Origin of the sequence: Rhodococcus sp. NPDC060176, assembly GCF_042728675.1 — a bacterium.
Taxonomy (GTDB): domain Bacteria; phylum Actinomycetota; class Actinomycetes; order Mycobacteriales; family Mycobacteriaceae; genus Rhodococcus_F.
In genome coordinates, this window is sequence record NZ_JBHWYS010000012.1 from 57,672 (window position 1) to 115,342 (window position 57,671).

Here is a 57,671-nt window from a genome sequence, read left to right on the forward strand (position 1 = left end):
AAGGAACAGCATCAATCCCACCACCCTTCGGCCAACTCGACACCAATCGAGTTCCCCGCCGCTGCGAGGAGAACTGTCCAATGAGCACGACCCCGTCCACCACAAAATTGAATCCGAAAACGCAATCAACGCGGAAAGCACTTATCGGTGCAGGTATAGGCAACGCCACGGAGTGGTATGACTACGCCGTATATGGCTACTTGTCAGTGCAACTCGCCCACAATTTCTTTCCGTCGGATGACCCGAATGTCTCGCTGATGCTGACCTTCGGTGCTTTCGCGGCAGCATTTCTAGCTCGTCCTGTCGGTGCAGTACTTTTCGGTTCACTCGGCGACAGAATTGGACGGCAACGCACACTTGCAGCCGTCGTATTATTGATTGCCGTCGCTTCGTTCACTATTGGCATTCTCCCGACCCATGAGACGATCGGCGTCGCAGCACCCGCTCTTCTTCTTGTGTGCAGGCTCCTACAGGGTCTGTCTGCCGGTGGCGAGGTTGGTGGAGGTACCTCTTACATCGCAGAGTTCGCACCCAAGAAGTGGCGAGGACTGGCATGTTCGTGGATGCAGGTCTCGGCGGGACTCGGCTCTCTCTTCGCCATCTCGGTAGTGCTCACCCTCAGCATGAATCTCACATCCGATCAGATGAACGACTGGGGCTGGCGCATCCCGTTCCTTCTTGCAGGCCCGCTTGGTCTAGCAGGCCTCTTCGTGCGCATGCGGCTTGAGGATTCGCCTGCATATCAAGAACTGCAGAAGGAAGATACCGTCGCGGAAAGCCCATTGCGTGAGGTTTTCACCCACCATCGGTCCCAGATCGTCAAAGTGGCTGGAATCTTCGTCGGTTACGCAGCCTGCTATTACCTGACAGTTGCGTACGTGCCCAGCACGCTCATCGCCACGCACAATTTCGACTCCCGCTACTCCTACCTCGCAACCGCATTGTCAGTATTCACATCGATCATCTTCTGGCCGTTGAGTTCTGCCTTGTCCGATCGCATCGGCCGGCGCCCGGTTCTGATGGGCTCGGGCATCGCGACTATCGTTCTGGTGTACCCGATCTTCGTACTGGTGACGAGCGGGAACATCGGCTCTGCCATCGTCGCTCAGATACTCCTTGGCGCGTTGGTCGGCTGTCTGGGTGGAGTTCCGTTCGTGTACATGACCGAAATGTTTCCAACACGGGTCCGATACACCGGAATCTCAATCGGGTACAATATCGCTCTCACCGCGGTGGGTGGCACGGCTCCCCTCATCGCAACCTGGCTCGTCAGCATGACCGGACGGGGTACTTCACCCGCCTGGTTCATTGCCGGCGCCGCGTTGATCACTACCTTCACCCTTTTCTTTACCAAGGAAACCGTGAACAGAAAAGACACAGCCGCCTCCGAGGCGTGAAGGTCGAGCCACAATCCGCTTTTTAGGCTCTCCAACTGAAACCAAAATCTGCGGGGCCATCACCAGATGGTCCCGCAGTCGCGTCACAGATCGAACAGTTCCTGGCGGTCTGCCAAGGCAAGACGTGTTCTCCGGATGTGCAGTCGTAGCCGGTCTGCGGCGCCTTCCGCATCTCGCTTCTCGATGGCGTCCAGCAGAAGTCTGTGCTCCATATTGATAACGTATCGGGCACCTTCGTCCAACGTGGCAACGAATCCACGGCGATACTGCTGCGTTCGATTCCAGAAGTCGCTGGCAATCCGATACGCGCGCGGCATGGTCTCGGGCACATAAGCGCTCAGGTGGAATCGGCGATCACAGTCGATCCACTCGTTAACGTCGGCTTTGCTGCCTGCAACCGCGGTCTCATTGCAAAGTTGGCCGAGGCGCTCGACCTGAGTTTCCGTCAACACCGGCACACTGGCAGCCAAGAGCAAGGGTTCCAGTGCCTCCCGAAGGCGATAGATCTCGGAAAACTCGTGAAAATCTAGCCTCGCCACAGTGGCGCCACTGTGCGGCACCAACCGCACCAGTCCCTCCGATTCGAGAACCCGTAGAGCCTCTCGAACAGGAACTCGACTAGTTCCGTTCGCCGCAGCGACATCCTCCTGCCTGATCCGATCTCCAGGTCGTAGTTGCCCTTCCAGGATTCTGTCTCGCAGGTACGTTGCTACGACGCCGCTAGTGTTACCCGCAGCCGAGCCATTACCCAGAGCTACCTCCGTCGGATCCATCTCACGAACACTCATTCTTCGATGCTATCGCGATTCACCTCTCAGGCTTCGCCGCTGGACGAGAAGACAATTCGTTCTACCGGTGCGAGGTTTGCGGTCAACCGGTATTGACAGCCCACCCGCAAGCTTTGTCGACTGTCGCGGCAGCGGCTTCTTCTGCCAGCCCGCAGCGACGCAGGGTGGTGGAGACCGATGAGTTGGGTCGGCCAATGTTCCTATTCCTTCGGCGCTGCGTGCTGCGTGCGGGTAACCAAGCGGAGCAACTGGCCGTAGCAATCAACATCGCTCCCTAGCGCAAATCAACCAGACACCACGAGAAGCCGAAACACTCAACTCCACAATAGTTTTCAAGCAATGGCAAAGACGTCTTCGTGCAGGACCCACGAAACCGGCACTTTGCAAACCGAAAACCCTCAGTTAAACAACGCAACAACATTCAGGCACACCCGAACGAACCTTCTCGGCAGCGAACCGAAGCGTTCATAGAGCGCTCCCCTGTTGACGCCCTACAGCTGTGTGCATAATAGTGCACATGATCGACGAGGATCCTGACTCGCCAATGTTTGCCCATGTGGGGGCAAACGTGCGTCGACTGCGCGCGACCGCAGAACTGAGTCAGGTGGCGTTGGCGGAACTGTCTGGGCTGAGCCGTAGAACGGTGATCAAGCTCGAGTCAGGGGAGGCGAACGTGAGTCTGTCCGGTCTCGATCATCTCGCTCGGGCGTTGCGGGTATCGATCGTGGACTTAGTAGCGTCACCGGTGTCGTCGCACGCGCGGCTCGACGAAGTCGCCTGGCGAGGAGCGGGCGACAGCGTGGCGATACTGTCGGCCGCGGTTCCAGCGCGGCGGGAGGCACAACTGTGGTCGTGGAACCTAGCTGTCGGTGAACGATACGACGCCGAACCCGACGAGACCGGAACGCACGCGATCATCTACGTGGCAGCCGGCCAGTTGCTGGTCGACCGCCTCGACGGGTGTTCCGACCTTCAAGTGGGCGACCACTGCGTCTTTCCCAGCGATCAGCGATTCTCTTACGTCAACGCCGGCCGGAGCGCGGTCCGGTTCGTTCGCATCCTCACCGACTGAACACCGCCTGCGAGCACAGAAATCGGAGTACCGCCTGATGAAGGTCACCACCACAACCCTTGAGATGCTGGCCGCACCCACTCGCGTAGCGAGGCCGCTCCCGGACGACGCCCGGCTAGACCGACCGGCTACCGTCTCACCCGAGTACGCCCGGTTCCTGTACGGACTTGTCGGTGGGCCCTGGTATTGGACCGAACGTCTCTGCTGGTCTCAGCAGCAGTGGGCCGATGACCTCGCCGTGGTCGGGACGGAGTTCCTGATTCTGTACGGCGAGGGCGCCCCACTGGGATACGTCCACCTGCAACCCATTCCGATCGATGACGGAATACAGGTGGAGATCCGCTACTTCGGACTCGTCGAGCAGGCCATCGGTCGGGGGCTGGGCAGCCTGTTGCTCGAACACGGTATCGACGCCGCGTGGTCTCTGTCCGCGCGTCACGATCTGCCTGTAGTGACCCGCGTCTGGGTGCACACCTGCACCCTCGACGGCCCGGCCGCCCTAGCCAATTATCAAGCCCGTGGACTGGTGATCTGCGGTGTTGCGGACACCGACGAACCGATGCCCGCCCAGCCGCTCGGATCCTGGGCCTCCACCGGCGGACCAACCGAGCGGTAGTGCGCAACGCTTCATACCCGCGGAGCCGAGATTCGGCGCGCCGACCGTGCTCTTGTCGCTATCCGTAGACTCCCCGAGCCTCTCTTGGAACGACTCCAGCGCACTTGCTCGATCACCGCATGCACACGGAGGCATTCCAGTGACACTCACCGTGGCTTCGCTGCTCGCTCACCCCGAGGCCAACACCACGTCGCTCACACCTGGCGTCGGCGAAGAACGGGTCATCACCTGGGCACACGTCTGTGAGCTGAGCGAACCGTGGCTCTGGCTTGGCGAGCACACCCTCGTGATGACGACCGGTATCGCTGTGCCGAAGACTGCGGAGGCCCAGTCTGCATATTTTGCGGGAATGGCTGAGGCCGGAATCGCAGCGATCGCCGTGGATGCGGAAGTGTCGGTCACCCAGTCCGCGTTGAGGTTCGCCGCCGCTATCGGGTTCCCCGTACTGGCGACAGGCGCCGATAGCCCATTCTCCGCTGTGGGCAAGGTGGTGGCAGACGCAGCTCAGCGCGCATCAATTGCCGAGGCGGCGCAGCGACGGGATTGGATGTTCGGGACCATGCTGTTCAACAATCTGCTGGATAGTGCGCTCCCAGAGGGTGTCGTCGCGCCTCATCTAGCGGAGCAGGGCATTGACAGCCCTTTCGTAGTGGCGGTCTGGTCGTCTTCCAAGCGCGGAGAAGGCCTAGAACGGTTCCAAAGAATCCTGGCAGACGAGGGGATCCGTGCCCTCGTCACTCAGCGGGACGGACAGATCCTCGCAGCGGTGAACGCCTCCGTGTACACGGAATTGTCGAGGGTTGCGTTGACCGTCGGCTGCATCGGAGTGAGTGCGACCTTCTCCGCGCTGGACGTGTTCGCGGCGGCGGCGTCCCAAGCGCAGATGGCGCTGGCGCGGACGCGTGGTGCGGATGCGCGGATCGAGGTATTCGACGCCGATGCGGCTTCCTCCCCGTTCCTCGAGGGCGATCCGAACTGGCTGGCGTCGGCCTCGCACCGAGTCCTGGACCCCTTGTATGAGTACGACCGCACTCGCGGTACGGAACTCGTGGACACGCTGAGGATTTTCCTCGAGGAGAATGGCAGTTGGGTGCGCGCGTCGGTACGCCTGTTCGTTCACCGCCAGACACTTGCCTCCCGAGTAGCGCGCATCGAAAAGGTGTTAGGCCGGGATCTCCATTCGATGGGAGACCTGTCCGATTGTTGGTTTGCCATCCGAGCCGGGATCCTAGCGGGGGAGATCGACCCTCACTCGCCCGGTAAGCCAGTCTAGAACAACCACCCCAAAACAAGCTTCCAAGAGCTCAGCGACCACGGTCCTTGGCCGTGCGAACGTATGACGCGGGTACCGGTTTGCGTGCTGACGCACAATTGCCGTCGTGTGACCCAGGTTGCAAGATTTTGATCAGTGATTCGCACCTCCCCAAACGAACCACAAGCAGCATCAGCCATTCCTGCAAGGTGCCGACCCTGCAGAGCCACCTCTTGCATCCGAAACCGCCGCTCGGCGGTCATTACTGACACCTTGAGGATTCCGAATGAGTGCCATTACGAACGAGACTGTCGCTAGTGACAAGGCGCGACTTCATGCACCGAAAGGCTTCTGGAGCCTGACGTTCACCGAATTCTGGGAACGATTCAGCTACTACGGGCTCCAGGGCATTCTCACGTTCTACTTGATCTATTCGGTCGTGGAAGGTGGTCTTGGCCTTACTCCGCTCGTCGCCATCGGAATCGTCGGGACGTACGGCGGCGCCGTATACCTCGCCCAAGTCGTCGGCGCTTGGATCGCCGACCGCATCCTTGCACCGCGCACAACCATTCTCGTCGGCGGCATCGTCATCATGTTGGGGCACATCGCGTTAGCGGTGTTTCCTGGCATCGTCGGACTGGTGTTCGGCCTCGCCTGTATCGCGATCGGCACCGGTCTGCTGAAGACCAACGTCTCGGCGACCATCGGTGTGCTCTTCGACAAACGGCCGCGCACCGATCAGGATGCGGCGTTCTCATACTTCTACCTTGGGATCAACATGGGAGCGATCGCGGGCCCGCTCCTGACGGGCCTGCTGCAGTCCAGCATCGGGTTTCACATCGCGTTCGGTCTCGCGGCCGTGGGCATGGCCTTCGGGCTGACGCAATACGCAATGTGCTATTGCGACCTCCCGGAAGAGACGCGGATCGTCAAGAATCCCGCCCCAATACGCACGCGAGTGACAGCCAGTGCGGGCGCAGTCATCATGTTCACAGCCATCGCTGCCCTGATCGCTACGGGAGTGGTACGTCAAGAGAACCTCAGTCTGCTGATGGGCTGCATCATCCTCCTCGTCGTCATCGCGTACTTCGCGCAGATCCTCAGGTCCAAGGACGTCACCTCGGCCGAGAAGCGACGCGTCCGCGGCTACATACCCCTGTGGGTGGCCGAAACGATCTATTACGGATTCCTATTGCAGATCTTCACGACGATCCCGCTCCTTGTGGCCGATCGGGTGGACCGGAATGTCGGCGGATTCATGGTCCCGGAGGGCTGGTTCTCATTCATCGGCACCATCGCATTCGTGCTGGCGCTGTGGCTGATCGCGTCGCGGTGGAAGGAGAGCCGTGTGGCGGAGCTCCCGCCCACCACGAAGTTCGCGCTCGGGCTCCTCACGGTGAGCCTTGGATACCTGCTCCTGCTGTTCACCGAGCCCATCCCGGGGCGCACGATCTCCCCTTTCTTCATCGCCGTCTGCCTCATCGTCGCGGGAGTATCGGAGATTTTCACGGGCCCGATCGGGATGTCACTGGTGACGCGGATCGCGCCGGACGGGTTCAGGGCCCGGCTTGTGGGAGTCAAAATCCTGACTCTCGGCGCCGGTTCCACGGTTGCATCCTTCTTCGGCGGTCTTTACATAAAAATGTCCTTTCCCGCCTTCATCCTCATCATCAGCGCCATCGGCCTGCTGAGCGCAGCGCTTCTGCAGTCGTTCTCGCGCCGGATCGAGCAGCAATTCACCTGATCCAGGTAGGCGTGGATGCGACGCCTCGATTCAGTGGCGTCGCGCTCGCGGCAACCATTTCAACGCTCGGGCATCAATCTCCGAGACAAACCATGCCCGCATGCAAACAGCATTTCTGAAAGGAAACGCAATTGGAAATCAAGGACGTTGTCGTCATCGGGGCCGGATTCGCAGGCCTTTCGGCAGCCCGGGACCTCGGGAACGCAGGCCTGGACGTCGCCGTCCTCGAGGCTCGTGATCGTGTCGGCGGCCGGACGTGGACGGACCACCGCCTAGGTCACGACCTCGAGATGGGCGCGAACTGGGTGCACTGGGCCCAACCGCACGTGTGGGCCGAGATGACGCGCTATCGCCGCGGTGTCGTCTGGAGTCCCCCATGCGAGGAGGTGTACTGGCTCGGGTCCGACGAGTCAATTCGTCAGGGCACGGTGAAAGACCTCATGGCGCTGGTCGCTGACGGCCATGACGCACTTCTTGCTGACGTGAACGAGGCAATTCCCCATGGGTTCCAGCCCACCATCGGAAAGATTCAGGGCCTCGATCACCTGACCATCCAGGACCGATTCGACACAATGAACATCGACCCCGAGTCCCGCAACGCGAACGAATGCCTCTGGGTAGGACACGTGAACGCCACTCTCGACCAGGTGGGCATCTCCTACGCGCTGCGCTGGGCGGCGATGGCCGGGGGACACTGGCGCCTGGCTCACACCGCCTCATCGACGTATCGCATCGACGGGGGCATGAACAGCTTGTCCAGCAGCATCGCGGCCGATGCGAAAGGTGAAATCCGCCTTAGTACGGTCGTCACGGCGGTGACTCAGAATGACGAAGGCGCCGTGGTCGAGACAGCTGGGGGCCATCGGATCCAGGCTCGTCGGGTCATCAGCACACTGCCGTCCACCGCCACGAAAGGGATTGCGTTCGATCCGCCTCTCCCGGAAGCCTGGCGCCGTCAGGCCGAGGAGACCGTTGCCTCCCAAGGTTGCAAGGTGTGGCTTCGCGCCAAGGGACGTCTCCCTCGTTTCGTCGCCTACGCAACGCAGCACAGCCCCCTGTCCATCCTGAAGGCCGAGTTCTACGTGACCGATGACGATGGGCAGGAGTCCACCCTCATCGTGGGGTTCGGAGCCGACCACAGAAAGGTCGACGCTAATGACCTCCCCTCGATCCAGGCCGCCGTGGATGTGTTCCGGCCGGGAGTCGAGATCCTCGATGCCACCTCGCACGACTGGATGAAGGATTCCTTCGCGCGTGACACCTGGATGACGCATCGTCCCGGACAACTCACCGCCAACCTCCTCGAGCTCCAGCAGCCACAGGGCGCGCTGCACTTCGCTTCGACCGAGAACGCGGACTTGTGGGGTGGCCACGTTGACGGCGCCATCGAGAGCGGCCTCCGTGAGGCCCGCCGCATCCTGGAGACGCTGGCGTGAACGCACCGAAGCGATGTGCGGTGATCGGCGCAGGGATTATCGGCACCGCGGTTGCGCGAGAGTTGTTGCAGCGATTCGACGGCGCGCAGGTGACGCTCTTCGACAAGGAGGATCACGTCGCTGCCCACCAGACAGGACACAACTCCGGCGTAGTCCACGCCGGCCTCTATTACGAGCCCGGGAGCCTCAAGGCGCGCCTGTGCCGGCGAGGGGTGAGCCTGCTGCAGGAGTTTTCTGCAGAGCACGACGTGCCCTACGAGGAGTGCGGCAAGGTGGTCGTCGCCACCACCACCCAGGAGGAGAGTCGTCTCGAAGACATCTACGCCCGGGCAGTTGCCAACGGCGTGCCCGGTGTGAAGATGCTCGACTGCGACGGTCTGGCAGAGACTGAGCCCAACGCCGCCGGGCGCGCTGCGCTCCACTCTCCTCACACCGCGATTATCGACTACACGGCTGCGACAGAGGCGCTGGCACGCGACTTCCGAAGCAACGGGGGCGTCGTACGTCTCTCGACTTCCGTCGTCCGTCTTCAGAACAAGGGTGGCAAGGTGCTGGTGTACACGACGCACGATGTCGAGGAGTTCGATCTCGTGATTGCCTGCGCGGGCCTCCAGTCGGATCGCCTGGCAAGGCGTTCCGGCGAAGAGGACGATCCCGCGATTGTTCCGTTCTTCGGGCAGTACTTCATCCTCGACGCTCAGTTCGACGACGCGGTCAAAGGGCTCGTCTACCCCGTCCCCGACCCGCAGTATCCGTTCCTGGGAGTGCACGTCACACGCAGGATCGACGGCGGACTGATGATCGGGCCGAACGCCTTCCTCTCCTTTTCGCGTGAGAAGTACCGCGGGCTCGGCTTCGACACACCCGACGCGCTCTCCATCGCACGGATGCCTGGGTTCTGGAAGTTCGCGTCGCAGAATCTCGCCACGGCCCGCCGGGAGATCGGCGGCGTGCTGTCGACCAAGAAGTTCGTCGAGGAAGCGGCCAAGCTCGTCCCGAACCTGACGGGTGCGCACGGAAAGCGGGCCGACCGTGGAATTCGTGCGCAGGCCATGCGCCGCAATGGCGAACTGGTCGACGACTTCGTCATCCAGCGGCGCGGGGCCGCGCTGTTCGTGCGCAACGCCCCCTCCCCTGGCGCCACCTCTTCGCTAGCGATAGCGGAATACCTGGTCGACGAGGCGTCACAGTGAGGGATCGACGATCTGCGTCTCACCGCCCGGGCGAAGCAGCATCGCTCGACGTCAACCAATTCCCTTCAGGAAGTAGGTAACAACATGGGACGAAACTACAAGAACCTCGTCGGCGGAAACTTCGTCGCCGCCAGGAACGGTGAGACCCTCGCCGTGTTCAACCCTGCCCGGCCTTCTGAGCAGGTGGGCAGCGTGCCCGCGATGGGACTGCAGGATCTCGACCACGTCTTCGAAGTGGCATCAGAGGGAGCGCGGACCTGGCGGGCTCAGGGCTCGCTAAGCCGGGGCGCTGTCTTGCTCCGGGCTGCGCAGCTGATCCGCAAGCGGAGCGCCGATCTCACTGACCTGATCGTTTCCGAGATGGGCAAGACGACGGCTGAGGCGAGCGGCGAGGTTGGCAAGGCCGCAGAGTTCTTCGAGTACTACGGTTCGATGGGCCGCGACGAGTTTGGCCAGTTCCTCCCGGACGGGCGAGACGGGACCTTCGCCGCGCGCCTGATCGAACCCCTGGGCGTCGTTCTCCTGATCACCCCATGGAACGATCCACTCGTGACGCCGGCGCGCAAGCTGGGACCGGCGCTCCTGGCAGGTAACGCTGTCGTCATCAAGCCCGCACTGCTCGCTCCCCTGGTCACCCTGGCTCTCGCCGAAATTCTTCACGAGGCCGGCCTGCCTGCCGGAACACTCGGAACTGTGACGGGACGCGTGGCCGACCTCGGCGACCGACTGATCGAGCACGAGTCGATCAAGGCCGTCTCGTTCACCGGGTCGACCGCCGTCGGCAAGAGCCTGCAGCGGCGTCTGGCGGGCAGCGGGGTGCGTGTACAAACCGAGATGGGCGGCAAGAACGCCGCAGTAGTGTTGGACGACGCGGACCTGGACATCGTGGTCCCCACCATCCTCGCCGGCGCTTTCGCCCAAGCTGGACAGCGCTGCACGGCGACTAGCCGGCTGATCGTCCAGCGTGGCATCGCCAGCCAGGTTCGCGAGGCCGTCACGCGGGCAGTCGAGGAGCTTCGTGTGGGGCCTGGGTCACAGGAAGGCGTGGACCTTGGCCCCGTCGCCGATGAGCGAGCGCAGAGCACGATCAGGGATCATGTCTCGCGCGCCCTGGCGCAGGGTGCATCGGTGCTGGCACGCCCGACACTCACAGGGCAAGCGGCGCTAGAAGGGCATTTCGTCGAGCCGACGTTCCTGAGCGTCGATGCGCAGCAGGACATCTGGCGAGAGGAGGTCTTCGGTCCCGTCCTCGCGATGGTGGAGGTGGACACCATGACGGAAGCCATCGCGCTGGTGAACGACTCCGAGTACGGACTGTCCAGCTCAGTGTTCACCCGCGACCTCGGTAACGCGTTCGCGTTCATCAACGCAGTTGAGACCGGCCAGGTCTCCATCAACCAGCCAACATCTGGCTGGGACGTCCACCACCCGTTCGGCGGCTTCAAGGACTCGGGGTCCGGATACAAAGAGCAGGCCCATGACGGTATCGCCTTCTATTCCAAGGTGAAGACCGTCGCCATCCGCACCCACTGACGGGCATCGGAGGCAATCGACACTCCGGCAGGCTGGAACGAGTCCGAAACGAAGGAGAGATGAGTGACATCGCACCACATTCTCGGCAACGCATTGTCCGCGAAAATCGACCGGAACGTCGACGAAGGCAACCACAAGGTCGAGGGGACGGTCGCATTCCCGGACGTCGGCGGAGCTCAGGTCGGCGTCTGGGAGGTCGAGCCTGCGAGCTGGAGCTCGATCGGCAACGACGAGATCTTCGTAGTTCTGGCCGGTCGAGGTCGTGTCGACTTCACCCGGACCGGTGAAGTCGCCGACCTAACACCGGGCGCCACCGTCCGCCTATACAAAGGCGAGCCCAGCGTGTGGCACATCACCGAGACACTCCGCAAAATCTACGTCATCAACCCCACCGCGGAAGCTACGCACGAATTCTGACTCGAACTGTTCAGCGGATGGCGGCCGCTCGGCGTTACGCGGCACTCCCCAACGCCGAGTCGGCTTTTGACTCAGGTCGAGGCCGTCACATCCTTACCTGGACCCAAGACGCCCAGGCAAGGCCGAACGGAACCACGCGATGGCGCCAGCGCAGACCAGCACCCCAACAAAGGATGCCGCGAAGAAATCCGAGGAAAGAACTCGGTCATCGTATGCATGGCCAGCTCCCCATGGAGCACACCGGTGAGCGCTGCCGCGGCACCTCATCTACGAAGCGCAGCCGGTCAGTCCGGAATGGACTTTTGCCGAATGGTGGAGGATTGCGGTATGGGCTGGGGCGTTGGCTCATCGTGGAGAAGTCGGAGGAGTGCAGCACACCTCCGGTAGAGTCCGCCGGGTTCGGATGGCCCAGACCGCCGACCTCTCAAGATTTACATGGAACACCCGGATTCTTGGGCCGCTACCGGGATTTGACTTCGACTCAATCAAGAACAACCTCGGAGCCGAGGCAACTTACGCTGTAGGGGTGTTCTCCTTCTATGTCGAATACGTGGTCGAAGGCAAGGTAGTCACCGTTCGATTCTCCTCACCGAACTTCCCGTTCATTCAGGCGGTGTCCAGCCCGTCCACTGGGATTCTCTCAGCAGTGACACTCGCTAAGAGTCCCGAAGCCCCCGGTCAGGGATTTGCGGTCGGCGCCGCATCTTTCGTTCTCGATCACTACACACCAGAAGCGGAAACAGCACTCCATAAGCGCAGCGGTTACAACGGGTTCCCGAAGCGGACAACTATCGTCCACAGATCACTCGTAAACAGGAATGTTGCGCTGACTTGGATATCGCCTGGGCTGCTGGACGCCGCTCGCTCGATCATGGGCCGGACAGTCGCCGAGTACGCCGAGGCGGGTATCGAAATCGTCGGAATGGAGCCGTCGTGTGCCCGTGTGCTGCGCTCGGATTCGCTCAAGCTGCTCGATAGCGACATTGTCGACACGACGGCCGATTCGACCCGCACTTTCGACGAGCTACTGGCCACGTCGGGATGGACCTCCCCCGAGCTCATCGCGTCGAGATACCTGCAAAACCGCATTGCCACCATCACGCAGTAATGGGTGGAGCGCTGACGCCGATCTCCTCCATACTGCGGGCGCAGCGTTGACCAGGCTCGGCGGTTGCTGCGGACTCGCTGGGAATTTCGGTGTCGAACATGGCTATGACGGAGTGTCGGTCGCAGTTGCGGAACAACAACTCCTGCCCGCTGTCCGAACCGCCGGGACCACTACCGAGATCCTCGCGGACGGATACTCGTGCTGCACGCAACTTACTGACCTCACTGCGCGCCGGGAAAAGCACCCGAGGAAAGCACCTTGCGCAAGTGCTGGCCGAATTTTTAAGAACTCACAAATACGTAGGGTTCTTCCCCTCGAATCGAGGGGAAGAACCCTACGTGCGCATGTTCGGTACTGATTCAGAAAATCGCTGTCGGGTTCACCACGCTGCCCGTGGCGCCCACTATCGCCAAAGGCGAAGCAACAAATAGGAACTCCCAGGTGTAGACGGCCGCACACTGCTCCGCCAATGCGTCAAGGTTCAAGGCGTCGAAGAACGTCAGGCCCATTGAGTTGATGCCGAGCACATGGATCGGCGCTGTAATTGCGCCGCACGGGTGTGGTTGTGCGTCGCCATCTCCGTCGAAACCGACCGCCGCTACCTGCTGCTGTTTCACCCACAACATCGCGCGCGGGTGCAGTCCGGCTTTCTCGTCGGCCGCATTCCACGGACCTTCGACGGCACGTCGTCGAGCATGACCAGTCCTCACGAGCAGCACATCTCCGGACTTGAGTTCTACGCCCTCTGCCTCCGCAGCGCGCGTCAGTTCCGCTGTATCCACGGTCTCTCCCGGGGCCAGCCACTCCACACCACGCAACCGTGGAATGTCCAGAAGGACACCACGGCTGACGATTCCGTCCGCGAGATGCTCGAGACCACCGAAACGCGCGCCTCGCTCGGTCACCGACGTACTCGGCCAGCCATTATAGAGCTTTCCTCGATACCCGACGTGGCACAGTGCGTCGACGTGTGAATGTGCATCGCCGTGGCAGTGCACTTCTATCGCATCTGCAGCGAATTCGGTGTTGCCCCAGCCAGTTCGATCCGGCCAGGGCAGTCTGGTCATGCGGTGGGCGACGGGTTTCGGGTTGTCCGAGGCAACGGCTGTGTCGAGTACGTGCGCGCATGAGACTGTCACGCCGGACGTGACGCGCGCTGCAGCGCGCGCAGTCACGTCCGGCGTGACGAAGTTCAAGGTTCCGCGCTGATCTTGTGCACCCCACCTATTCCAGTTCGAGCACTCTCGGTAGAGCTCTTCGAACTCCCTTTCGTCAACGAACCATGTTCCCGAATGACTTGTGGAGTCACTCATTTCGTGGGACGAGGATCACGGCGTCGATTTCCACTTCCTGCCCGCGCAGGAAAGCCTGAACCGTGGTGCGGGAGGGTCGCGGCTCCTCGAAGTGCTCACGGTAGATTGCGTCCATCACTTCGATCTGGTTGAGATCTTCGAGGAAGACACCGATGCGTACCGCATTGTTCAACGATGTTCCGGCTGCTTCGGCGATAGCTGCGACGTTGGCCAGCGCTTGACGCACCTTGGATTCGAAATCAGGTGCCTGGGCGCGGGTTTCGGCCTCGATTCCGACCTGGCCGGCAACGAACAGCAGATCACCGGTGACGATTCCTTGTGAGTAACTGTACTTCGGAGTCGGGGCCCCTGTGGTGACGACGGGCGTACGAGTGATCTCGGACATGGTGAATCCTGTTCTTCTGGTGGGTCTCCGCCGCGACGGAGGGGTGTGAGGTGGATGCGAGTCGATTCAGGCGTCGACGACGGTGTTGACAAGTTCGCCGATACCCTCGATAGACACCGACACCACGTCGCCGTGGCGCAGGTACACTGGTTCTGCCATTCCCAGAGCGACGCCTGCGGGGGTTCCGGTCGCGATGATGTCGCCGGGGCGCAGGGTCATCGATTGGGAGATGTGCGCAATCAATTCGGGAACCTGGGTGATCATCGATCGGCAGGATTCGTTCTGCCGTAGTTCACCGTTGACGGTCGTACGCACGATCAGGTCGTCGATGGCGGGAGCACTGTCGATATCGACGAACACCGGCCCGACCGGGGCGAACGAATCCGATGCCTTGGCCCGGATCCACTGAGGTTCCGCACGCTGGAGATCACGGGCAGAGATATCGTTCATGATGGTGTATCCGGCGACGTAGTCCATGGCGAAGGTCGGCGATACCTTGCTCGCCGTCCGGCCTATCACCACGGCAAGTTCGCCTTCGTAGTCGAGTTCGTGGGTCCACGCCGGCTTCAGAACCGGCTCGTTGTGCCCTGTCAGCGAACTGGCGTACTTGGCGAACAGCACGATCCGCTCAGGCCGGGTGCGCCCGGCTTCGGCGATGTGTGCGTCATAATTCAGGCCGACACAAACCACGGCCGCCGGATCGACGACCGGCGGCGCGTAGCTGACCGGCCCGGCAACTGCTTCGAGATCTTGTGCGCGCGGCGCGAGGTCGCGTAGTCGGGTATGGACCACGTCGCCTCGACGCAGAAGCTCCCCGACGTCGGCCAAACCTGCCAGTTCTGGCGCACCATAGGCGGCCGCAAGCGCATCCACCGAGACGAGCCGATCATCGACCGACAGATACAGACTGGCGGATCCGTCTGTAGTGGAACGTAATACGCTGAGTTTCACGAGAATTTTTACTTTCAGGTTGTCTATAGTGATTGTTACTTGCCCGGCGCGGAGACGAGCCCAGCGTCAAGCGCCCGACGGAAGTGCTCGATCGTCGAACGAACACCGTCGCGGACGGAGCGATTGTGTGAGGTTCCGATGACTGCCTCAATGTTCGAACCACCCAGCAATGCGGGGGTGCGCGAGAACGAGGCATCCCAGTCGATCAGGCCGGCCGCCTCTGGACGTACCGACTCGATTACCTGAACCAAATTCCGGACGCTCATCCGCTGTCCGGGAACGTTGGCGCACACCGCGTCGGTGGTACCGGCCGCTGCGCGAGCTGCTTCGATGAACGTACGGGCGCAATCTTCCGCGTACGTCATCACCGACGTCCCACCCAAACCGATGGTGTACCGAACGCCGGCACTCGCTGCCAACATCGCGACTGTCGGGCCGGAGGTGCGGCCCTGGTCCCGTCCTGGGCCGTAGACGACGAACGGACGCAGCCCAATCGATCCCACACCGTGATCGGATGCGTAGATGCGCGCGGTTCCTTCGTTTGCGACTTTGTATACCCCATATAGGGTTTCAGGCGCGGGTACGGAGAAGTCGGACACCACACCGCCCGGATAGGCGAGGCTGCGGCCGAAGATCGCTCCTGAGCTGGCGTAAGCGAGTCCGATGCCGCTGTTCACCGCTTTGACTGCCTCGAAGACGTTGACCGTGCCCCCTACGTTCACCTGTGCACCGAGCGGCGGGTTCGCGGCGCAGAATGGAACCTGCAGGCCTGCAAGGTGAACGATGTGGGTGATCTGGTTCTCTGCCACGGTTGCGGAGACTGCGGATGCATCGGTGACGTCCAGGTCGAGGTGGCGCACACCATCAACCTCGCCGAGTGACACCAGATCGAGTCTGCGTTGGTCTTTGCGCAGATCAGAGGCGATGACCTCGACGCCCTCATCGAGGAGCAGTCGAATCACCCACGATCCGATGCATCCGCTGGCACCGGTAACGAGGAAGCGTTCAGTTCGTGTGGACATAGCTGGTCCTGTTCTTGTCGAGTCTCTAGCAGGTTCAATGACGCCGCCGAGCCGCCCCGTTCGTACGGTTGGCACAGTCAGAGGCGGGTGGGGTCGAACTGCACCTTTACCAAATGCCCCGCGGGGATCTCCGCGAATGTATCGGGGGCCTCGTCCAGTCGCCTGGTACTGAGTCCGAGGGCCTCGTCGGTGAGGTCGCTGACCGCAAGAGTTTCCAGCGCCGACTTGAATTCGTCGATGGTGTACCAGATCGACGGTTTGAGGGAGATCTCCTTACGTAGCCATTTCCTCGGTTGAAGGGACACCATTCGACCTTCCGTCGGTACACCGAGTATCACAACGGTCCCGCCTGCTCGGCACAGTCGTACCGACTCCTGCACGAGACCGTCGGCGCCTGAGCATTCCACGACTAACGCACAGTTTCCTGTGTCTCCGTCGGGTAGAGACTCGGTACCGTTGAGCACTGTCGTCGCACCGAGTCGCTTGGCCGTCGACGCCCGCAGTTCACTCGGTTCGACGACGGTGATGTCAGTCAACCCGCGCGCCGCGAGCACTGCGGTGACGAGGAGCCCGACAGGACCTGCGCCGATGACGATCGCAGCGTCAGTCGGTTTCGGCGAGGCTTGGTTGACCCCGTGCAGGGCAACCGAATACGGCTCGACCAACGCAGCGTGAGCCCACGACATCCCGTCGGGCAACGGATAGCAGGATGCAGCCGGGACGGTGACGTATTCGGCATATCCTCCGTCACGCCCGAATCCCAGCGCACCTTCCCACTGCCGGTAGCACAGTTGCACGTCACCTCGAAGGCACGCATCACATGTCAGGCATCGAGCACTCGGCATGACGGCGATACGTTGGCCAACGGCGATTGCATCGACGTCGGTCCCGATCTCCGTGACCGTGCCTGACACTTCGTGTCCGGGGATGATCCCCTCGGCTTCGGCTCGATGTGGCATGTGCAGGTCGGTTCCGCACACGCCGGCTCGCTCGATTTTCACCAAGACGTCCGCCGGACCGACCTGCGGTATCGGGCGCTCCACAAGGGTGAGCTTTCCATCGACAATGGCTGCAGCGCGCATCAGGCGCATCCTTTCATGGTGTCGTGGCCGGTTCGACCGGCCACGACGAGTAGCTGACGATCCTCGTCGGGTCGAGGGTTGGCCGGGTCAAGCCGGCGTCACGTCGAGGAGTGTGACGTTCTTGTTCGGGCTGTATGCGACGCCACGTAGCGAATCGCGGTACACGATGACCTTGTTCGGCTGCACGATCGGGATGAACGTCGCGTCATCGCGCATGGCGGTGACCAGTTGCGCCGCAACCTTGTCCCGCTCGGCGGGGTTGACCGTGCGCAGGTACTGGTCGAACAGTGGCTGCCCGGCCGGGAGGTTCAAGCTCATGCGCTTGGCGACATTGCCGTCGTTGCGGCCGAACGGATCGAAGAAGTTGGAGCTGTCGAAGAAGTCCGGTCCGAAGAACGAGCTTGTCATCGCGATCTTCTTGTCGCGGTACGCACTGACCCAGCTCTCGTACTCGGTCGGCTGCAAGGTGAGGTCGATGTCGATCTGGGCCAGGTCCGACTTGAGCTTCTCCCACAGCGTGGTCAGCGGAATCCCGTACTGGACGATGTTCGCGAGTTGGACGTCGACTTTGAATCCGCCGACACCGGATTCACTCATCAGCTTCTTGGCACCCTCGACGTCGGTCTGAATCGGGTCGACAGCACTGGCGCCTTGGAACCCGAGTGGCACGACCGCAGCTGGGCGAGGTGACCCCTTCGCGAGTCCATCGGAAATTCCCTTGTAGTCAATCACTTTCTGAATTGCTTGACGGACAATTGGATTCGCAAGTTGCGGGTTCACCCCCGACGCGTTGTTTAGAGCCATGTAGATAAGGTTGAAGGAGGGCGTGTTCAAGACTTCAATGCCTGCGCTGCCGGTGATCGAGTCGGCGGTGTCCGCATCGATGTCCAGTGCGATGTCGACGTCGCCGCGTCGGATGAGTTGGCTCTGCGTGGACGAGTCACGGATGTCGAGCAACGTGATGGTCTTGTATGTAGGTTTGAGTCCCCAGTAGTTCGGATTCGCCTCGAACACCGCTTGCTGGTTGCGTTTCCACTCTTTAAGCACGTACGGCCCCGTCCCGGCGGTATTCGCGTCGAGGAATGCCTGCGCCTGGTCGGTACTCGACGCGTCAGGTCCGGAGGTACCGCCGTGCGCAGTCACTTCCTTGCTGTCCAGAATCGCGAAGAACAGCGTGCCGGTACTCGCCACAAAGGAGCTATCCGGCCCTTTCAGGTCGACTCGAACCTTGTGGTCGTCAAGTACCTGGATGTCGGTGACGGCCTGCAGTTTGTCAGAAGGCGCACCTTGAATGTTCTTGACACGGTCGAGGCTAAACTTGACGTCTTGCGCCGTCAACGGATTGCCGGAGGAGAATGTCACGCCTTCCCGGATGTCGAACGTCGCCGAGGACGCGTCGGCATTGGTCTCCCAGTGCGTCGCCAGGCCAGGAACCAGCTTGGTCGGATCCGCGGGGTCCAAATCTACGAGAGTCTCGCCGAACAGAGGAACAACGGCGAGCATTCGGTCCGCCGACACACGAGCAAGATCGAGGCTCGACATATCGGAGAGGTTGATCGCAACACTCAGGTCATCCGCGCCGCCGCCTCCGGCAGAGGACGACGATCCGCCGCCGCACGCGGCCAGCGCGACGACTGGAACCGCTGATAGTGCGATCATTTTGGCTGTTCGTTTTATTGTGGACATGGCGTCCTCACTACTTTCGTTCGGTGGCGAATACTGCTCGCCGAAAGATGGACAGCAGGTAGGTCGTGTATCCGGATCGATTGCAGCCGAGCCTTATCGGCTCGACAGAACCAATTCCGCATTGATGTCGGACTCACCGAAGTGGCAGGCCACGAAGTGTTGGGTCTCACCCACCCCAATGTCCTTCCACTCGGGCATGTTTGATGCGCAAACCTCCTGCGCGATCGGGCAACGGGTACGGAACACACAGCCACTGGGCGGATTCATCGGGCTGGGAACGTCGCCGCTCAGAAGGATGCGTTCACGGTTCTGCTCGATGTCCGGGTCCGGCACTGCGATCGCCGACAACAGGGCCTTCGTGTAGGGGTGTCGAGTGTTGTAGTACAGGCTTTCTCGGTCGGTCAATTCCATTGCCCGACCGAGGTACATCACCAGGATCCGGTCGGAAAGGTGATATACCGCTGACAGGTCGTGCGAGATGAACAGGAAAGCCACGTTCTGGGTCCGCTGGAGTTCGCGAAGCAGATTGAGCATCTGTGCGCGAATCGAAACATCCAGTGCTGCGAGTGGTTCATCGCACACGATCAGATCGGGTTCGACCGCGAGAGCCCGGGCGATCGCTACCCGTTGGCGTTGCCCGCCGGAAAACTCGTGAGGGTAACGATCTGCTGCGTAGTCCGGCATCCCCACCAAATCAAGAAGTTCTCGAACCCGCGTCGCGCGTTCTTGCGGCGGCACGATCTGATGGACGAGCAGCGGTTCCTCGAGGATCTGACCAATGGTCATCCGCGTGTTGAGGGATGAGGTGGGATCTTGAAAGACCATCTGGGTTCGCCCGCGAACCTTCCGGACCTCTCGCGAGGACAGTGACACCAGATCGACGCCGTCGAGGTTGATACTCCCAGCGGTCACATCCACCAGGCCCTGAACAGCCATTCCCGTCGTGGACTTTCCGCAACCGGATTCACCGACAACACCCAGTGTTTCACCGCGATGAAGGTCGAACGAGAGGTCGTCGACCGCTTTGACCACCGACCGTGCCCGTCCAGGCACCCGGTTGCCCGGAAAATGCACTTTTAGGTTTCGCACAGCGAGGAGGGGCGCGCCCGGCACTGTTTCGATTTTCATGATGAGACCAACGCCTTCTCATTCTGTTTCGTGGTGACCAAACATGCCACTCGATGCCCATCCGACACCGAATCAAGGATCGGTTTCGTTGCAATGCAGGCATTCTCACGAACATCGCAACGATCGTAAAACGGACAGCCTGCTGGCAGCTGCGTCAGATCCGGTGGCAGTCCGGGGATCGCGTAGAGTTCGCGGCGCTCCGGTTCCTGAAACTTTGGTACCGAATTGAGCAGTCCGCGCGTGTATGGGTGCTGCGCATCGTGAAATATATCCCGCACGGTTCCTTCCTCGACTATCGATCCCGCGTACATCACGATGACCCGCTCAGCGAGGCCTGCGACCACACCTAAGTCGTGCGATACCCATAGAATCGACGAACCTTCAAGTCCACGAACCATTTCCAGGACCTGTGCCTGCACCGTGACGTCGAGCGCAGTGGTCGGTTCGTCGGCGATAAGCAACCGCGGAGTACCCACCAGTGCCATCGCGATCATCGCACGCTGACGCATGCCGCCGGAAAGCTGGTGGGGGTACTGATCGGCACGCGCCACCGGATCTGGAATCCCGACGCGGGTCAACATCTCAATAGCGCGGGTGTGAGCTGCCTTCTTGGATAATCCCTGGTGTCTTCTGATCCCGTCGACGATCTGCTTGCCGACCGTCGCGACAGGACTGAATGAACTAAGCGCATCTTGGAAGACCATTGAGATCTCGTTACCGAGAACATCGCGCAGCTCTTTTCCTGACATAGTCAGAATATCGCGATCGTCGAGAAAAACTTGGCCGCTGGTTATTTCGGCCGGAGGGGTAGGAAGTAAACATTGCATCGCCAGCAGCGTGGCACTCTTTCCGCATCCGGATTCACCCACGATGGCGACCCGTTCACCCTCGTGGATCGTGAACGAGATGTCGTTGACCGCCTTGGCAACTCCTCTGCTGGTCCGGAACTGAACGCTTAGGTGCGAGATTGTGATCAGCGGCTTGGGTCTGCAGGTCTGCAATTTGTCGGTGACCGCGAGGTTGTCGGCGGCATGCATCAGTTAAGTCTCCTGTTTGCGAATTGATGCCGGAAGAACAGACCTGCCGACCATCTGCCGAGCGGATGAACGCCGCTTACGCTGGCCACGCATCTTTGGATCGAACCGGTCGCGCAGCGCATCTCCGATGAAGTTGACTGCCAGAATGATGCTCAGGATTGCCAACCCCGGAAACAGGCCGAGCCACCACTGATCGATCCGGGTTGCCGCCTCGCTGACCATCGCGCCCCACTCCGGCGCCGGTGGGGCCGCACCGACACCGATGAAGCTCAGCCCAGCGGCGAGCAGAATCGCCATTCCCAGATCGACGGTGGCCTTCACCAGAATCGGAGGCAATCCGAAAGGAAGGACGTGCAGCCGAAAGATCCTAGGCGTCGAGCAACCCACCGATTTCGCAGCAAGTACGTGTAGGTTTCCGCGGATCGAGAGGATCTGCCCGCGCATCAGTCGGGTGTACTCGGGCCAGGTGACCACCACGATCGCAATCACCACGTTTGTCGAGCTGGGGCCGAGTGCGGCGGCAATCGCCAATGCCAAAACCATCGCGGGAAATGCCAAGAATAGGTCGCTGATACGCATGATCAACTCGTCGACAAATCCGCCGACGAATCCGGCGATCGCCCCCAAGAGACAGCCGATCGTCAGCGCGATCGTCACCGCGATCAAGGCGACCGGCAGTGTGAGCCTGGCCCCGTACATAACTCGGGCAAACACGTCACGGCCGAGGCCGTCGGTACCGAACCAGTGGATCGAATCCGGTGCTGCAAGCCTCTTACCCAGATCCTGGTCCACAATCGGATCGAACATAGACCACAAGGGGGCAGTGAGGGCCGCGATGACCCAGAACGTGATGACCGTGCAACCGAACAGGAATGCACCGTTGGCACGTAGGTATCCGATAACACGGTGAGAGCCGGACTCCCTCGTCGTCTCGACCTGCCCGATAGACGTAATGGGCTCGCCAACGGCGTCGTGTGCTGAAGGAGTCATTTACTTTCCCAACAGGATTCGAGGATCGAGCTTGGCGTAGACAATGTCCACAACAGCATTCGTGAGAACGTAGATCACGCCAATGACAAGTGAGACACCCAAAATAGCTTGGTAATCAAGGGCTTTCGCGGCTTCGACTGCATAGCGCCCGATTCCGGGCCAGGCAAATACAGTTTCGGTGAGCACGGCACCGGACAGTAACCCACCAACCGCGAGTCCGAGGACCGTGACCGTCGGGATGAGCGCGTTGGGCAGGATGTAGGAACGTAGGACTTGCATCGGTGAGAGGCCTTTCGACCTGGCTGTCACCACGTATTGAGCGCAGAGTACCTCAAGCGTCGAGGCGCGGGTGATACGAGCTATCAGGCCCAAGAAATATGAGCCCAACACCAAGGCCGGCAAGATCAGATGCTGGACGGCATTGACGAAAGTTCCCCATTGTCCAGTCAGCAGCGCATCGACTGTGTAGGCACCCGTGATACTTGTCGGAGTTGCGAACTCTCGACTCAGTCGCCCCTCCGGACCCGGAACGATTCCTAGCTTGAGGTAGAAGATCTGCAACGAGATCAACGCAAGCCAGAACACCGGAACACCGGATGCTACCAATGCGATTGCCCGGACCACGGTATCGGGCCAACGACGATGAAAATACGCCGCCAAAGTGCCGAGGACGAGTCCGCCGGTCCCTGCCACGAGGATCGCTGCGACAGCCAACTCGATGGTGGCGGGCAGATAGTCAAGCAGATCGTCGACCACCGGACGTTGCGAGACTGTCGAGCGCCCCAGATCTCCCTGCAGAAGGTTTTTCAAGTAGACCAGGAACTGGATCGGAAGTGGCTGGTCGAGCCCCCATAGATGCCGATAGTTAGCAACGATTTCCGGGTTGCTGGCAGCCTTGTCCCCCAGCAACCGACCCATCGAGTCTCCCGGAAGAAAATTGGCCAACGCAAATGTCGCGACCAACAGTCCGAGGAGCGTCGGAACGGCAAGCATCAACCGTCTCAACGCGAATCTGAAGATACTCATCGCTCAGAATCGTCTCGCCGAGCGCAAGTCGAATTCAACTTTCGGACCGAGATCCGAGCGTGCATGTATAGCTGAGATGGTCATCGAGTCCTGCCTTCCAACTGCTGCCGAGCACCGCTCGAGCACGAGGCCATGAATAGTCGTTCGGACCGTCCCGCGGCCGATGCGACAGTCGCGCAGATAGTCTTCGATTCGCGACTCACTTATGTTATGCGGCTCACGTTCTAAACACAACACATGTTGTGAAATAGATTCTCATTGCAACAAAACGACTCTTGCTGTACTCGGCACACACAAACCGACCGAAACGAACAGTCGTCCACGAGGTGGGCGCGTGCCGCAACGCCCCTTCGCGACCTATTATCCAACGGTCGTTGTATCTTGACAACGTGCCGAAAATTGTTGATCCTCAAAGACGTCGCGAAGAAGTACTCGATGCTGTTTGGCGCGTCATTCAACGTGACGGCCTGGGAGCCGCGACGATCCGAGCCATCGCCACAGAGGCGGGTGCGTCGACGGCCGTGGTGACCTATTACTTCAAGAACAAAGACGACGTGCTCAAATCGGCGTTGGGGCTCTCACATGCGCGAATAGGGGCACGGCGCGAACGCAAACTTGCGGGCAAGCGCGGGCTAGAGGCATTGAACGTCGCACTACTACAGACTTTGCCACTCGATGCTGAACGCCGACTTGAACTGCACATCGAGGTGAGTTTCTGGGCGCGCGCAATCAGCGACGACGCCGCGAGCGCGGAGCACCTTCGCAGCCACCAGCGATCCCTCGACCTCTTCGAGCGGCTTATCCTGGAAACGATGCAGACCGGCGAGATCGACGACACCCTCGACTCGCGACTGCTGGCAGACGAGTTACTCGCGCTCGTCGATGGGATGGGTGTCGATGCCTTGATGCACCCCAAACAATTGTCGACAGCACGGATGAAATCGATATTGCGCGACCATTTGGCTCGCCTGCACCCAGATAAGCGTGCGTCATCAGTAGACGATCGGTGAAACCTCGGCCGAGCCCCGCATCTTCATTGGGACTCCACCGACGACGTAACTGGTAGTTGAGCCTCACCGATCGGCACCGATATCAGCGCACGGTCGACAAGGACCTCAACCACCACAACAACTTTCGAAACAACAGGACACTTGAGCGGTCGCGTCGGATCGTTCCCACAAGACAACGCACCCCAAACTGCAAGATGCGGATGTGGGATCTTTGGCGCCCATGGTTTGAGGTCCACCAAAATGCAGAAATCGGCCTGTCGTCCAGGCGGAAACGACTGGACGACTGCGTGCGCAAAACCACCACAAATCACGGCCGCAATTCCGCTCCGATTTGCGGTGCAGCGCCGTGGCAACAATGAAGGTTGTCAGTGCCGAAAGGGTGAACTAGACGCAGCATTTTCGCGTGCGGAAGGCCGTAGACAAAACCTGGACAGAAGGTCTCGCAGCTCAGAGCTCCTTGGGGCCCCTTCGTCATGTCCGAGGTCAGCGAACTCTGCCTCGTGCCGCTATGGACCAGCTTCCAGACACCCCATCTTCGTCGACCAAAACGGCATCATCAAAGAGGTTGATCACGGGGCAAATATGGTTCGGAACCACGACCACCCGCTCCCCGACATTGGGGATACGGTGCGCGCCGCTGACAACTCCATGTTCCTCGCTGAGCCGAACCACTTGTCCACCAACCGAAGGCACAAACCCAAAGGTGATGGAGCCGTTGGGTAAGTCCCGCCGATCACTGCTCAAACTCTTCGAGCCAGCATCGATCACGAACTCCCCGCGCTGCGGCGAACGCGACACCACCGTCGACACCACCACGGCTGCGACGTCGTCCAGTCGTCCAGCACCTGCGGTCACCGAGTTCATGTCGAAGAACACGTACAGGCCAGGTCTAACTTCGTCGACGTCGTGGTACGTAAGCAGATGCTCAAATGTCGACGTAGATCCCATCGAGATCATTGGATCGACAACGCCCACATCTCCGAGTACGTCACGGGCAATCCGCATCTCGTTCACAGCCGCAGCGGTCAGCTCGACTGTCAGTCGCGGGTCCTTCTGAGCTCGCCGGCCGATGTGCCCCTCATGTGTCATCACACCGATCACTCGCAGTCCGGGCAGCCGGCCAACTGCGAGGGCGAGCTCGCCGACGTCACCGGCTGCAACACCCACCCGATGCAGACCTGTGTCCACCTCAAGCAAAATCCCTACCTCAGAATCCAACGAGAGCGACTCCGAGATTCCGGTCGCAACCTCAACCGAATCGAGCGAAATCCGTAGATCGACCTGCCCAGAGAGATCCCGAACGCGATCCCATTTCGTTTTTCCTACAACAGGATACGCAAGCAGTAGATCACGGACTCCAGATTCGAGCATAACGTCCGCCTCGGACAATTTGGCAACCTGCAACCCGGTTGCCCCCGCAGCAAGCTGCATCCGGGCCACCTCAAGCATCTTGTGAGTTTTGACGTGCGGGCAAAGCATCTTGCCCATATGCCTCGCATGCCAAGCCGCCCGTTGCACGTTGTTAAGGATACGTATCTCCGACACCACCAGTAATGGAGTGTCAGGTGCCGACGCGGCTGCAACGTCGAACCAGTCTTCCGAAGACTCGGATTCATCAATTACTCTATTTAACATACTGTTTCGCCTCTAACACCGAATGGCCTGCATGAACATACCAAGCCCTGCCATAACGCTCAGGAATTGATCTCATCGTCCGAAGCCGAGACCACTGACCGCAGAGACGCGAAGCTTGCGATCGCCGAGCGTGCCCCGCCTATATAAGCCGCAACATCGCTGGCGACCTCGTCATTGATGTCGACCGGCTTGCCGGCGGACATCGCCTTTAATTGGACCTCACATGAACGCTCCATCGAGATAAACCACCACGCTGCCTCGGCGACCGACGCGCCTACGGTGAGCAATCCATGATTCTGCAAGATCACTGCTTTGTTCTCGCCTAGAGCTTCAGCAATGCGTCGCCCCTCCTCCAGGTCTGTGACCACTCCACCGTAATCCGCATACAGCGAGTGATCCTTGTAGAACGCGCAAGAGTCTTGAGTGATCGGATCGAGCTCGATCCCCAAGGCTGCGAAGGCTTTACCATTGGTCGAGTGTGCGTGTGCCGCAGCCGTCACGTTCGGTCTCGCACGGTGCACCTGAGAATGGATGCAGAACGCCGCCCGATTTACCTGCCGGTCACCGATCAGTACCTCACCTGTGTGATCGACAAGCAACAGATCGGATACGCGAATATCGCTGAAGTTAAGACCATATGGATTCACCCAAAATTTGTCCGGATCACCGGGATCTCGAACGGTGATGTGGCCGGCCACACCCTCAGAAAACCCGAACCTGCCGAAGATGCGGAAAGCCAACGCCAGGTCTTTCTTGCGCCTGGCCCGCTCCTCCGCGTCGGCACCGTCACCCGAAACTTCACGCCTGTGCGCCGCCGTCTCACTCAGCATGTCAACCTTTCTTGCAACGCTTGTTATACAACAAATGTTATAATCCTCCGGAAGATGTTCCATGTCAATACCAACTCGCGAGGAAATCAGCGCCGGATCCACTCACCCCAGATTCGATGCCAGTTCCGGCCCACCGTCGGGCAGCACTCAATCAGAGGTAAGTAGAATGTAAGTGAAACATCAAGCACCCCAATTAATACACTGATTTTTGCGCATGCAGCGTCCGTTGCAGCACCGGACTTTCGCCGTTTCGAACTCAGGCGAGGCGGAGAAATATCGGCTCGAACTCGTTAGCTAGCCGCACGAATACGACACCCGTCTGGATCACACTGTCCGCAATGCTTGAAGTTTATGCAATCGATCAATGAGTTCTCAAGCCCTCTGAGAAGGCACTCACCGCGGCGATCTGGCTCGCCAAACTCTGGGCGGAAGCCGGTCTGCCTCCCGGCGTCTTCAACGTCCTCCAAGGCGACAAACTCGCCGTGAACGAACTCCTGGAACACAAAGCAGTCAAAGCGATTTCGTTTGTCGGATCCGCCCCCACCGCCCAGTACGTCTATGCCAACGGCAAACGCGTCCAAGCACTCGGCGGCGCCAAGAATCACGCCATCGTTCTACCGGACGCAGACCTCGACCTCGCCGCCGACGCAATGGTCAACGCGGGACTCGGCTCCGCCGGCGAACGCTGCATTGCAATCTCCGCCCTCGTAGCGGTCGGCGACATTGCAGATGAACTCGTGGCCAAGATCGTCGAACGCACCACTCCCCTCGTCACCGGCGACGGCACCAAGAACTCCGACATGGGTCCGCTTGTCACCAAGGCGCACCGCGACAAGGTCGCCTCCTACGTCGATGCCGGCGAGAAGGACGGCGCCACCATCGTGGTCGACGGACGCACAGTTCAGGCCGATGGTGGAGCTGACGGCTTCTGGCTCGGGCCCACCCTCATCGACCACGTCACCACCGACATGTCGATCTACACCGGCAACAGCGGTATAGGAATCAACGGTCTACGACAAGGCATTGCTAGCGGTTGGCGCCAACACTACTCAAGTTATGGGACAAACATTATGCGGGGCCTCATTGCTAGCTTGAGGAGGAACACATCGACGCTCGAATCCGCGTCTTCGAAGGTCGGTCCTTGAGTTAGGTTGAACGGCCTCAGCCCTCTGGCACACTCGCCTTGACTAGCTCGATCGTGCGAAGATCCCGAATTGCCCGGCAGCCGCGAGCAAGCATAGTAACGATCATTTCGTCACCACGGTCGGAATTTGCCGAAAAAGCGGCACCAAGCGTCGTAATGAATGGCACCTGCAACATGGCCAGACAGTATTCTTCCCAACAAGTTTCGAGATCATAGCCAGCGACTCCCTCACTGACCAGGCTTACGTGGTAAAGCTTCACGAGACGTTGTTCCTGCGATCGTCGATGTTGCGATGCAAGGCTGGTACCTAAGAAATAAGCCAGGTCGCGGGCCGGTAGGCCGACTGTGAGCGTCTGCCAATCAATTACGGTCACCCGCGTGCGGTCGGGATTGAACAGCAGATTGTCGGCGCGATAGTCACCGTGAAGCAGACAATATCGATTCGGACGGAGAAGTAACCAATGCTCCACTAGTTCGACGTACTCCTCCAACGTCGTACAGTCGATCCACTTGAGCCTCTTACCTACCGTATTAAGCGTCATTGACAACGCTGCCTTCGCAAGTTCTTGCATACCGGCGGCGAATGTGGCGTCGGCCATGGGCATAGTCAATCCATCGAAGTTGAGCCATTCGGGATCGCACCATCTGGGCCCATGCAGGCCGGCGAGTGCCTGTACCGCGAGGCTTGCCTCTATGTCGTCACACCCTTTGATCTGATCACCCTGAACGGCGGGCTCCATGTCGTCCATAACGAGGACGAAGTCTTTGGCGTCATCCGAAATTGCACAATGTACGCAGTCTGGCACGGGCACCGCGAGGGTCGCGGCCACGCGTGTGTAGAACGCATGCTCAGCTCGGTAGCCTAGCGCGACGCGTTCGCGAACTGCCGCGTCCTGTGACGACAACTTCGCGATGAGGCTCGCGGCGTTCCCTCGTGCCACGCGGTAGGTGGCCCCAGTCTGTCCGGTGCCGACCGGACTTACCGTGACTTCCTCAGCCCAATCTCCCATCACTTCACTCATCCACTCTGCGGTCAATTCCTCTGGCCGAGAGGGAATTGCAGGTTCACGCATCGTTTACCTCCTATCCATCTTTAATCGTGATCGATGTCGTCACAGCTCGCCTCTCCTTCCGTTACACATCACGTCGGCGCCAATCGTTGTCCACATGGTCCGCGAGGCGGGTGGCGGCGCCTGTGAGCTAGGAGCTCGAACACCGGATTACGTTCAAGCTTGGTATGTGCTGTTGCACAACCCATCCGGAAAACACGCACTCGTTTGGGGAAAAGGCCGCTCGCCGCGCGTAGGAATTCTCTACTTCCAGGATCAGGGACGCCGCCCTCCCCACAACCGGTTTGCCTACCCGAGGCCGAGCGTCGGGTGCTCGTGCTGAGCTCGACCGCCCTCAGCATGTCAACCCAGCAGTAGATATCCGCGCGAGAAAAGAGACAGCGAGAACAATTGGAAGCCAATAGAATACATGCATAATTGAGCATTGAGCGGCGACTCCTACCCCTGCCTAACGCGGGTGGAGACCCGAGACGGCAGACTCATCAATACCTCCATAGCCGTGGGAGTCAAAAACTCGCCTCGCCGACAATCCCCCCACACCGGAGAGAGTGCGATTGTTCGGTCCATGTCGCCAAGTAAGCGAATAACCTTGTCTCGCATATCTATCGGAGGGAGTACAACAAACGCCAGGCCTATAACCCCAAAGTCCCCACAGAGCGCGGTAGCCCGAAACCCCTTCGCCATATGTCTAACGATCCTCTGATCGAGTTACGAATCAGGCTTCGAAAATCAAGTCTTTGTGCTGCAAATCACATCTTTCGAGAATGTCATAGAGAATGCTACGTGTCAATGCTTCTCAGCAGGTCACGATTGTTCAACACCGTGGGGACCGAGATCTGAGCACTGTGCGCGGCCCCCGCATAGCGTATGCATCACCAGCCACTGACGACACGTCAAGGTGCAACAACTCTCGGAAATCTCCATCGGGGAGCCGATCGGCCGTACAGAACATCCCAGTGGCAAACGGTGCAAGTTGAGGAAATGCAGCGCCGGAGAAGGCGATCTTACACTGGCCCGCTCCCCGACTACGGCACCAAACAGGTCGTAACAACAGAGCTCGAAGCAGAGAAAATACCTGAGAATTACTCCCTCCCCCCTTGGTTTTACTGCATCAAGTCTGTTGGCATCACGATCCACCAGGCCGGTCTGCTGAACTCGCACTCGTCTTTCCTCGAACTGATTCCAGTCAACTCCTTTGTCACAACGCCGAGTACGGCGGTGGCGGTCAGCAAGCCCGAATCATGTCAAAGTCATCGGACTAGAAATTCCGAGTCTTCACCGCCTGGCGAAGCAACGCGACGCTAGCTCAGGTTCCTGCACCGGCATGGCAGCGCGCAGTTGACTGCCTACCTTCGTTTCGAACGGCCGACTCGTTACCAGGCAACATCATTCTGGAAACCTGGTTCGTCATATTGATTCCGATTAAGCAATTCTCGCGGTCAGGCCACGAAGCCAAAAGTCGAAACAGTGCGGCAGTACGTCATCTACCAACGCAGGCACGATAGTCACGAAGAACAGTCACCGAATATGTTAAGAGAAAGGATCTTTCGGAGTTGGTAGCGCGAGTGTTTCAAACCTAGACCGATCTTCGAAGCAGCATTGGGGTTTGCACCCGGCGCAGGCCGTCCGCGGAAGGCTCCATTGGACGCAGTGATTACCTTTTCAAAGGCTCCATCTTGTCGGTGACGAATCTGTCGCGACGACTTCTTTCGTTCTGGTCACCATACCGTCGTCCGGGATCCTCGCTCGCCGTCAACGCTTTCCGAATCCCCTGGAACGTCAGAACAGGTGTCTATTCCCGTGCGGTAGGGATATACGCTCGATAGAAGGCGAATTTCGTCTTGGGTGCAGCGCGAACCAGGGAGCAGCTGCCACAGTCGTTCAACGAAGCGGAGTCGAGTTATTCCGAAGCGCACAAAGATTTCGTCATCAGGCGCGCCCCCATACGGCGCCCATAGAGCAGCGAACTCGAGGAGGCGTCCTGACTCAGCGTCAGGGTGTTTGCGCTCTACGTCCGCTTCCACACTGATACGGCGACGGTAGTTGCGACTGCTCATTGGGTTTCACCTTTATGTCGAATGTGACTGTCAATAATCGAGTTGCACCATGCCCAGTCAAGCTTGCGTATCGGTTCGGCAAGAAGGTGTGCGAGGTTCCGACGATCTCCACCCAGGTCTGGAATTCATCTGTGCAACAGTTTGTTTCGGATTTCATCTTACGTCTGGTCGGTCAGCCGCGTCGAATGTTGATTCGAGCAAGATATGGGTTGCGGCACGTCGAATCAACTCGACGTGCAGATCGCGCAGTTACGCGACGCCACGGGCGCTCGAAATCTTTGCGCTGCGCCTCTGCCAGAACGAACTGGGACCCGTCGTCCGGCTCGCACCCTAGTCAGAATTGCGGCGCACGGAGCTGAACTGCACTTGACTCGACAACGGAGCACTCACTCGGACGAGTCAAGTTTCTGAACGCATCGCTGCAGATCAGTACAATCCTCCGAGCGAAGCTGCTCGCGCTGCGCTACCAATCGAATCGAAAGCATCCGACAATAGACATGCTGTGATCCACTTTAATTGGAAACGCATCTGGCGAGAGGATACGGCAAGACATGACACGAAATTTCGACGAATTGGGCTTCTACCTAATGGGCGGGGCTGGCGGGGGCGGCCCCGCAGACTTGGTTGCGGAAGCGCGACGTGGTGAAGTGCTCGGATTCGGAACAGCATTCGTGTCCGAGCGATGGAATATCAAAGAGGCCACATCGCTGACCGGGGCCGCGTGCGCGGTTACGAAGCGAATGCAGATCGCCACCGCCGCAACCAATTGCAACATCCGCCACCCGCTAGTCACCGCGTCCTGGGCGGCGACACTTCACCGCATGTCGGGAGGTAGATTTACCCTCGGTGTTGGCCGAGGCGTACCGGCGATACATTCAGCATTCGGAATACCGCCAGTCACCACGGCGCATATAGAGGACTGGGCGACGGTAACACGGCGACTGTGGCGCGGAGAAACCCTAATCTCCCACGATGGCCCAATCGGCCGGTATCCGGTTCTGCACCTCGACTCCAGTTTCAACGAAAATATTCGGTTGGCGCTCGTCGCCTTCGGTCCGCGGACTTTACAACTCGGTGGACGCATATTCGATGACGTAATCCTACATACCTACTTCACCCCGGAAACATTGCAGCGGTGCGTAAATATCGTCAAAACCGCCGCTGAACAGGCTGGCCGCAACCCAGCAGACGTTCGAGTCTGGTCGTGTTTGGCTACAGTCAGCGATGACGTGCGCGATGACGACCTGCGCGCCCTGAAAACGGTGGGTCGCCTCGCCACCTACCTGCAAGGCTATGGCGACCTACTTGTCGAAACAAACGGCTGGGACCCCGCAATTTTGCGTCGATTTCGAAGAGACCCGGTTGTCACATCGATTGCCGGCGCAATTGATGCCATAGCGACTGCTCAGCAGATCGACCACATCGCAACACTGATTCCCAGCGAATGGCTTCGTAGCGCGGCTACTGGTTCGCCGGCGCAATGCGCTACCCGAATTCACGACGAAATCAATTATGGCGCCGACAGAGTCATACTGCACGGGTCGACGCCCAATGAACTCGAATCGATTCTTGAGAAATATTGAAGAAAAACTATGAAAAACTAGTGCGATGTCCTGCCATTGATAGACGGCGTTTCCTCCGAACGATCAATGATCCTTCATCGCCATTGCGTCAGACTCGCACAAGTGCCGGATATCACAAGTTACCATCAATTAATAATTTATAGGTCAAGCGTACGCGATTGCCATTTTATCGGGGAGAATCCTCTACGCCCAAATGCGCGGACGATGATCCGAGCGCCACTCCTGCTGCCGTCAAATATTTGATGTGGAAGCAGCTGCCACCGAATTATTAGTATTGGTAATGATTCTGCGCGCCAGTGCCCGATGTGCCTCCCGCCAAGGAGGCACTGTGGAGCCAAACAAACTCTTCGGCCGACGAGTACTCGTCAATTTCGTACGAAACCGTAAAGTACAAAGCCGCAAAGTCGACGCGAAACCCAGTCCGGAGACTAACAGGCAGCGAGTCACTCTCCATCGTTTGGCGGCAGATCCAACTCCAGTGGTACCGATCGGAACCGCTGCCTTCCGAGAACCCCGACTTCTATTGCCTCTGGCTGGGGCAGCGGCATCAACAGCGATGGACACGATCTGAGTTTCGAAAATTCCAATCGCGAACCGCCCTTAGCCTTAAACGATTTGGGCGCACATAGGCAAATCGTTGCCCAGAATCAAAGCTGAGTCAGACCAGGTCGGAGAGGTCGAAATTCGGGGGATCCGGACACGGGCACCCTCCGAGACCGATGCCATACCTAGATCATATACGATCCATTGGTAGCATAGAGCGTGGGTTGCGTCCCACTGTCGATTGTTCGCACCCCAAGGAAGGTACGGGTACAGATGCAAGGGACAAGCACGTTCGCAAGAAGACTTAATACACTCTGCGCTCGATCTGAACGGTGGATCACCAACAGAGGGTTGGCCGAGGCGATGGCTGACCGTGGTTGCGACGTGTCACCGCCTTATCTGTCGCAACTCCGTCGAGGGGTCAGAGCAGATCCCTCCGCGCAGATCGTGGAGGCCTTCGCAGATTTTTTCGGAGTAACTGTCGACTACTTCTTCTCACCCGTTTGTCCCGAAAGCCACATTCCAACTCCGGTCGATGGAGAGACTCTTGTTCAGGTAGCAAACGAAACACTTCGACGACTGTTGGTATGCACCTTCGATCTGTCACACACGTCGCTGTACCTTCTCCTCGAATTCGCCGACCACCTGCGTGCCGCCGAGAACCTACCTTATTTCTGTTCCGACGCACACATTTACAGCGCAAACAAAACAATTTGTTAGGACAATCCATATGGGCACATGACTTTTTTACAGCATTGTAAACTTCGAGAAGCTGTGCGTCCCTCTTAATTCTAGAGATGCAACCTCGGCCTTACCCACTAGATGACACCCAAGAATCCTAAATCGATTTGCGGAACCTCGAAAAAGGAATCACTTGACTCCGGCTACTGATCGTGCGCGCTTCATTTTGGGTAAATAACATCGCGCCACGGCCAACAGATTCCAGTTTTCGAGAATCGAATCCATCAGGCGGATCAGCATCCTGCTCAGATCCTCGCGTCAATTCCAACTGTTTGGTTCCAGCACAAACATGACTCGCCAATTTCGCAGATAATCTTAACGGCTAGCTCTCACAGTCCGTTCGCGGAATTATCGGACCACCACTGTTCTCTCATTTTGATACCAAGGGTGAAAGCCAGTTCAGTCAAAGGGTGTCAGCTTGAGCGTGTACTTGGCCTGTAGATAGTGGCGGCGAATTCCTTCGATACCCCTCATAAACTACGTACAGTGCGTTCCGGCCAGCTTCCATAGATGCACACATCACGGCATTCGGTCGCAGTCCGGCGCATCAGGATTTTCCACTCGATATGAGACCCGCAGATGACAACTTCCGCAGACGCGGATGGTCGATAATCTGGGCCGCAAACATAGACGGGAAGACGTCGTAACCTCGTTGACCTCACCGACCTGCTTCCTGAAGGATTGTTGTAGCTGAAGTGTCGTCAACAGGGTCAATGGGCGGTCTTACGGCGACCCTCAACCCGGCGGCAAGTGCTGGCGCGATCTTTCGCGTAGTCATCGCCAAAGGGAAATTCCACGGCGTCACGAGGAGCACGGCGCCAGGGTACTGCGTGAAGAACCGACCGGTATTCTCCGGGTTAGCCCAAACCAGGCCCTTTGCATTGCTCGCTTCTTTACCGAACCCTCGAAGATATTCACCTCGGCATGCGCCCTCACCAACAGATTTACCGAGTGTTTTTCCCATTTTCATCGTCATCAACAAGGCCAGGTCGTCGCTCCGCTTCTGCAAGAGATCGAAGGACCGGCGAAGAATCTCCCCACGTTCGCGCGCAGGCGTCGCTTCCCGGGAGTCCGCCGTTTCGACCGCTGCGTCACGCACCGCCATTCCATGCATCCGGGGGCGATGTCACAAAATCACTGCGCCAGTTGCCGCATCGCGAACAAGCGTTGCATTGGTTGACGGCGAGCGCCAAGATCCACAAGCGGCGGGGACGGAGTCGAGCAGCGCCTTCTCAATGTCGTTCAAACCATTCCTTCGCGACGAGGACGGCGCCCTCGGTTCACGGATGAGTTGCAGCGCCGCAGGGCCACTCGACGTCGGCGCGCACTACTTGCTGCAAAAATCGGGGATCTTCGTTGCAACCTGCGAAGTTGATCATATATGATTTGACATACGATGTGGGGTACGTTCCAACGTAGGAGAACTATGAGCATTGAGCGAGCCGCCGTGGATGGGGTCGAACTCCCTGCACGGCCAGGAAAAATCGTTGCTGTGCACCTCAGTTACATTTCGCGCGCAAAGCAACGTGGACGGCGTCCCACGCACCCGTCCTATTTCTTTAAGCCTTCAAGTTCAGTCTCGACAGCCGGCGGTGTTATCGAACGCCCCTCAGGCACAGAGCTTCTCGCCTTTGAGGGTGAGATTGCGTTGATCATCGGCAAGGCCGCACGGAGGGTCCCCATCGATAAAGCCTGGAGCCACATCAGCGGCGTCACAGCGGCTAACGACTTCGGTTTGTACGACCTGCGCGATAACGACAAGGGCTCGAACGTGCGATCAAAAGGGAGAGACGGTTACACCCCAATGGGCCCCGGCGTGATCGATGCAAAGGATGTCGACCCAAACGCACTGCGGCTGCGAACATGGGTGAATGCCCAACTAGTTCAAAACGACACCACCGATGCTTTACTCTTCTCCTTGGCGCAGTTAGTAGCCGACTTATCGCAGCACTTCACTCTCGAACCCGGTGATGTCATCCTCACTGGTACACCGGCCGGTTCATCGGTGGTGGTTCCTGGCGACGTTGTTGAAGTGGAAGTCGACGCCCCCTCAACCACCCTGACATCAGGTCGGCTAACGACTAGAATTGTGCAGGGGGACAGTAAGTTCGACCCAAAAATCGGATCCGTACCTGCTGTCAATGACACTCAGCGGGCCGAAGCATGGGGCTCCATGGAAGTAGCTAACTTGAATACACCCACAACAGCGTTCACCCTTACTGAAGAATTGGGTGGGAAGCTCGCCGCGGTACCGGTCGCCGGGCTCTCTCAAGAATTGCGCAAGCGCGGGTTGAACAATGTCTCGATCGACGGAGTAGCAGCTCTGGCTCCGGGCACGAAAATGGTCGGTGTAGCCAGAACTCTCCGCTTCGTTCCCAATCGAGAGGACCTCTTCGACGCCCACGGTGGTGGCTACAACGTGCAGAAACGCACTTTCGACACCGTTGAGCCTGGTGAGGTCATCGTGATCGAGGCCCGCGGCGAACAAGGTTCTGGCACGCTCGGCGATATTCTGGCATTACGAGCCAGGGAACGAGGCGCTGCAGGGGTGGTCACTGATGGCGGTGTTCGAGATAGGGACACTGTGGTCGAGATCGGGTTACCTGTTTTCGCGGCCGGCCCGCACCCGGCCGTGCTCGGCCGCCGCCACGTTCCCTGGGAATCGGACATCACAATCGCGTGCGGAGGCACGACGGTGCAACCGGGGGATGTCATCGTCGGAGACAGTGACGGTGTCATTGTGATCCCGCCGGCGATTGCCGAGGAGGTGGCCAACGCTGCTCTCGCCCAAGAGCAACAAGATCAATGGATCGCCGACCAAGTCGCCGCAGGTAGCCCGGTTGAAGGATTGTTTCCACCCAATGACGAGTGGAGGACGAGGTACGAAAAATGGCGACTCAGTCAGCACAACCGCAGATAATACAAAGCAAACCACAGTTGGCGTACCACTTCGTCAAAGAGCGAATTACCAGACGGGAGTACACGCCCGGGTATCGCTTAGTCCTCGGATCCATTGCGAACGCACTGGATATGAGCGTAGTGCCGGTCCGCGAAGCCATACGTCAACTCGAAGCTGAAGGTCTGGTCACATTCGAGCGAAACGTCGGCGCACACGTCTCCATGATCGACGACCTCGCTTACCGGTCGAGCATGCAAACATTGAGCATTCTCGAAGGTGCAGCGACCGCGCTCGCGGCACGGCAGATGTCTGAGGACGACATCCAACGTGCCCGGGATGTCAATGATCGAATGATTCAGTCGTTAAGCCACTTTGACCCCCACGAATTCACTTCTTTAAATCAAGAGTTTCACTCGGTGTTGTTTTCTAGGTGTCAGAACGCGCGCCTTTTCAATCTAGTCGAGGCCGAATGGGGACGCCTCGGGCACCTGCGGGCCTCAACCTTCTCTTTCGTTCCTAGTCGGGCGCGAGAATCGGTGGCCGAACACGCAGAAATCGTCCGCCTCATCGAATCCGGCGCATCGCTTGCCGATATCGAGGATGCGGCACGTCGACACCGATCCGCGACCCTTGATGCATACATCGATCGCGAACACCCTAACGAGCCCCCCTGTCTCTCGCCTATTGATATTCGAAACGGAGATTGCTGATGACTGAAAGAGCGGCAAACACCTCGGAACGGCACTTCCCAACTGGTTTACCCCCCCGGATACAGCACTACATCGGTGGGCAGCTCGTAGACTCGATTGACGGCTCTACTTTCGATGTCCTCGATCCGGTATCTAATGAAACCTATGTACAGGCCGCTGCAGGCAAAAAAGCCGACATCGACGCGGCAGTAGAAGTCGCGACCAGAGCTTTCCAAGAAGGCCTATGGCCCCGCATGTTGCCCCGTGAACGGTCGCGGATCCTGCACCGCGTCGCTGATATTGTCGAGTCTCGCGACGCACGGTTGGCGGAACTCGAATCCTTCGATTCGGGCCTCCCAATCGCCCAGGCCCTCGGTCAGGCGCGTCGCGCCGCCGAGAATTTCAGATTCTTCGCCGACCTCATAGTCGCCCAGACTGATGACACCTACAAAGTCCCAGGGCGTCAGATCAACTATGTCAACCGCTCCCCCATCGGCGTTGCCGGTCTGATTACCCCATGGAACACACCATTTATGCTCGAATCATGGAAGCTCGGGCCGGCTTTAGCCGCCGGCAACACAGTCGTACTGAAACCGGCTGAGTTCACCCCATTGTCGGCATCTTTGTGGGGGGAAGTATTCGAAGAGGCAGGGCTTCCGAACGGCGTCTTCAACCTCGTAAACGGCCTAGGTGACGATGCAGGAGATGCTCTGGTCAAACACCCTGGCGTGCCACTAATTTCGTTTACAGGCGAATCCAGCACCGGTCAACTAATCTTCGGAAACGCAGCTCCTTTCCTGAAAGGACTGTCAATGGAACTCGGAGGCAAGAGTCCGGCCGTCGTGTTCGCCGATGCTGACATCGACGCCGCAATCGATGCCACCATTTTCGGTGTCTTCTCGCTCAACGGCGAACGGTGCACCGCAGGCAGTCGCATTCTCGTCGAACGGCCCATATACGACGAGTTCGTCGAGCGATTCGCCGCACAGGCTGAACGTGTCAGGGTTGGCTACCCGGACAACCCCTCAACCGAGGTTGGCGCACTGGTGCACCCGGAGCATTACGACAAAGTGATGCGCTACATCGAGATCGGCAAGACCGAAGCTCGATTGGTTGCCGGTGGCAGACGCGCCGAAGGGTTCGAGACCGGAAACTTCGTTATGCCGACAGTATTCGCTGATGTAAAGCCAGACGCACGGATCTTCCAAGAAGAAATCTTTGGTCCTGTTGTTGCGATAACGCCATTCGACGATGACATCGAGGCGTTGGAGTTGGCAAACGGCGTCCGTTACGGGCTCGCCGCGTACATCTGGACCAATGACCTCAAGCGCGCGCATAACTTTTCGCAATCCGTTGAAGCCGGCATGGTGTGGCTGAACTCGAACAATGTGCGCGACTTGCGCACACCATTCGGCGGGGTAAAAGCGTCTGGTCTCGGGCACGAGGGCGGATACCGTTCCCTCGACTTTTACACCCAGCAGCAGGCCGTGCACATCACCTTGGGAAAAGTGCACAACCCGACCTTCGGCAAAAGCAGTGCCGAGCAGCGCTGACCATCCACCATCAGGTGGCTCGTCGACGAATCCGCCTCCGAAGAAGGATTTTTGAATGACCATCACGCCCGATTCACCCGAGCCAGTGCCAACTCAAGCAAGTCCTATAGGTTCAACTAACCCCGTCCCGACTCCGAAAGCTGCTCCACCCGACGTCCTACGATGCGCATACATGGAATTGGCCGTCGTCGACCTTGAATGTTCACGCAAGTTCTACGTGGACGTCCTAGGCTTGGTCGTAACCGCCGAGGACGAGAATGCCGTTTACCTGCGCTCGTTCGACGAATTCATCCACCATAATCTTGTCCTGCGTAAGGCACCGGTCGCCGGCGTCGCCGTATTCTCTTACCGAGTTCGAAGTCCTAATGAGCTCGACAAGGCCGTCGAGTTCTACACCGAACTCGGCTGCCGGGTAGTGCGTCGTGCGGAGGGGTTCACCAAAGGTATCGGGGACTCAGTCCGTGTCGAAGACCCGCTGGGATTTCCGTACGAGTTCTTCTACGCCACCGAACATGTCGAGCGCCTTGCTTGGCACTACCACCTGCACTCCCCAGGGGCATTGGTCCGCTTGGACCATTTCAATCAAGTCACGCCGGACGTACCGCGAGCGGTCGCCTACATGGAGGATTTAGGGTTCCGGGTAACCGAGGACATTCAGGATGAGGCCGGTACGACATACGCCGCTTGGATGAGACGGAAGTCCACCGTCCACGACACCGCGATGACGGGAGGCGACGGTCCGCGAATGCACCACGTCGCGTTCGCCACGCATGAGAAGCACAACATCATCGCAATCTGCGACAAACTCGGCGCCCTTCGAATGTCAGATCATATTGAGCGGGGGCCAGGTCGACACGGGGTATCGAACGCGTTCTACCTCTACCTTCGCGACCCGGACGGTCATCGAGTCGAGATCTACACACAGGATTACTACACCGGAGACCCTGACAATCCCGTCGTAACCTGGGATGTACACGACAATCAGCGCCGTGACTGGTGGGGGACGCCTGTAGTTCCCAGCTGGTATACGGATGCCTCGATCGTCTTCGACCTCGATGGCAATCCCCAACCTGTGGTGGCGCGAACCGACGATTCGGAGATGGAAGTCACGATCGGTGCGGACGGATTCTCTTACACACGCAAGCAAGACCCGGCCGCGGTGCAGCCGTTGGCCCAACGCGAATTCAAACTCGGCGCACAGCTGTAGTAACCCGGCAGACGAGGAGCGAGATGCTGCAAACCAGTACGATCACCGCCATAGCCGACGAGCTAGCCGAAGCTGAGCGCACACGGTCGATGATTCCGCGCCTGACGGCGCGGTATCCCGATATGACCGTGGAAGACTCGTACGCTGTGCAGAGCCAATGGCGTTGTCGCGGAGTTGAAACCGGACGAAAGGTTGTCGGTCACAAAATTGGCCTGACTAGCAAGGTTATGCAGGCCGCTACAGGAATCACGGAGCCCGACTACGGAACCATCTTCGACGACATGGTCTTCGAGAACGGCTCAACCATCGAGCACGACCGATTCTCAAATGTTCGTATCGAGGTCGAACTCGCGTTTGTTCTCGGCAAGGCAATCCGCGGCCCCCGAGCAACGGTCTTCGATGTCCTCAAGGCCACCGACCACGTCGTGCCTGCGCTGGAGATCCTCAGTTCGCGGATCGAGATGCAAGGGCGGACGATCGTCGACACCATCAGTGACAATGCCGCGATGGGCGCAATGATCTTCGGGGGCAACCCGACTGATCCAGCCGCCATTGACCTGCGATGGATCTCCGCATTGCTGTACCGCAACGAGACGATCGAGGAATCTGGGGTTGCCGCTGCGGTACTGAACCATCCCGCAGCAGGTGTCGCTTGGTTGGCGAACAAGCTCGCGCAGCATGGTGATCGTCTCGAAGCTGGAGAGATAGTGCTGGCCGGTTCATTCACCCGTCCCATGTGGGTGCACAAGGGGGACACTGTTTTGGCCGACTACGGATCGATGGGAACCATCTCATGTCGATTCAGCTGAGACACACTCTGCGCCAAGCACTTGCCACGTCGGACCGACCTCTATTCGGCGGATGGATCACGACCGGATCGCCGGTAGTGGCAGAAATCATGGCCGGTTCTGGGCTGGACTGGGTGATGATCGATATGGAGCACGCGCCGAACGGTTTGGAATCGGTTCTTGCACAGTTATATTCCGTTTCCTCTTACCGCGTTACGCCGGTAGTGCGCGTGCCGGCAAGCGAGACTGTGATCATCAAACAGGTGCTCGATCTAGGTGCCCAGACCATCCTTGTTCCGATGGTTTCCACTGTCGAGCAGGCACGAGAGGTCGCCGAAGCCGCGCTCTATCCGCCACGGGGACGACGTGGAGTCGGTAGCGCACTAGCTCGTTCGGCCCGATGGAACCGGGTCGACGACTATCTGAATAATAGTGCCGATCACGTGTCGGTATTCGTTCAGATCGAAACTGCAGAGGGTGTCGACAATGCAGTCGCCATCGCCCAGACTGCCGGAATCGACGGAATCTTCGTCGGACCGAGTGATCTTGCAGCGTCGATGGGTCTCCTTGGCCAGCAGAACCACCCCGATGTCGTTGCTGCGGTGAAAGACACGTTCGTCCGAGTCGCTTCCACCGGCAAACCGGTCGGCGTAAATGCCTTCGACCCGCAGCACGCCGATGCTTACGTCAAAGACGGCGCTGACTTCCTTCTTGTCGGCGCGGATGCAGCCTTGCTCGCCCGTGGCTCGGAGGCGCTTGCGGATCGCTACATCGACTCGTCGCCCCAGCCTGCCTCCGTCAGCTACTAGTTGGAATTAATGAGAAATCTCAACGGAATGTCGACCTCTTAGCAAACGGATGAAATTGGAAGGACACGCAGTGACCACCACATACAACGAACTACTTGGAGATATTACCGATCCGAACGGTCGGGCAATTTTTGATCCGGCTACCGGTGAACTAGTGGGAAAAGCACCGTTCTGCGGAGTTGAGAAACTTGACGCTGCGATCGCTCGGACGAAGGCAGCCCAACCGGCATGGTCTGCGCGTTCTGCGGACGAGCGAAAGTCTCTGTTGCTTGAAGCCGCCGATGCCATCGAGGGTGCGAGCGAACCTCTCGCTGAACTATTGTCACGTGAGCAAGGAAAGCCTCTGAACGGCCCCAACGCGCGTTTCGAAGTCGGCTCCTGCGCCAAGTGGCTTCGCGCCACAGCGTCCACCGACGTTCCCGTCCAGACTCTTATAGACGACGAAGAGGACTATGCCGAATTGCGCTACCGACCGCTCGGTGTCGTGGGCGCAATCGGACCGTGGAACTGGCCCATGATGATCACTGTCTGGCAGGTCGCACCCGCGCTTCGGATGGGCAACACTGTGGTTGTCAAACCGTCGGAACACACACCGCTAAGTGTGCTCGCGCTCGTGAAAATCCTGAATACCGTACTGCCCGAGGATGTTCTCTCAGTGGTAGCCGGTGATGGTGATCTCGGCGCGCGCCTGTCGAGTCATCCCGACATAGCCAAACTGATGTTCACCGGATCCACTAGTACCGGCCAAGCGATCATCCGGAGTTCCGCAGATACCGTCAAGCGACTGACTCTCGAACTCGGCGGTAACGATGCCGGTATCGTCCTTCCTGGTGTCGATCCGAAAGCTATTGCACAGGAACTATTCTGGGGTGCATTCATAAATACTGGACAGACTTGCGCAGCCCTCAAGCGACTGTACGTACATACCGACGTGTACGACGGTGTGTGCGAAGCGTTGACGGAGGTCGCCAATGCGACCCCGATGGGGCGTGGTCTCGATGAGAAGAATGTGCTTGGCCCGCTGCAGAACAAGGCCCAATACGATATTGTCGCCGAACTGGTAGAGAGGGCAAAGGACTCGGGTGCAACGATTCTCACAGGCGGAACACCCGATACCTACGCCCCTGGATACTTCTACCCTGCAACGCTGGTCTCGGACATCGACAACAACAATCCACTGGTGACGGAGGAGCAGTTCGGCCCCGCTTTGCCGATCGTCCGCTACACCACCGTCGACGAGGCTGTGGAACTGGCGAACGCGCTCGACGTCGGGTTGGGTGCCTCGGTGTGGGGCCCGGACCGCGAGGCCGCGCGAACTGTCGCTGCTCGAATCCAAGCAGGCACCGTCTGGATAAACTCGCACGGGGGTGTCCACCCGATGATCCCTTTCGGTGGAGTTAAGAAGTCCGGTTACGGACTCGAATTCGGCATGGAAGGCTTGAAAGCAGTCTCAGCGCCGCAGGTGATCAACGGCTAGGTGTTGTGGGGATGGACGTTCCTGACGCAAGACTGAAGTAGACGGGCTGGTCCTCGGCGGGAGAATGGAACTGCGACACAACCGTTCTCAACCAAAAAGGACCGGCCCTGTGACACACCGCAATGCTCCACTGACTGTCGAGAGAAGGCGACGACTCTTCGAGCGATGCCAGAGCCGTCCGATCGCCCATGTCGCTGCTGAAATGGGGATCTTCCGCCAACGCTCGCCTCGAAGTGGGTCAACCGTCACCGCACATACGGCGACCTGCGATTATAGGACACTCCCAGCGTACCGTAACACCAACCGACCGCCACCGCGGCGGGCGTTGTGGCCGAGATCGAATTCATACGATGGACCCGGAAATGGTCGGCCTCGCGACCGCATCCTCGCCGAAGAACTGCTCTACTCCCGCGAATACACCAGCGAGCAGCATCGACGCATCGCCGTCGAGGTGTGGAATTTTCACTACAGTTATCACCGACCGCATTCAGTACGCGGGGAATGACCGCCGCTTATCTTTATCGCCGGCACCGCGTGAGTAACATCCTTGCCCCATATAGCTAGACACATAGCCCGGAAATCTTGTGAACGCCGAAGCATCGAGAGGCGCTCGCGGTAATGAACTGGTGTAGTCCTGACCGTTTGATTTCGACAGAATCCGACCTTGCGGCGCAGTGGCCGCCTGCGTCAGGTTCCGTCGATCGCCTGCGGCGATATGACGTCGGCGAATGCTACCAGGATTTCCGGTCGTCAGACGAGCGCTCCACTACGGACCGGAATTCCTTGACTGTTCAAGGCCTGAATCCTGGTGACGACGCGCCTCGCTACCAGTCGGCACAACGCTCGAACAGTCTTTTCGCGGCGCGGATTTGACAGCCAGGTCACTTCACACTCAAAGCAACGAAAAGTATCGCGCTACAAAATGCTTGGATGCGATTCACTCTGCAAGATTGTGTGACTGCGGCGAGAACCGCCCACTATGTACCGCACACACAGGTATACGCACGATCCCCCTACTTCCTCCTCGGGGTTGTTACCAGTAGCCCGTCAATTTTGCGTCCAACTGCAGCAATAATTGCGAGGATTTTGACCGACGAACAGTACCGTGTCATATATCACCGCGCCCACTAGGCAATACCACGGGGCAGACCACTTCCAACACGCGACGGGGTCACCGCCGTTACTGATACGTTAAATGTGTACGGTCAGGTGGTTCGCGCTGAGATCCCTCGGAAGTCGAGTGCAGAGCGATCGGACTCCGCGACTCGCCAACTGCAGAGTACTTCTGTTGGCGCGTGGCCAGTTCAGGCGGAAATGGAGGCAGCGTTGTCGGAAGTCACTTTGGGTGGGCAGAGAGGTAGCGCACGGGATCAGAATCGAGGTCTGGTGCTGGAGTTAATTCTTGAGGAGTCGCCACTCTCCCGTGCGCAGATTCTCGACCGCACGGGATTGAGCCGCTCGACAGTCGGCCGGGTCCTGGACGAACTTGCCGAAGCCGGGTTGATCGCTGAGCGACCTACCTCCGATCGCGCCCAATCCAGGGGTCGACCAGTACGAGGAATCATTGCCTCACCACAGATCGGGCACGTCATGGGCGCTGATATAGGCGTGGAAACAACACGGGTGATGTGGGCGGATCTGAACGGGACTATTTTGCACCGAGAGCGCGTACATACACCCCGGTTGCCGAACGTCAGTGACCTGGCAACCTGGTTCTGCGAGCTAATTCGACGTGTGCGTCCACCAGGTTCAGGCGAATGCCTGCAATCGGTGATATCGGTCCCAGCGAAGGTGATTGACGGCGTGTCGATCGTCAGACCTGCGGTCGGCCTAAGCAACATCGCAGGCTCGGATTTTTTCGCCCGGGTTGCTTACGAACTCGGTGGGCACGTCGAACTCCGTAGCGATCCGGACATGGCGCTGACAGGAGAGATGGTCGACGGCGCAGCCAAGGGTTTTCGCGATGTGGCGTTACTCGTGATAAGTACGGCGCTGGCAGGAAGCGTCGCCGTAGACGGTGTACAGCTCGCCGAAAGGCGGCAAATTGTCGGAGAGTTCGGATTCTACCCGTATCCCTATCGCGATGGCTTCACGCTTGCGGACGTGCTTAGCCTCCAAGGCATCCGGGGCCGTGCCGATCACGAAGGCGTAGCGCTTCCCCCGACTTCGGAGTTCCTCGACGCCCTGGTAAATGGTGAGTTCCAGATCTATCGCGAGGACTTCATTCGTGGATTGCACATTGCAGTCACAGCTCTCGCACTCTCCTTAGATCCAGAAATCGTCGTTTTCGGAGGCCGCACTGTCCCACTGGTTTCCTCAATCCTCCCCGAAGTCGCGGACCGCCTTCAACAAACGCTCCCCCAGATACCTCAGCTGGCAGTTTCGCGGTCCGACGGTTATTCGCAACCGCGCGGAACCATCGAAGTAGGACTTTCTTGCGCGCGAAAGCGTTTACGCGAAAGCACCGCGCTGAACGACTAGAGTGTTCGGTTGAATGATCCGAGCTTGTTTGTCGTGGGGATTAAAGCTGGCCGTTGCGAGTCAATGCAAAATAGTCACCCCTGCCTACGGTTGAGGACGCCCATCGGCTGCCGCTGCGTCGAAAACGTGCGGTATCCATTCTCGTTAAAAATCTTAAAAATCACTGCCCCTGATTGTCGAGCGTTATCCGCTTTCCTGCAGACATTTCACTGCCTGCTCAACGCGATCCATTCTGCCGGCCCGGGGAGGTTCGCTCCCACACCTCAGAGCGAGGTCACGTCGACCTTTTCGCGTGGCGCCAATCGCCCCTGTGGCGATCTTCACTTAGATGATTGTCCGCCTCGTCTATGTCCGGCGCGTAATTGACAACGGAGACTGAAAGCAGCATTAAGCCGCGACCTCAAAAGACCGCGCGGCGCTCGCACACCAGGAGGCACAGATGACGGACTACGCAGTGACAAATCCGGCCACGGGGCAGCATCACGGCGAATACCCCACGATCTCCGACGAGGCACTGCAGTCGGCGCTCGCCACGGCTGCAGCCACACATCGAAACTGGGATTGGTCTGCCAAACAGCGTGCTGAGGCGATCGCACGAGTCGGTCAACTACATACTGAGCGTCGCGAGGAACTTGCCTCGATCATTGTCCGCGAGATGGGTAAGCCGATCGATCAAGCGCTCGCCGAAGTCGACTTCTGCGCCGACATCTACGCTTACTACGCGGATATCGTCGAGGAGATCGTGCGAGACGAGCCTATTACGTTGCGAGGCGGCACCGGTAGTGCCTTCATTCGACGCAGCTCGATGGGCACTCTCCTCGGCATCATGCCGTGGAACTACCCTTATTACCAGATCGCCCGCTTCGCCGGACCGAATCTGTTGGTAGGTAACACAATTCTACTCAAGCACGCACCCCAGTGCCCTGAATCCGCGGCAGCCGTTCAAGCAATCTTCGACGACGCGGGGCTGCCACGCGGTGCCTACACAAACGTCTACGCCACCACCGACCAGGTCGCCACTTTGATCACCGATCCCAGGGTGCGGGGAGTTTCTGTAACCGGATCTGAACGTGCAGGCGCTGCGGTTGCCGAGATCGCAGGCCGCAATCTCAAGAAAGTCGTCCTCGAGCTCGGCGGTTCAGACCCGTTTATACTCCTGAGCACTGATGACATCGATGCCGTTGTCGATCACGCTGTGTCTGCCCGACTGGAGAACACGGGGCAAGCCTGCAACGCGGCCAAACGATTCATCGTCGTCGAGAAGCTGTATGACGAATTCCTCGAAAAGTTCACCACCGCTTTGCTTCAGCAGAATTACGGAGACCCCACTCAGCCTGGCACTCAACTCGGCCCACTGTCTTCCAAGGGGGCAGTGGCACGACTGAGCGACCAGGTGGATCGCGCGGTCGCCCAGGGAGCTACGTTGACCTCGGTCGGCACCCGGGAGGGATGCTTCTTCCCAGCTGGGGTGATCTCCGGACTTACACCGGCGAACGACGTATACTACGAGGAACTGTTCGGGCCGGTTGCCGTGGTAGAGAAGGTCACTGACGAAGACGCAGCCGTCGACCGCGCCAACGACACACTATTTGGACTCGGTTCATACGTCTTCACCACGGACGACGAACAGGCACTTCGTGTGGCCGACAGACTCCAGGCTGGGATGGTCTTCGTCAATGTCACGGGCGCCGACGCACCCGAACTACCATTCGGCGGCATGAAGCGATCTGGATGGGGCCGTGAACTGGGCCGCACAGGCGCTGACGAATTCGTCAACAAGAAAATGGTCCGAATCGGGAAGTAACGGATTCCGGCCGCCGGAAGTCCGGAGGACTACCGGCGGCCGGAAGGGCACCGTAAGGAAGCTTCATTCAAGGCTGCGGCCACGCCACCGGCCGCCTCTGAGAGAAGGCCGCCAATCCCTCACGGTAGTCAGGAGTGACTGCACTCACCCGCCAAAGTTGATCTTCCAAAGCAAGACCATCCGCCAAGGTAAGGTATTGACTTCCGCGCAACGCGGCCTTCGCATTTCGTTGCGCGGTAGCACTTTTCGCGGCGATCGTGATTGCGACCGCATCAGCGTGGCCTGCCGCACTCACACCGCCGGGTGCAAGGACATCTACCACGCCATACCTGTATGCCTCGTCGGCGTCGATCCGCCGTCCGGTCATGATCAATTCCTTCGCCCGACCCGATCCAATCTTGCGCGGTAGTAGCTGAGTTCCCCCGCCGCCAGGAATAATCCCAATTCCCGTCTCAGGCAATCCGAATGAAGCTGTTCGATCAGCGATCAGCAGATCGCAGGTCAACGCCAACTCCAAGCCTCCACCGAGCGCTAGCCCGTGCACAGCGGCGATCGTCGGTACCTCAACATCAAGCAAGGCACATGTCATCGCTACCGATGAGCCGCGTGCCTCCATCATTGCTCTTGAATCCAACTCGAGTCGCTCTTTGAGGTCAGCGCCAACCGAAAAGGCATTTAACACAGTAGAACTGATCACAATGACTCTCACCCCAGAGTCTTCGACCAACTGCTTCATCGCTTTGGTGATTAGTTGCACCTGACTTACGGACAGTGCGTTTAGGGCAGTATGACGATTCATCCGAATGTAGCCGATACCCGAATCTGTTGTGCACGAAGTGACATCGCTCATGAACGCGACATTAGCGGGTCGAGGTCGACAACCACAACAACAGACCCTGCAACAACCACGAAAGGTCGAAATCTATGAAACAAACTATACGACAGCATGATTCGCAGTCGTCACTGTCGACTACCTCTGCGGTGACGAGTAGAACGCGATGAGTTCTCACAACGAGGCGAGTCACGAATTGCCTTTGGCGAATGTCCGTGTTCTCGACTTCACCCGCATTCTGTCGGGGCCGTACTGCACTCAATTCCTCTCGGAACTCGGAGCCGATATCATCAAGATCGAACGACCTACGGTCGGCGACGACACTCGTTCCTGGGGTCCCCCCTTCATCGACGACGACGAGGTCATCAGCGCCTACTTCGCTGCATTGAACCGCGGAAAATTCTCTGTGACACTGGACTTCACTGACGAACGTGGCGCAGCGATTGTGCGGAGCCTGGCCGCGAAATGCGATGTCGTGGTGGAGAACTTCCGTCCAGGAGTGGCGCAGCGCCACGGCATGAACCACGCACGACTGGCGGAGATCAATCCAGCAATCGTGACCTGCTCGATATCGGGTTTCGGAAGCATCGGCCCCTACGCCTACTACCCAGGCACCGAGATCGTAGTCGAGGGCATGTCTGGACTGATGAGCGTCACGGGCTCCCGCAACGGGGAACCCGTGCGTTTCGGAGTCGCGATGACAGATATAACCACCGGACTGACCGCTGCCGCGCAGATCATTGCCGCACTCAGCATCGCACGTAGCACCGGCGTGGGTACGCATATCGACACATCGCTATACGCCACTGCCATCGCAGCCCTGGGAACCTTAGTGGCCTCCACGAGCGTCTCCGGCGACGTTCCCGAACGCTGGGGATCACATCACCCCTCGATCGTGCCGTACGGCGGATTTCCCACGGCCGACGGTGACGTCATCACAGGTACCGTCAACGACCGGATGTGGCCGACCCTGTGCCGTGCGATAGGCGTCGCACACCTTTTGGAAGACCCGGAATTGGCGAGCAATTCCGGGCGCGTACGGCAACGTGATCGCGTCGAGAAGGCCATTGCAGAAGCTACAGTCGGGTTCACCACCGACGGCCTTGTCCGAATACTTCTCGATGCGGGACTGTTGGCAGCTCCTATCCGCTCGGTCAGTGAGATGGTGCACGATTCTGCTACGCGGGAACTGGGGTTACTGACCAACACCGCGGGCTACCCGAACCTGCTCACTACTCGATTGACCGGCCCTGGTGTTGATGCTGGCACACAGCAGATTCCGTCCCTTGGCGTAGATACGGCCACTGTCCTTACCGAACTCGCAGGTATCGACTCGGCGACTCTGGACGCGCTCCGCGACGCGGCGGTCGTCTGACACAGCACCTCGACCGGGACCGCATCTCAATACCTCCGCACTAGGAGTTCACCCTATGTCCGACTATTTGCCCCCAACACCACTACAGCATCACATGGGAGGGCACTGGCGGCCAGGCGGCACCACCTGATCGCTGACCAACCCCTCCGACTCCACCGAGGTTGTCGCGCAGGTGTTTCAGGCGAATGCAGCTCTGGTGGCCAGCGCTGTCGAGGCTGCTGCAGCCGCGTTGCCTCGTGCATCGCTGCATGGGCATGCACGAGAGTCTGCTCGAAGTGCCAACCGCCGGCGAACTTGCCGGAAGTCAGCGGAGAATCGCCGCGAATTACTGGCGTCGAACCCCGACAATGGATCGATGCGAAGTCCTCACGCTCTGTGCGGCCGGTCGAACCGTCTGCCACCCACACCCACACCCACACAAACATCCCGAAAGAACGGAGTCCTCATGACCAACAGCTCTCCCGGCATCCCTGCACTGTGGAGCGGCCAGGCCCACATGCCATCAGTTTTGGGTCGCCAGCTTGTTATCGTCGAAGGAACGGGCGCCTACGTCACCACTAGCGCAGGGCAAACACTGCTCGACGCCACGTCGGGGCTCTGGCACGCGAACATTGGTCACGGCCGCACCGAGATAGCCGATGCCGTTGCAGCTCAAATTAGAAAGCTTGAGACTTACCATGTCTTCGGTCGCTTCGCCAATGAGGTCGCTCTGACTCTCGCAGAACGACTTGTGAAACTCGCCCCTGTCGACAACGCCAAAGTAATCATGACAAGTGGCGGATCGGACTCCGCGGACCTGGCATTCAAGCTCGCGAGGCGCCATTGGCAGGTACAGGGGCGTCCTGACAAACGCATCATTCTCAGTCGCGAACGTTCTTACCATGGTCTACACGCGTTCGGAACCAGCGTTACCGGAATTGAATTCAATCGCGAGGGCTATGGAGGCCCATCCTTGGTGCCTGAAACCCGACGGGTTCCCACCCATGATCTCGACGGGATCGCCGCCGTGGTGGCCGAGGTTGGCGCAGAGAACATTGCCGCGATCGTGGCCGAACCCATCATGGGCACCGGAGGCGTGATTCCCCCTGCTCCTGGGTTCCTACCTGGACTGCAAAAACTAGCGAACGACAACGACATCCTCTTCATCGCCGATGAGGTAATCACCGGCTTCGGGCGTGCGGGCGCAATGTTCGCATGCGAACGATTCGGTGTCCAACCCGACATGGTGCTGATGGCGAAGGGCCTGACCTCGGGCTACCTTCCGTTAGGTGGACTACTCGTCGCACCCGGTATCTGGGGTCGATTCTATCGTGAGAATGCGCCAGTGTTCCGGCACGGCCTCACCTACTCCGGGCACGCAACCGCGTCTGTGGCAGCGCATGCCAACATTGACATCCTCGAAAAGGAATTTCTCGTCGAACGCAGTGCCGCTCTTGAGAGCGTTCTACACGACGCTCTCAGCTCTCTGTCGTCTGCCTCTGGAGTGCGCGAAGTACGCAGCGGAGTCGGATTCATGGCCGGTGTCGAACTCGACGAAGGCGTCAACGGCGAAGCTGTGTCCGAACATTGCATCGACGCCGGAGTGATTATTCGATGTTTGCCGGGCAATACTATGCAGATCTGCCCCCCGTTCATCGTCACAGAGGACGAGATCGACCGCATCGCCGAAACGCTAACCACAGCGATCGAGACTGTAAACGCACGCCCGACTGCTGCGGCGCGGGGGGTCTGAATATATGCGTTTCGCGAATCGGGTAGCGATCGTGACCGGTGCCGGTGCACCCGACGGAATCGGTGCTGCGGTCGCCAAGCAGTTAGTAGCTGAGGGGGCGAGGACAGTTCTGGGCGCAACGTCACAAAGGGTGCATGATCGGGCTGCTGATCTGGGCATGGCGGCAGTGGGAGTCGTCGCCGATCTGACCGTCGACGGCGCAGCCGACACTCTGGTCCAAGAGGCGGTTGGTCGTTGGGGCCGCTTGGACATTCTGGTAAACAACGCAGGTATGACATCGATATCGACTGGGTGGGACGCCGAGGGCGAGGTCACCGAGTTGTCCTTGAATCAATGGGGTGCCGCGATTTCGCGCAATGTGACAACCGCCTTTCTAATGTGCCGGGCGTCTGTTCCAGAAATGCGCCGGGGCGGGTACGGACGAATTGTATCGATAGGTTCGACTACCGGCACGGTCAACGCGATGCCTGGTCAGTCCGCCTACACCACGTCTAAGGCTGCCATGGTAGGCCTCACAAGGTCCCTCGCACTCGAAGTGGTCGGAGATGGCGTGACCGTCAACCTTATTGCTCCCGGTTATGTCTCCACTGGATCGCAACTCGATTTCGAGGCCAAGGCGGCAGCAGCGGGTCCGATGGGCCGAAGCGCCACCCCTGACGAGATCGCGGCGTGTGTGTCATTTCTAGCCCACGAGTCGGCTTCGTTCGTCACAGGATCTGTGCTGGTGGCCGATGGAGGTCATCACATCCCTGAGGTGTGGCCCGCCAACTGAGGCGTCCTGGTGACGCCAAACAGCTCATTCATCAGCTGATCTGTGTCACCAGGGAGACCAGGCGATGCTTATGGCACTGAACGTGTTCTTCGATAAGTTCGACAGCTTCGTGCGACCTCGCCTCCAGTGCGTCATAGATTGCGCGATGCTCGGCAAGGGTCGTATCCGGGTATGTTCGCGAATCTTTCCCCGACATCTCAAGAAGGGCCAGCGCGTACACCATCTGGGTGGCGATGGAGGCGAAGAAGGCATCAACTCGCGGGCTTCCCAAGAGCCCGATGACTCTGGCGTGAAATCCGACGTCGGCCTCAACGATCCGGCGATCGTCTGCGCTCGACATCGTCACAACCATCCAATCATAGGACTCAGCAAGTGACGCCAACCTTGAAGTACCCGTTCCGGGGGGCTGTTTGCACCACCATTGTGCGGCTCCGACTTCCAGAAGTCGCCTCGATTCGTACACGTCGACGATATCCTCGACACCGAAATCGATGACGTTAGAACCCTTGTGCCGTTGATGGCGTACCAGACCGTCGTCGCCCAGGACACGGAGTGCATCTCGAGCGGTACGTCTCGACACTGCGTAGTCGCTCGCAACTGCCTCTTCACGAAGCGGTTCACCGCGTCCAATTGAGCCGGACATAATTTTATCGCGGATCAGTTCGGCCACTTGTTCACCGGTGGTTGTGCGATCGGGGAGAGACCGCTCTCCAATCCCTCGAATCGATGCGGCCACGGCCCCTCCTTGCGGATATGTGAGTCAGGTGGTCAATCCTCCTATTATGCCTGTAGGACGTCCGACTCGTTTTTGTCGTCTTGTGCGGTGGCTCGGACCAGATTTACGACGAATGTGCCGTCTGCACGTATGCCGACGGCACATTCGTCGCGAGTCTTTCAGTCAGTAACCTTCGGTCAGCACCCTGTCGAGAGTATCGACGAAAAAATCCGCCCCGGTTTCGTCGAGACAGAGCGGTGGTTTGACCTTAAGAATGCACATGCGATCACCGGTGGGCTGCACCAGCACACCATAGTCGAGCATCCTCTGACAAATGGCCATCGCTTCCTCGGATGCGGCCTCCATCGTCGAGCGGTCTCGGACGAGTTCGACGCCGATGAACAGTCCACTGCCGTGAATCTCTCCGATCAAGGAATGCTTGTCGGTAAGACTGCGTAGGCCTGCCAGAAGTCGTGCTCCCACCAGAGCAGCGTTCGCCTGCAGTCCCTCGCCTTCGATAATATCGAGGACTGTAGTTCCCACGATCGATGACACCGGGCTACCGCCGGACGAAGAGAAGAACGATCCTTGCACACCGAACTTCTCGGCCAAATCTTTGGAGGTCACGACGACACCGAGAGGGTGCCCGTTACCCATCGCTTTGGCCATCGTGACGATGTCAGGCACGACGCCCTGCTGCTCGAATCCCCAAAACGAGCTCCCTAGACGGCCGTAACCCACTTGAACTTCGTCAGCAATAGCCAGACCTCCGAGTTCGCGCACCGCAGCATATACCTGTCGTAGGTAACTGTCAGGCAGCGCCATTCCGCCCGCGTTTCCGTAGACCGCTTCGGCGATAAACGCTGCTGGTGGGCGACCCACTGAAGCCATCTCTTGCAGGCGCTGCACAGCATCTTCGGCGTATCGGTGAGCATCCGAGCCTCGGTGTGTGCCTCGGTAAGCGTTGGCGGAGTCGACGAGATGCACCCATTCGGGCCGGGTAGTCAGGGCGGTGGGGTTGTCGGCGACAGAGGTCGAGATTGCATCTGCGGCATAGGTCCAACCGTGGTAGCCCTCACGCATCGCTACGACATCCCGCCGATCAGTCACGGCCATTGCTAACCGCAGAGCGAGGTCGGCAGCCTCGGAACCCGAATTCACGAGGAAGACGCGGTTGAGGGAATCGGGAAGTCTATCGGTGATGCGCTCGCAGAACTGGACAATTGCCTCGTAGTTGAAACGAGAGTTCGTGTTCAGTGTGCGCAGCTGACGGTTGACCGCATCAGCGATCCGTGGGTGGGAGTGGCCGACCACTGCTACGTTGTTGACCATGTCTAGGTAGCTGCGCCCGTCTGTCGACAACAGATGGTGTCTCCACCCACGCTCGATCTGTGGCGGGTCGTCATAGTAGTACTGCTGCTCCTCGGCGACCGTACTGCGGCGGCGCTGTAGGAGTTGCTCAGAATTCGATGCGGCCGGAGCAGGAGGCAGGCCTAACAATGATCTCGGGTCAGCCGTGAGACTCAGCCATCCCCGCGCCTGACTCGGGACAACCTGAGCTGGTACCGTGAACGCACCTGCCTTGCGGACCGTGAGTTGGTAGCGGTGGCCGGCCGTCAAGATGCCAAAGACGTCACCTGGTTCCAGCGACTCGACGACAGCATCAGTTTCTCTACTTTCGATCCGTCCTGATACGACGATCTCCGTGTCGGTCGCGCTAAAGATCAAATCGTTGCCGTCTCTGCGCACAGTACCTGCCCAGGGGGCCAACAATACTCGGTCCGCGGCGAACCACAACGCCATGCCGGTGCACACGGTTGCAGGCTCATCCTGAGTGAGGGGAGGTGCTGCGGGACTGATGGCGGCATAGCGAGTGAAGACGCTGTCTGCGCCGCTCCACAACTGCTTAGACGCAGCGACATCGAGTGTATCCCGAAGCAGCCAGGCTCCCTCGTCCCACACCGCGGAAGTCGTCGAGACATCCAGTTCAGTGGCCGAGGTGCAATCCGCGATGAGCGCTCTGGCATCTGCAGGGAATTCGATCAGATCGACCGGCATTCCGAGCGCACTGCGAATCAATGCCAACATGACATCGATCGGGACAGCCGTAGCCGTGTCGAACATACGCCATTCGCCGACCAGCGTCTCGACGGCATAGGAGTTTGCGGGATCGACCGCGACCTGCGCACTCCCGCTCGCGACCAGGGTCGCTGCCCGCAAGACGACCAGCGACCATAGCGCGTCGGCTTCCGTTGTCGACAGTGGCCGCACCCGATGGAACGCAGCAATCGCAGGCAGCGCGTCGTGGGCTTGGACATTTGGGTGTTGCAGCATCGCAGTCACCGTTGCCGCGAGCTCGTTGGCCGCCCAGGTATGACAGAGATCGCCGAAGTCCAACACACCGTCAAGCTCATGCGGTGCGTGTGGGGACCGCATCATGTTCAGCTCGGTGAGATCGGAATGGACCGACTGCATGGGCAATTGATCGGATACGGCATCGACTCGGGCCCAGGCCTGGGCGGCAGCCTCGGCAACGACGGCGCGTCTTCCCTCCTGTACGTACTCCAGCAGGGTTTCTGTGACGCGATCAGCATGCCGCATGTCGAATTGCAATGTCCGATAGACGCCGGAATGCTCAACGGAAGCCAGTGCACGGCTGACACGTCCCGATATCTCGCCCATCCTGGCCGCCGTGGCTGGGGATAAGTAGCTCTCGGGCGCGTCGATCGAACCCGGGAGAAACCTCAACACCTTCGCGATGCCTACCCTGCCATCCGAATCCATGATGGGTCGCGCGCCCTTGCCGTCGACTGCCGGAAGCAGCGTCGCCAGTCGAAGTTCGGGTTCGGCCTCTGCAATCGCCTGTGCAGCCATATCCTGCGCGTCGCTCTCCACTTCCGTGAACGCTGGATTCGCTATACGCAACACACCGACGCCGGTGCCTTCTGTGTCGAGCAAGAGGAAGTTCTGGTCCTGGTTACTTCCGAGCGGGAGCACCGTGACAGGATGTCCGAGGTAGGCCTCGGCGAATTCGGTAGCCTCCGCGGCCGTGATACGGGTTGGGATGATCGGAGGGGCGGCAAAGAAGTCGAATCCTTGACGATTTCTTGCGGAAGTCATTGCAGTTATCAACCTTTCAGAAACTCTGGAGTTTCGGCGACAACCGCTGTGTCGTCGAAGTTCACGTCCGGCGGTGGGCGGCGGAAACCTCGCGTCAACCACAGGAGATAGATCACGCCGATGCCGAGCCAACACAGACCGACCCGGAAGGCCGATCCCGACAAGTTGAACCATAGGAACAACGTGAGTAAGAACCCGATCGTCGGAGACACTCCGTACCGGAGCAGGTTTCGCAACCCTCGTTCACGTCGGTCGATTAAGAAATGTTTGACCACCGACATATTGACGAGCGAGAAAGCAGCCAGTGCGCCGAAATTGACGACGGAGAACAACCATCCCAAATCGGCTCGCAGCCCCACAAATGACAACACAGCGACGAACAGAGCTGCGCCGAAAGGCGTTCTGAAACGCCTGCTCACTTTGGCGAAAACACTTCGTGGTAACACGCCATCGCGACCCATTGCATACAGCACCCGCGAAACACTCACTTGTGTAGCCAGGCCGGCAGCAAGGCCTGCGGACAGGTAGGCGACCAGAAACACCGACTGAAACCACTGTCCTGCAACGACACCCATGATGTGTACCGAGGCGGAATCAGCATCGGGAATACTGGCAGGGTCGGGCACAATCAGGGTACTGATATATGATACAACGATAAACAAAACAGCTCCCACTACAACAGTGAGCAGGATGGCCCGAGGTACGGTGCGACGCGGATCGCGCGCCTCCTCCGACATCGTAGACACAGCATCGAAACCCAGAAACGCCAACGAAAGAGTTGCCGCACCTGCAAACAACGCCGTGGCGCTCATACCGTGACTGTAGATCGGCTCGAGCAGTGGAACGTCTGAGCGCTTCATGAGGTGAATCACCGCGACGATGGAGAAAAGAATCACGAAGATGACCTGGATGCCGACCAAGACGAGGTTGGCGTTACGAACAACCCCGATGCCAACGATACTCAGCACCGTGATCAGAGCAAGCATGCCTACCGAGTACACCCAAGCAGGGACCTCCGGAAACTCTGCGTTCAAATAGATACCGAAGAGCAAGTAGTTCGTCAGCGGCAGTAACAGGTAGTCAAGCATTAGCGCCCAACCGGTCAGAAATCCTACGTGCCCGCCGAATGCCCGGCGCGAGTACGCATATGCACTGCCGGCCACAGGGTAGGCGCGTACCAGCATTGCGTAACTCATGGCTGTGAACAGCATCGCGGCTGTTGTCAGGACGTACGCAGTGGGAACATGGCCATCGGTGACCTGGTTAACGACACCAAAAGTAGTGAAGACGACCATTGGCGCCATGTACGCCACACCGAAGACAACCAAAGCGGATACACCCATGACCCGCTTCAGCGCCGGACCTTGGGCATCGGCGACGTCGGCATCGCCAGCCATTTACTCCGCCCCCAGCGGAGCAGATTGGTGAGCGTGCGTACGGTGGCCCTCCAGCCAGGTGCCCAACACGGTTATGTCAGTGATCGCGGTGATGTCGACTGCACGCGGATCAGAAGAGAGCCAGACCAAGTCCGCCTGCCTGCCGACGGTCAGGATCCCTCGCTCATGGTCAGCACGTGCCTGATAGGCGACACCGCGAGTCGCGAGATCGAGCGCGGTGTCCAACGAGATT

47 protein-coding genes and 2 pseudogenes (1 of these 49 only partly in view) are annotated in these 57,671 nt (G+C 59.1%); 27 read left to right on the forward strand and 22 right to left on the reverse strand.

Annotated elements, in window-relative coordinates:
• The first annotated feature begins 80 nt into the window (after positions 1–80).
• Positions 81–1,397 carry an MFS transporter gene (locus tag ACFWEM_RS31570; RefSeq protein ID WP_378539617.1) on the forward strand — a complete coding sequence of 439 codons (1,317 nt, stop codon included), beginning with the start codon at positions 81–83 and terminating at the stop codon, positions 1,395–1,397.
• Between the two features lie 83 nt (positions 1,398–1,480).
• Here ACFWEM_RS31570 and ACFWEM_RS31575 read toward each other — a convergent pair whose 3' ends face one another.
• The gene (locus ACFWEM_RS31575) at positions 1,481–2,185 is read right to left on the reverse strand and encodes a GntR family transcriptional regulator (RefSeq protein ID WP_378539618.1); all 705 of its coding nucleotides are present in this window, start codon (positions 2,183–2,185) and stop codon (positions 1,481–1,483) included.
• A 517-nt stretch (positions 2,186–2,702) separates the two neighbouring features.
• On the opposite strand from ACFWEM_RS31575, the gene ACFWEM_RS31580 reads away from it, so the two are divergent.
• The 9 genes from ACFWEM_RS31580 to ACFWEM_RS31620 all read left to right on the forward strand — a co-directional run bounded on the left by ACFWEM_RS31580 (position 2,703) and on the right by ACFWEM_RS31620 (position 12,556).
• Positions 2,703–3,257: a helix-turn-helix transcriptional regulator gene (locus ACFWEM_RS31580; protein WP_378539619.1), complete on the forward strand. Its 555-nt coding sequence runs from the start codon at positions 2,703–2,705 to the stop codon at positions 3,255–3,257.
• Positions 3,258–3,294: 37 nt separating this feature from the next.
• Positions 3,295–3,873 carry a GNAT family N-acetyltransferase gene (locus tag ACFWEM_RS31585; protein ID WP_378539620.1) on the forward strand — a complete coding sequence of 193 codons (579 nt, stop codon included), beginning with the start codon at positions 3,295–3,297 and terminating at the stop codon, positions 3,871–3,873.
• Between the two features lie 139 nt (positions 3,874–4,012).
• A complete protein-coding gene (locus ACFWEM_RS31590; protein WP_378539621.1) occupies positions 4,013–5,146 on the forward strand; it encodes a PucR family transcriptional regulator in 1,134 nt (377 codons plus the stop codon).
• A gap of 265 nt (positions 5,147–5,411) precedes the next feature.
• On the forward strand, positions 5,412–6,869 hold the full coding sequence (locus ACFWEM_RS31595) for a peptide MFS transporter (protein ID WP_378539622.1): 1,458 nt from the start codon (positions 5,412–5,414) through the stop codon (positions 6,867–6,869).
• Positions 6,870–7,000: 131 nt separating this feature from the next.
• Entirely contained in the window at positions 7,001–8,305 is a 1,305-nt protein-coding gene (locus tag ACFWEM_RS31600; RefSeq protein WP_378539623.1) for a flavin monoamine oxidase family protein, read from the forward strand.
• Positions 8,302–9,498, forward strand: coding sequence for an L-2-hydroxyglutarate oxidase (gene lhgO, locus ACFWEM_RS31605; protein WP_378539624.1), 1,197 nt, complete (start codon positions 8,302–8,304; stop codon positions 9,496–9,498). The genes ACFWEM_RS31600 and lhgO overlap by 4 nt, the downstream gene beginning before the upstream one ends.
• An 84-nt stretch (positions 9,499–9,582) precedes the next feature.
• On the forward strand, positions 9,583–11,031 hold the full coding sequence (locus tag ACFWEM_RS31610) for an aldehyde dehydrogenase family protein (RefSeq protein ID WP_378539625.1): 1,449 nt from the start codon (positions 9,583–9,585) through the stop codon (positions 11,029–11,031).
• A gap of 63 nt (positions 11,032–11,094) precedes the next feature.
• Complete coding sequence (locus ACFWEM_RS31615) at positions 11,095–11,448, forward strand: cupin domain-containing protein (RefSeq protein ID WP_378539626.1); 354 nt, start codon at positions 11,095–11,097, stop codon at positions 11,446–11,448.
• 526 nt (positions 11,449–11,974) lie between these two features.
• Entirely contained in the window at positions 11,975–12,556 is a 582-nt protein-coding gene (locus tag ACFWEM_RS31620) for a hypothetical protein (RefSeq protein ID WP_378539627.1), read from the forward strand.
• Here ACFWEM_RS31620 and ACFWEM_RS31625 read toward each other — a convergent pair.
• The 11 genes from ACFWEM_RS31625 to ACFWEM_RS31675 form a co-directional block, all read right to left on the reverse strand.
• Complete coding sequence (locus tag ACFWEM_RS31625) at positions 12,546–12,767, reverse strand: hypothetical protein (protein WP_378539628.1); 222 nt, start codon at positions 12,765–12,767, stop codon at positions 12,546–12,548. The two genes, ACFWEM_RS31620 and ACFWEM_RS31625, sit on opposite strands and share 11 nt — an antisense overlap.
• A 148-nt stretch (positions 12,768–12,915) precedes the next feature.
• Positions 12,916–13,869, reverse strand: coding sequence for a cyclase family protein (locus ACFWEM_RS31630; protein ID WP_378539629.1), 954 nt, complete (start codon positions 13,867–13,869; stop codon positions 12,916–12,918).
• A complete protein-coding gene (locus ACFWEM_RS31635; protein WP_378539630.1) occupies positions 13,862–14,254 on the reverse strand; it encodes a RidA family protein in 393 nt (130 codons plus the stop codon). The genes ACFWEM_RS31630 and ACFWEM_RS31635 overlap by 8 nt, the downstream gene beginning before the upstream one ends.
• A 66-nt stretch (positions 14,255–14,320) precedes the next feature.
• Positions 14,321–15,205, reverse strand: a complete 885-nt coding sequence (locus tag ACFWEM_RS31640) for a fumarylacetoacetate hydrolase family protein (RefSeq protein WP_378539631.1) — start codon at positions 15,203–15,205, stop codon at positions 14,321–14,323.
• Positions 15,206–15,240: 35 nt separating this feature from the next.
• Entirely contained in the window at positions 15,241–16,227 is a 987-nt protein-coding gene (locus ACFWEM_RS31645; RefSeq protein ID WP_378539632.1) for an NAD-dependent epimerase/dehydratase family protein, read from the reverse strand.
• A 77-nt stretch (positions 16,228–16,304) separates the two neighbouring features.
• On the reverse strand, positions 16,305–17,309 hold the full coding sequence (locus ACFWEM_RS31650) for a zinc-binding dehydrogenase (RefSeq protein ID WP_378539633.1): 1,005 nt from the start codon (positions 17,307–17,309) through the stop codon (positions 16,305–16,307).
• A gap of 87 nt (positions 17,310–17,396) precedes the next feature.
• Positions 17,397–18,995, reverse strand: a complete 1,599-nt coding sequence (locus ACFWEM_RS31655) for an ABC transporter substrate-binding protein (protein ID WP_378539634.1) — start codon at positions 18,993–18,995, stop codon at positions 17,397–17,399.
• A 93-nt stretch (positions 18,996–19,088) separates the two neighbouring features.
• Positions 19,089–20,123, reverse strand: coding sequence for an ABC transporter ATP-binding protein (locus tag ACFWEM_RS31660; RefSeq protein ID WP_378539635.1), 1,035 nt, complete (start codon positions 20,121–20,123; stop codon positions 19,089–19,091).
• Positions 20,120–21,160 carry an ABC transporter ATP-binding protein gene (locus ACFWEM_RS31665; RefSeq protein WP_378539636.1) on the reverse strand — a complete coding sequence of 347 codons (1,041 nt, stop codon included), beginning with the start codon at positions 21,158–21,160 and terminating at the stop codon, positions 20,120–20,122. Before ACFWEM_RS31665 ends, ACFWEM_RS31660 begins: the two co-directional genes overlap by 4 nt.
• Before the next feature lie 3 nt (positions 21,161–21,163).
• Positions 21,164–22,150, reverse strand: coding sequence for an ABC transporter permease (locus ACFWEM_RS31670; protein WP_378539637.1), 987 nt, complete (start codon positions 22,148–22,150; stop codon positions 21,164–21,166).
• Positions 22,151–23,176 carry an ABC transporter permease gene (locus ACFWEM_RS31675; RefSeq protein WP_378539638.1) on the reverse strand — a complete coding sequence of 342 codons (1,026 nt, stop codon included), beginning with the start codon at positions 23,174–23,176 and terminating at the stop codon, positions 22,151–22,153.
• A 326-nt stretch (positions 23,177–23,502) separates the two neighbouring features.
• Between ACFWEM_RS31675 and ACFWEM_RS31680 the strand changes: the two genes are divergently transcribed.
• A complete protein-coding gene (locus tag ACFWEM_RS31680; protein WP_378539639.1) occupies positions 23,503–24,186 on the forward strand; it encodes a TetR/AcrR family transcriptional regulator in 684 nt (227 codons plus the stop codon).
• Positions 24,187–24,669: 483 nt separating this feature from the next.
• Here the strand turns inward: ACFWEM_RS31680 and ACFWEM_RS31685 are convergent, their stop codons facing one another.
• Both ACFWEM_RS31685 and ACFWEM_RS31690 read right to left on the reverse strand, forming a co-directional pair.
• Complete coding sequence (locus ACFWEM_RS31685) at positions 24,670–25,821, reverse strand: alanine racemase (protein WP_378539640.1); 1,152 nt, start codon at positions 25,819–25,821, stop codon at positions 24,670–24,672.
• A gap of 59 nt (positions 25,822–25,880) precedes the next feature.
• Positions 25,881–26,651, reverse strand: a complete 771-nt coding sequence (locus ACFWEM_RS31690; protein WP_378539676.1) for a class II aldolase/adducin family protein — start codon at positions 26,649–26,651, stop codon at positions 25,881–25,883.
• Positions 26,652–27,019: 368 nt separating this feature from the next.
• Between ACFWEM_RS31690 and ACFWEM_RS31695 the strand changes: the two are divergent.
• Positions 27,020–27,634, forward strand: a pseudogene (locus ACFWEM_RS31695) (aldehyde dehydrogenase family protein); the annotation flags it as partial.
• Between the two features lie 178 nt (positions 27,635–27,812).
• Here ACFWEM_RS31695 and ACFWEM_RS31700 read toward each other — a convergent pair.
• Positions 27,813–28,868, reverse strand: a complete 1,056-nt coding sequence (locus ACFWEM_RS31700; RefSeq protein ID WP_378539641.1) for a phosphotransferase family protein — start codon at positions 28,866–28,868, stop codon at positions 27,813–27,815.
• A gap of 2,605 nt (positions 28,869–31,473) precedes the next feature.
• Here ACFWEM_RS31700 and ACFWEM_RS31705 point away from each other — a divergent pair.
• Positions 31,474–32,505, forward strand: a complete 1,032-nt coding sequence (locus tag ACFWEM_RS31705) for a TIGR03857 family LLM class F420-dependent oxidoreductase (RefSeq protein ID WP_378539642.1) — start codon at positions 31,474–31,476, stop codon at positions 32,503–32,505.
• Positions 32,506–33,321: 816 nt separating this feature from the next.
• The gene (locus ACFWEM_RS31710; protein WP_378539643.1) at positions 33,322–33,768 is read left to right on the forward strand and encodes a helix-turn-helix domain-containing protein; all 447 of its coding nucleotides are present in this window, start codon (positions 33,322–33,324) and stop codon (positions 33,766–33,768) included.
• Positions 33,769–34,447: 679 nt separating this feature from the next.
• Here ACFWEM_RS31710 and ACFWEM_RS31715 read toward each other — a convergent pair.
• Entirely contained in the window at positions 34,448–34,888 is a 441-nt protein-coding gene (locus ACFWEM_RS31715) for an aldehyde dehydrogenase family protein (protein WP_378539644.1), read from the reverse strand.
• Between the two features lie 327 nt (positions 34,889–35,215).
• Between ACFWEM_RS31715 and ACFWEM_RS31720 the strand changes: the two genes are divergently transcribed.
• From ACFWEM_RS31720 to ACFWEM_RS31755, 8 genes and pseudogenes are all read left to right on the forward strand, one after another.
• Complete coding sequence (locus tag ACFWEM_RS31720) at positions 35,216–36,709, forward strand: fumarylacetoacetate hydrolase family protein (RefSeq protein WP_378539645.1); 1,494 nt, start codon at positions 35,216–35,218, stop codon at positions 36,707–36,709.
• Positions 36,679–37,398 (forward strand): GntR family transcriptional regulator, encoded by a 720-nt coding sequence (locus ACFWEM_RS31725; protein WP_378539646.1) that lies wholly within the window; start codon positions 36,679–36,681, stop codon positions 37,396–37,398. The genes ACFWEM_RS31720 and ACFWEM_RS31725 overlap by 31 nt, the downstream gene beginning before the upstream one ends.
• The gene (gene hpaE / locus ACFWEM_RS31730) at positions 37,398–38,930 is read left to right on the forward strand and encodes a 5-carboxymethyl-2-hydroxymuconate semialdehyde dehydrogenase (RefSeq protein ID WP_378539647.1); all 1,533 of its coding nucleotides are present in this window, start codon (positions 37,398–37,400) and stop codon (positions 38,928–38,930) included. The genes ACFWEM_RS31725 and hpaE overlap by 1 nt, the downstream gene beginning before the upstream one ends.
• Before the next feature lie 55 nt (positions 38,931–38,985).
• On the forward strand, positions 38,986–40,137 hold the full coding sequence (hpaD, locus tag ACFWEM_RS31735) for a 3,4-dihydroxyphenylacetate 2,3-dioxygenase (RefSeq protein ID WP_378539648.1): 1,152 nt from the start codon (positions 38,986–38,988) through the stop codon (positions 40,135–40,137).
• 23 nt (positions 40,138–40,160) lie between these two features.
• The gene (gene hpaH / locus ACFWEM_RS31740) at positions 40,161–40,946 is read left to right on the forward strand and encodes a 2-oxo-hept-4-ene-1,7-dioate hydratase (protein ID WP_378539649.1); all 786 of its coding nucleotides are present in this window, start codon (positions 40,161–40,163) and stop codon (positions 40,944–40,946) included.
• Positions 40,931–41,734: an HpcH/HpaI aldolase/citrate lyase family protein gene (locus tag ACFWEM_RS31745; protein ID WP_378539650.1), complete on the forward strand. Its 804-nt coding sequence runs from the start codon at positions 40,931–40,933 to the stop codon at positions 41,732–41,734. The genes hpaH and ACFWEM_RS31745 overlap by 16 nt, the downstream gene beginning before the upstream one ends.
• Positions 41,735–41,804: 70 nt before the next feature.
• Positions 41,805–43,211, forward strand: coding sequence for an aldehyde dehydrogenase family protein (locus ACFWEM_RS31750; protein WP_378539651.1), 1,407 nt, complete (start codon positions 41,805–41,807; stop codon positions 43,209–43,211).
• Between the two features lie 64 nt (positions 43,212–43,275).
• Positions 43,276–43,589 (forward strand): annotated as a pseudogene (locus ACFWEM_RS31755) (IS481 family transposase); the annotation flags it as partial.
• On the opposite strand, the gene ACFWEM_RS31760 reads toward ACFWEM_RS31755, so the two are convergent.
• Positions 43,555–43,677 carry a hypothetical protein gene (locus ACFWEM_RS31760; protein ID WP_378539680.1) on the reverse strand — a complete coding sequence of 41 codons (123 nt, stop codon included), beginning with the start codon at positions 43,675–43,677 and terminating at the stop codon, positions 43,555–43,557. The pseudogene ACFWEM_RS31755 and the gene ACFWEM_RS31760 sit on opposite strands and share 35 nt — an antisense overlap.
• Before the next feature lie 848 nt (positions 43,678–44,525).
• Here ACFWEM_RS31760 and ACFWEM_RS31765 point away from each other — a divergent pair.
• Positions 44,526–45,692 (forward strand): ROK family protein, encoded by a 1,167-nt coding sequence (locus ACFWEM_RS31765; protein WP_378539652.1) that lies wholly within the window; start codon positions 44,526–44,528, stop codon positions 45,690–45,692.
• Between the two features lie 439 nt (positions 45,693–46,131).
• On the forward strand, positions 46,132–47,496 hold the full coding sequence (locus ACFWEM_RS31770) for an NAD-dependent succinate-semialdehyde dehydrogenase (protein ID WP_378539653.1): 1,365 nt from the start codon (positions 46,132–46,134) through the stop codon (positions 47,494–47,496).
• Positions 47,497–47,563: 67 nt separating this feature from the next.
• On the opposite strand, the gene ACFWEM_RS31775 is transcribed toward ACFWEM_RS31770, so the two are convergent.
• Positions 47,564–48,346 (reverse strand): enoyl-CoA hydratase/isomerase family protein, encoded by a 783-nt coding sequence (locus ACFWEM_RS31775; protein ID WP_378539654.1) that lies wholly within the window; start codon positions 48,344–48,346, stop codon positions 47,564–47,566.
• A gap of 148 nt (positions 48,347–48,494) precedes the next feature.
• Here ACFWEM_RS31775 and ACFWEM_RS31780 point away from each other — a divergent pair, with 148 nt between their 5' ends.
• The 3 genes from ACFWEM_RS31780 to ACFWEM_RS31790 all read left to right on the forward strand — a co-directional run bounded on the left by ACFWEM_RS31780 (position 48,495) and on the right by ACFWEM_RS31790 (position 52,207).
• On the forward strand, positions 48,495–49,703 hold the full coding sequence (locus ACFWEM_RS31780; protein ID WP_378539655.1) for a CaiB/BaiF CoA transferase family protein: 1,209 nt from the start codon (positions 48,495–48,497) through the stop codon (positions 49,701–49,703).
• 445 nt (positions 49,704–50,148) lie between these two features.
• Complete coding sequence (locus ACFWEM_RS31785; RefSeq protein ID WP_378539656.1) at positions 50,149–51,435, forward strand: aspartate aminotransferase family protein; 1,287 nt, start codon at positions 50,149–50,151, stop codon at positions 51,433–51,435.
• Positions 51,436–51,439: 4 nt separating this feature from the next.
• The gene (locus ACFWEM_RS31790) at positions 51,440–52,207 is read left to right on the forward strand and encodes an SDR family NAD(P)-dependent oxidoreductase (RefSeq protein ID WP_378539657.1); all 768 of its coding nucleotides are present in this window, start codon (positions 51,440–51,442) and stop codon (positions 52,205–52,207) included.
• Positions 52,208–52,238: 31 nt separating this feature from the next.
• On the opposite strand, the gene ACFWEM_RS31795 is transcribed toward ACFWEM_RS31790, so the two are convergent.
• From ACFWEM_RS31795 to ACFWEM_RS31810, 4 genes are all read right to left on the reverse strand, one after another.
• Positions 52,239–52,877, reverse strand: a complete 639-nt coding sequence (locus ACFWEM_RS31795; protein WP_378539658.1) for a GntR family transcriptional regulator — start codon at positions 52,875–52,877, stop codon at positions 52,239–52,241.
• 228 nt (positions 52,878–53,105) lie between these two features.
• Positions 53,106–56,042, reverse strand: a complete 2,937-nt coding sequence (locus ACFWEM_RS31800; protein ID WP_378539659.1) for an aminotransferase — start codon at positions 56,040–56,042, stop codon at positions 53,106–53,108.
• A gap of 8 nt (positions 56,043–56,050) precedes the next feature.
• The gene (locus tag ACFWEM_RS31805) at positions 56,051–57,439 is read right to left on the reverse strand and encodes an APC family permease (protein WP_378539660.1); all 1,389 of its coding nucleotides are present in this window, start codon (positions 57,437–57,439) and stop codon (positions 56,051–56,053) included.
• Positions 57,440–57,671: the final stretch of an amidohydrolase gene (locus ACFWEM_RS31810; RefSeq protein ID WP_378539661.1), read on the reverse strand. Its footprint extends 1,448 nt past the window's final position; 232 of the gene's 1,680 nt are visible here — the last part of the coding sequence; the start codon falls outside the window, past its right edge; its stop codon occupies positions 57,440–57,442.

Bases quoted from the DNA above. Each gene is read 5' to 3' on its own strand.
- ACFWEM_RS31690 (WP_378539676.1), bottom strand. From the start codon at position 26,651: ATGCTGAGTGAGACGGCGGCGCACAGGCGTGAAGTTTCGGGTGACGGT.
- ACFWEM_RS31575 (WP_378539618.1), bottom strand. From the start codon at position 2,185: ATGAGTGTTCGTGAGATGGATCCGACGGAGGTAGCTCTGGGTAATGGC.
- ACFWEM_RS31725 (WP_378539646.1), top strand. From the start codon at position 36,679: ATGGCGACTCAGTCAGCACAACCGCAGATAATACAAAGCAAACCACAG.
- ACFWEM_RS31765 (WP_378539652.1), top strand. From the start codon at position 44,526: ATGGAGGCAGCGTTGTCGGAAGTCACTTTGGGTGGGCAGAGAGGTAGC.
- hpaH (WP_378539649.1), top strand. From the start codon at position 40,161: ATGCTGCAAACCAGTACGATCACCGCCATAGCCGACGAGCTAGCCGAA.
- ACFWEM_RS31650 (WP_378539633.1), bottom strand. From the start codon at position 17,309: ATGCGCGCTGCAGCCATTGTCGATGGAAAGCTCACCCTTGTGGAGCGC.
- ACFWEM_RS31775 (WP_378539654.1), bottom strand. From the start codon at position 48,346: ATGAGCGATGTCACTTCGTGCACAACAGATTCGGGTATCGGCTACATT.
- ACFWEM_RS31655 (WP_378539634.1), bottom strand. From the start codon at position 18,995: ATGTCCACAATAAAACGAACAGCCAAAATGATCGCACTATCAGCGGTT.
- ACFWEM_RS31805 (WP_378539660.1), bottom strand. From the start codon at position 57,439: ATGGCTGGCGATGCCGACGTCGCCGATGCCCAAGGTCCGGCGCTGAAG.
- ACFWEM_RS31585 (WP_378539620.1), top strand. From the start codon at position 3,295: ATGAAGGTCACCACCACAACCCTTGAGATGCTGGCCGCACCCACTCGC.
- ACFWEM_RS31635 (WP_378539630.1), bottom strand. From the start codon at position 14,254: ATGTCCGAGATCACTCGTACGCCCGTCGTCACCACAGGGGCCCCGACT.
- ACFWEM_RS31720 (WP_378539645.1), top strand. From the start codon at position 35,216: ATGAGCATTGAGCGAGCCGCCGTGGATGGGGTCGAACTCCCTGCACGG.
- ACFWEM_RS31780 (WP_378539655.1), top strand. From the start codon at position 48,495: ATGAGTTCTCACAACGAGGCGAGTCACGAATTGCCTTTGGCGAATGTC.
- ACFWEM_RS31630 (WP_378539629.1), bottom strand. From the start codon at position 13,869: ATGAGTGACTCCACAAGTCATTCGGGAACATGGTTCGTTGACGAAAGG.
- ACFWEM_RS31670 (WP_378539637.1), bottom strand. From the start codon at position 22,150: ATGACTCCTTCAGCACACGACGCCGTTGGCGAGCCCATTACGTCTATC.
- ACFWEM_RS31745 (WP_378539650.1), top strand. From the start codon at position 40,931: ATGTCGATTCAGCTGAGACACACTCTGCGCCAAGCACTTGCCACGTCG.
- ACFWEM_RS31685 (WP_378539640.1), bottom strand. From the start codon at position 25,821: ATGTTAAATAGAGTAATTGATGAATCCGAGTCTTCGGAAGACTGGTTC.
- ACFWEM_RS31785 (WP_378539656.1), top strand. From the start codon at position 50,149: ATGACCAACAGCTCTCCCGGCATCCCTGCACTGTGGAGCGGCCAGGCC.
- ACFWEM_RS31675 (WP_378539638.1), bottom strand. From the start codon at position 23,176: ATGAGTATCTTCAGATTCGCGTTGAGACGGTTGATGCTTGCCGTTCCG.
- ACFWEM_RS31705 (WP_378539642.1), top strand. From the start codon at position 31,474: ATGACACGAAATTTCGACGAATTGGGCTTCTACCTAATGGGCGGGGCT.
- ACFWEM_RS31790 (WP_378539657.1), top strand. From the start codon at position 51,440: ATGCGTTTCGCGAATCGGGTAGCGATCGTGACCGGTGCCGGTGCACCC.
- ACFWEM_RS31610 (WP_378539625.1), top strand. From the start codon at position 9,583: ATGGGACGAAACTACAAGAACCTCGTCGGCGGAAACTTCGTCGCCGCC.
- ACFWEM_RS31800 (WP_378539659.1), bottom strand. From the start codon at position 56,042: ATGACTTCCGCAAGAAATCGTCAAGGATTCGACTTCTTTGCCGCCCCT.
- hpaD (WP_378539648.1), top strand. From the start codon at position 38,986: ATGACCATCACGCCCGATTCACCCGAGCCAGTGCCAACTCAAGCAAGT.
- ACFWEM_RS31770 (WP_378539653.1), top strand. From the start codon at position 46,132: ATGACGGACTACGCAGTGACAAATCCGGCCACGGGGCAGCATCACGGC.
- ACFWEM_RS31700 (WP_378539641.1), bottom strand. From the start codon at position 28,868: ATGCGTGAACCTGCAATTCCCTCTCGGCCAGAGGAATTGACCGCAGAG.
- ACFWEM_RS31570 (WP_378539617.1), top strand. From the start codon at position 81: ATGAGCACGACCCCGTCCACCACAAAATTGAATCCGAAAACGCAATCA.
- ACFWEM_RS31595 (WP_378539622.1), top strand. From the start codon at position 5,412: ATGAGTGCCATTACGAACGAGACTGTCGCTAGTGACAAGGCGCGACTT.
- ACFWEM_RS31665 (WP_378539636.1), bottom strand. From the start codon at position 21,160: ATGCATGCCGCCGACAACCTCGCGGTCACCGACAAATTGCAGACCTGC.
- hpaE (WP_378539647.1), top strand. From the start codon at position 37,398: ATGACTGAAAGAGCGGCAAACACCTCGGAACGGCACTTCCCAACTGGT.
- ACFWEM_RS31580 (WP_378539619.1), top strand. From the start codon at position 2,703: ATGATCGACGAGGATCCTGACTCGCCAATGTTTGCCCATGTGGGGGCA.
- ACFWEM_RS31660 (WP_378539635.1), bottom strand. From the start codon at position 20,123: ATGAAAATCGAAACAGTGCCGGGCGCGCCCCTCCTCGCTGTGCGAAAC.
- ACFWEM_RS31710 (WP_378539643.1), top strand. From the start codon at position 33,322: ATGCAAGGGACAAGCACGTTCGCAAGAAGACTTAATACACTCTGCGCT.
- ACFWEM_RS31645 (WP_378539632.1), bottom strand. From the start codon at position 16,227: ATGTCCACACGAACTGAACGCTTCCTCGTTACCGGTGCCAGCGGATGC.